Below are 56835 nucleotides of genomic sequence, written 5' to 3' on the forward strand. Positions count from 1 at the left end.
CGATCGCGCCCAACAGGCCTACTACGACCGACACCCCGAACGGTTCCGCCGCCGCCCCTGCACACCACAACCGCCCGCAACCGTCGGAATCAACAACAACCGACTCCAGACAGCTTGACATTGAGCGCGCGAGCGGTTTCGCGACACGATTCTGCGCGCATATGGCAAGTGCGCGCGCGTTTGCCGGATCCGGACCCGTCTGCTGTCGGGCGGTCCCGCGCACCGACGTCCCTATGCCTTGCCCGCCGCGCACCTCTGATCCTCGCAAACGCGCGCGCATTTGCTGAACGCCGCTCAATGTCAAGCTGTCTGGAGTCGGTTGTTGTTGATTCCGACGGTTGCGCGCGTTTGCGAGATCCAGTCCGCGCCCCCGCACCCGTCAGTCGTGAAACTCGGGGCTTGCCACTTCCCCTACTTGCCGTGATCCACTAGGCCGAGGACGCGACCGTTCCGACGCCGAGGGCAACCAGGATTCCAGCGCTGATGCGATCCAGCCAGTCGGCCACCGCTGGTTTGCGCAGCAACGCGACCGCGCGTGAGGCGAGCACGGAGAAGACTCCCATCACCAGTGCGGCGACGACCACCTCGACCAGTCCGAGCGTCATGGCACCGGCGAACGTGACCACGGTGAGGAACTGCGGCACCACCGCGAGGTAGAACAGTCCTACCTTGGGATTGAGCGCGCACGAGAGAACCCCGGCACCGAACGCCGACCACGCGGACGCAGCGACGGGCACCAGAGGCTCCCCGGCCACCTTCTTCTTCCGTCGCGCGCGAATTGCCTTGACGCCCAGATACAGCAGGTACAGCCCGCCGAGAATTTTCACGACGCGATACGCCGTCGCGGACTGCTCGACGATCGCCGCCAGCCCGACGGCCACCAACACGGCCCAGAACAGTCCACCGATCGCGACGCCCATCGCCGCGGCAATGCCTGGCCTGAGGCCGCCGATGCTGTAGCGAAGCACCAGAAACGAATCGGGCCCGGGCAGAATCGCCAGCAGAAAACACACTCCGGCGAAGCTGAGCAACAGGCTGAGGGTCATGGGTACATGAGAACACCCGGGCCGACCCGGAGCCAACTGATTTCAGTGTCCACAATTCGCATCGAGAAACGGGATCCCGCTCGACGAGCCGAATAGTGGACGCTCAGCGCACCAGAGAAACCCGACTACCCGCGTAGGCGAGCTGCCGCAGCGTCGATGCGCTCGTCCGTGGCCGTCAGCGCGATACGCACGTGCAGTCCACCGTCCGGCCCGTAGAACTCCCCCGGCGCGGCGAGGATTCCGCGCTGCGCGAGCCAGTCGACAGTGTCGCGGCACGGTTCGCCCCGCGTGGCCCACAGGTAGAGCCCCGCCTCGGAATGGTCGACGGTGAATCCCGCTGCCTCGACGGCGGACTTCAGAATCGTTCGGCGGGCCCGGTATCGCTCACGCTGAACGCTCTCGTGCTCGTCGTCGGCCAGCGCCGCGGTCATGGCGGCCTGGATCGGCAACGGCACCATCATGCCGGCGTGCTTGCGCACTTCGAGCAACTCGGCGACGAGGGAGGCATCACCGGTGACGAAGCCGGCGCGGTAGCTCGCCAGGTTCGAGGTCTTCGAGAGTGAGTGCACGGCAAGCAGATTGGTGTGATCACCGTCGCACACGCGGGCATCGAGGACGGACACGGCGTCGGCGTCCCAGGTCAGACCCAGGTAACACTCGTCGGACACGACGATCGCGCCGCGTTCGCGGGCCCAGGCGACGACCTTGCGCAGGTGCTCGACTCCGAGCACCTTGCCGGTCGGGTTGGACGGAGAATTGACGAAGATCAGCGACGCCCGCTCGGGCCCGAGCCGATTCAGGCCGTCGGCCCGGATCGTGCGCGATCCAGCGAGCAGCGCCCCCACTTCGTAGGTGGGATATGCCAATTCGGGGATGACGACCAGATCGTCGGCTCCGAGGCCGAGCAGCGTCGGCAACCAGGCGATCATTTCCTTGGTACCGATGGCAGGCAGCACCGCGTCGGGCGTCAGACCGGTGATCGAGTACCGACGTTCGAGCGCAGCCACCGCGGTCTCCCGCAGCGCCACGGTACCGACGGTCGTCGGGTAACCGGGTTCGTTCGCCACAGAATTCAGCGCTGCACGGATCACCTCTGCGACCGGATCCACCGGTGTACCGACCGACAGGTTGACGATGCCGTCCGGGTGCGCCGAGGCCTTGTCTTTCGCGGCGGTCAGCGAGTCCCATGGAAAATCGGGCAGCCCCGCTGCCACCGCTGTACGTACCAAGGGAGTCAGTTCTCGCCCATGGGAGGCAGAGCCTTGATGAACGGCGGGTCGTAATCGGTCTTGCCTAGCTTCGCTGCGCCACCGGGAGATCCCAGGTCGTCGAAGAAATCGACGTTGGCACCGACGTACGCGCTCCACTGCTCGGGTACGTCGTCCTCATAGAAAATGGCCTCGACGGGGCACACGGGCTCGCAGGCTCCGCAGTCGACGCATTCGTCGGGGTGGATGTACAGCATTCGGTTACCCTCGTAGATGCAATCCACCGGGCACTCTTCGATGCACGCTTTGTCCAGTACATCTACGCACGGTTCTGCAATCGAGTAAGTCACTGCTGCTCTCCCCTCCTGTATCGATTTCGGGCGCTCGCGCGCCCTGAGCATCCTAGTATCGCCGTCCGAACCTGGAGCAAACCGACCAGGGTGACCTCACCTGGCTCGGTCGGCTCACTTCCGTAGCTGCTTCGCGGGGGCTCTTTCGCCGACTGCAGAGGCCGTACGGTGGGCGGCGAGCCACTTTCGGCCCTGTTTCGCGGCACGCGAAAGTGCACCGCGCTCGCCGAGATATCCGGCGACACCGCCGACGAGCGGGATGGCACCGAGCACGCGGTAGATGCCGCGGGGGTGCGGACGCTTCTCCAGTTCACCGGCGACGTCGCGCAGCACGTTCGCGATCTGCCACATTCCGCGCAGCAGCGCGAACGGACCCGACTTGGGCGACTCCTCCTTCTCCGGCGGAGCACTGTCGGCCAACGACGTCAGATCGCGCTTGCACAGCACCGACCCGAGCAACGCCACGTGCGTCTCACGATCGGTCACACCCGATTCGCGGGCCACGGCCACGAGCACCATCGCCTGATTGGCGAAACCGAGCAGATCCTGGATCGGCAGACGGTTGACCAAGATGCCGAACACGCCGGGGAACGCCACGGCCACGGTGTTGAGTGCGCCGATGCGATTGACCCACCACTGCGAGCGGGCGTCGCTGTCGAGCTCCTCCCAGCCTGCAGTACCCGGGAAGTCTGTGGTGTCGAAAGCCTTCGCGAGAAAGTCGATGACGTTGTCGAGCGTCGAGTCGTCCGCGGAGGACTGCCGAAACGTTCGTCCCTTGAGCCCGATCGGGTCGCGTGTCGCGAGGATGTCGAGCACGGGATGGATGATGGCGACGGCACTGCTCAGAACCGCGGCGACTCGACGGTCGTCCATGTCAGACAAGCTCCATTTCGAAAAGGGGACCCGAGGGTCAGATCAGGCCGGCAACCGACACGGCCGGGGCCGGGTCGTAGGTGGTGGTGCGCTGACGAACCGGGCGTCCGATGCCGTCGGCGATCTCGTGCAGTTCCGCGACGGTCTTCTCCGAACCGTTCTGCGAACCCGCCATACGCGAGATCGTCTCCTCCATCAGGGTCCCTCCCAGATCGTTCGCGCCTCCGTTCAGCATCGCCTGTGTACCCGTGATTCCCAATTTCACCCATGACGTCTGAATGTTGTCGATTCGGCCGTGCAACATGATGCGAGCCAGGGCGTGCACCGCGCGGTTGTCACGATTGGTCGGTCCCGGTCGCGAGGCCCCGGCCAGATACAACGGCGAGGACTGGTGCACGAACGGCAGCGGCACGAACTCGGTGAACCCACCGGTCTTGTCCTGGATCTTCTTGAGCACGTTCAGGTGACCGACCCAGTGCGACGGATTGTCCACGTGCCCGTACATCATCGTCGAGCTCGAACGCAGTCCCACCTCGTGCGCGGTGGTGATCACTTCGATCCACTCGGCGGCGGGCAGTTTGCCCTTGGTGAGCACCCACCGCACCTCGTCGTCGAGAATCTCCGCGGCGGTACCCGGGATCGAATCCAAGCCGGCCGCGCGCAGCTCGGTGAGCCACTCGCGAATCGACTGACCACCGCGCGAGGCCCCGTTGACGATCTCCATCGGCGAGAACGCGTGCACATGCATCGACGGCACCTTGGCCTTGACCGCCCGCACCAGATCGGCGTACCCCGTCACCGGAAGTTCGGGGTCGATCCCGCCCTGCATGCAGACCTCGGTGGCACCGACGACATGCGCTTCCCACGCCCGATCCGCCACCTCGGTGGTGGACAGGGTGAAGGCATCGGCGTCGCCCTTGCGCTGCGCGAACGCACAGAAGCGGCACCCGGTGTAGCAGATGTTGGTGAAGTTGATGTTCCGGTTCACCACGTAGGTGACGGTGTCTCCGTTGACCTGCCTGCGCAGATCGTCGGCCAGCGCAGCGACAGCGTCCATGCCCGGGCCCTCGGCCGTTGCGAGCGCGAGGTACTGCTCATCGGAGAGCCCGGCCGGGTCCTTCTCCGCTGCCGTCAACGCCGACACCAGGTCCCGGTCCACCCGCTCGAGCCCGGCCAGATCGCGCACCTGCTCACGAATGGAATCCCAGTCGCCGAACGCGTTCGCCAGATCCGAGCGGGTCTCGGTGTTGCGGCCCTGAGTGTCGATCTCGGTGTTCAGATCGACGCGGCCCGAGGACTCCCACTCCTCGTCCGGTTCCTGCCACGGCAGACCCGTCGGGTTCACGTTCTCGCGTGCCATGCCGGTCTCGGGATCGGCCAGCGCCCGCACGTGCGCCGAGATCCGCGGATCGATCCACGGAGCGCCGGCGAGCACGTACTGCGGCTGTGCAGCAACACGTTCCACCAAGCGGTAGCCTGCCTTCTCCGACAGCTCTGCCAGGGTGTCGAGGTTCGGCCACGGCCGCTCGGGATTGACGTGATCGGGAGTCAGCGGCGAGACCCCGCCCCAATCGTCGACGCCTGCGCCGAGCAACGCTGCCGTCTCCTCCGGCTCGACCAGGTTCGGCGGAGCCTGGATGCGCATCGACGGGCCGACCACCATCCGCGTCACTGCGATCGTCGCCAGGAATTCTTCGAGACCTGCATCGGGCACGGACCGCATCGCGGTATCGGACTTGGCCAGGAAGTTCTGCACGATGATTTCCTGCACGTGCCCGAACGACTTGTGCACCTTGCGAATTGCCATGATCGACTCGGCCCGGTCCCGCAGCGTCTCACCGATGCCGACGAGGATGCCGGTCGTGAACGGAATGTTGAGCCGGCCCGCGTCGGTCAACGTGCGCAGCCGAACCTCGGGATCCTTGTCGGGGCTGCCGTAGTGCGCCTGCCCCTTCTCCTCGAACAACCGGCGCGAGGTGGTTTCGAGCATCATCCCCATCGACGGAGCCACCGGCTTGAGTCGCGAGAGTTCCTGCCACGACATCACTCCTGGGTTGAGGTGCGGCAGCAAGCCGGTCTCCTCGAGCACCCTGATCGACATGGCGCGCACGTAGTCGAGAGTGGAGTCGTAGCCGCGGGAGTCGAGCCACGCTTTGGCCTCGGGCCACCGCTCCTCCGGTCGGTCGCCGAGGGTGAACAGCGCTTCCTTGCACCCGAGCGCGGCACCCTTACGGGCGACGTCGACGATCTCGTCGGGATCCATGAACATCCCGTGGCCGGAGGCATTGAGCTTGCCGGGGACGGCGACGAACGTGCAGTAGTGGCACTTGTCGCGGCACAACCGCGTGATGGGTACGAAGACCTTTCGCGAATACGAGACCGTCTCGGGACGACCGGCCGACTCCAGCCCGGCATCACGAACCCGAGCAGCCGACGCCATCAAGTCCACCAGATCGTCCCCACGCGCATGCAGCAACACCGTGGCCTCGTCGACGTTGAGAGACACCCCGTCGCGGGCACGACGCAGAACGCGACGCATGGCAGAGGCGGCTGGAGCGGAGTCAGGCTGCAAAGTCACCAGTCGATCATGCGCCTTCCTGGTACGCACGTGCCACCCGCGGGTCGGACTGCCGCCCTCGTGCGCGGGTGAGGGCTAGGTTTGTACCCGTGACAACGATGACCGATCCACAGTGGCAACCGTCTCCGCGTGCGCGTCTGCTCTGGGCTCTCAGTGCCGGTCTGCTGTGGGTACCGGTCTTCGTCGCCCAGGTCGTCTGGGCTGTCGTCGACTCGACGTGGACCACCTGGCCGCATGTCGCCGTCCTCGTCGCATCCATCGTGCTGGCCGTCCTGAACATCGCGGTCGTGCCGCAGTGGCGGTACCGCGTGCATCGCTGGGAGATCAGCGACACCGCGGTCTACACCCGAACCGGCTGGCTCAGCCAGGAGCGACGCATCGCACCGATCTCGCGGGTGCAGACCGTCGACACCGAGCGCGGACCGCTCGACCGCATGCTGGGGTTGGCGACGGTCACCGTGACGACGGCGTCGTCCGCGGGTGCGGTGAAGATCACGGCGCTCGACCAGGATGTCGCCGACAAGACGGTCGCGCGACTCACCGACATCGCCGGCCGCACCGTGGGAGACGCCACGTGACCGACCAGGAGCACCTCCTCGCCGTCGAGGAGGAGCAGCCTTGGCTGCGGTTGGACAAGCGAATGTTGTTGGTGCATCCGGTGAACGAGGGCATCAAGATTCTGCCGGTGCTGCTGATCTCGTTCTTCGTCGGTAGTCAGAGCGGGAACCACTTCTGGAGTCTGGGCCTTCTCGTGGTCGTCGTGGTGTTCGCGATTCTGCGGTGGTTCACCACCAGCTACCGAATCGGTCCGGTACACGTGCAACTGCGCACCGGGGTGCTGCAGAAGAAGGTGCTCTCGATTCCGCGCAACAGAATTCGGTCGGTCGACGTCGAAGCGAACGTTCTGCACCGCGTACTCGGCCTGTCCATCCTGCGCATCGGCACCGGCCAACAGGCAGGCAAGGGTGAGGCCTTCGAGCTCAACGCCCTCGATACCGCACTGGTGCCCGCACTGCGCGGAGATCTGCTGCAGCGAGTCTCGGGGCAGATCCCGGCGACCGACGGAACACCCAGCACACCAGCGGATTCCGGGGCGGAGATTGCGCACTGGCAGTTCTCATGGGTGCGGTTCGCGCCGTTCTCCATCACCGGTATCGTCACCATCGCCGCAGCCGTCGGCGTACTTTTCCAGTACGGGCTCGGGCAGACACTGGCCGAATCGTCGGTGGTCTCCACCGGCATCGACTCAGCCGAGCGATTGGGAATCGCGGTGTTCGTCGTCGTGGTGCTGATGGCACTGCTCGTCGTGTCGAGCATCTTCGCGTGCGTCCGCTATCTGCTGGCCTACGCCAACCTCACGGTGATGGACCAGAAACGCACCATGCATGTCAGCCACGGGTTGTTGCGCACTCGCCAGTCGACACTCGATCGCAAGCGGCTGCGCGGCACCTCTCTGTCCCAACCGTTGCTGCTTCGTGCGGCCGGTGGAGCAAGACTGGACGCCATCATGACCGGCGTCAGCGCCGAGAAGAAAGAATCGTCCCTGCTGCTCCCCCAGGCCCCGCGCGCCGAGGCGCTACGCATGATGACCACCGTGCTCGGCGAGGCCGGTCTGCACGGTAGTGCCGACCAGCCGCTGCTGCAGCACGGACCCGCAGCGCGTCGCCGCCGTTACACCCGGGCAGGGCTGCCACTCCTGGTCATCGCTGCCGGCCTGGGAGTTGCACAGTATTTCGGCGCGCCGATTCCGATCCTCGCGTGGACAGCGATCGCGGTGTTGTTCGTCGCTGCATTCGGCCTGGCTCACGATCGCTACCGAGGCCTGGGCCATGCCGTGCTGCCTGGCTGGCTCATCACCCAGCACGGTTCGCTCGACCGGACTCGCCACAGCCTCGAAGCCGCAGGCATCATCGGTTGGACCGTGCGGCAGACATTCTTCCAGCGCCGCGCCGGGGTGGCAACCATCGTCGCTGCCACTCCCGCAGGCGTCGGACATTACGAGGTGATCGACATCCCCATCGAGAATGCATGGGCGATGATCGACGCCGTCACCCCGGGAGCCGGGGACGTCTGGCTGCAACGAACCTGACATGACGCGACCGCAGAGCATCGAGGAACTCGACCTCGCTGTGTCCGAGTGTCGCGCCTGCCCTCGCCTGGTGCGGTGGCGCGAGCAGGTCGCCGCCGAGAAGCGGGCCGCCTTCGCCGACGAAACATACTGGGGTAAGGCAATTCCGGGATTCGGCCCGGCCGATGCATCGATGTTGATCGTCGGGCTCGCCCCGGCAGCGCACGGTGCCAACCGCACCGGGCGGATGTTCACCGGAGACAGAAGCGGCGACGTGCTGTACCGCGCGATGCATGCCGTCGGGCTGGCCAGCCAACCCACCGCGACGCACATCGGAGACGGGTTGACGCTCAACGGGGTTCGCATCACTGCGCCGGTGCACTGCGCTCCCCCACAGAACAAGCCGACGCCCGCCGAACGCAACACGTGCAGGCCCTGGCTGGACGACGAACTACGGTTGCTGCGTCCGACTCTGCGCTCGGTGCTCGTTCTCGGGGCATTCGGCTGGCAGTCCCTCTTACCGACACTGGCCGCCAACGGGTGGGAAATACCCCGTCCCGCACCGAAATTCGGCCATGGTGTGCGACTCGACCTGGGCTCGATCACCGTGTTCGGGAGCTATCACGTGAGCCAGCGAAACACCTTCACCGGACTGTTGACTCCGACGATGATCGAGGATGTGCTGCGGAATGCGGGTCGGCATGCACGCTTGCTGTGATCGCCTTCATCCGGAACATGAACAGCAGCACACCGGCGGGGCCTGCACCGGCGACGATGAGCAGCATCGTGCGCCAATCGGCGAGGAGAAGAACGTCGTTGCCCGGGCCGCCGAACATGCACAGGACCACCGCGAAAAACCATCCGACAAGGGGTGACGCCACCCAGATCGGCCGTTCCGCTACTTTGCGTGCGGCCAGGACCAACGCGACGTTGGCGATCCCGCCGAGCAGCGCGCTGATGGGAAATTGCACCGACCCGAGGTAGGTCGGAAGGAAGAAGACCGACAGAATTCCGGACAGGAAACCGTCGAACACCAGTACTGCGACGGTCGCCCAGGACACCAGGGCGACAGTATTGGATGCGGCCTTCGAGATCATGCGCCCAATACTGCCTTGACCCTGGTTGTTTCAGTGCACCGGTACTCAGGAAACCGGCGGGTATCCCAGCGAGGTCAGCAGGTTGCTCGCGCCCATGGCGATCTGTCCCAATACGTACTGGTACAGATCTGCCTGCGCGCCGAACTGCGGCTTGAGAGAATCGACGAACGCGACGATGGCGTCCTGCACTACCCAGTTGTACATATGTGTTCCGCCCCTGTTGTGGTGAGATCAGTACCGGTGTGTATTTTCAGTGATGCGGACCACAGCTTAGTACGCCGGCAAACAGATCGTTCTCCCTGCCCGTCTCATCGGGGTCGAGTTCACCGCGGACGAGCACATATTGCTCGTCGAGCAGGATCGGCTGGGCGATGTTGTTGGAGAGCGCGTACTCGCTGCCCGACGGCGCGACGGTCACCTGGGTGGCGTGGGCGCGGAGCGCATCCCTCTTGGCGTCGAGTACACCGCGGATGTCGATGCTGGTGGTGATCGTGCTCTCCGGAACGCTCGGCAGCTCCCCGTCCTCCGGCAGTCGCCATCCCGACGGGAGGCCGTCGATCGCGGCCAGCCCCGAGTGCAGCTGGTCCTGGCCGGTCACGGTCCAGTAGAACTTCGATACCTCCCACGGCGCTCCCGCGTCGGGGTAGGAACCCGTCCCGCAGACCTCGACGGCCTCGGTCACCAGTGAGTGCACCTGCTGGTGATCGGGATGTCCGTATCCCCCTTCGGGGTCGTAGCCGACGACGACCTGCGGCCGCAGCTCACGCATCACCGCCACGAGTGCTCCGAGCGCCTCGTCGCGATCGGCATTGACGAACGCGCGCGGTTTGCGTGCAGCCGTCGTGCCGGCCATCCCCGAATCTCGCCAGCGACCGGCTCCGCCGAGGAACCGGGGTGGATTGCAGCCCAGGGCCGCGAGTGCGCGATGCAGTTCCAGGATTCGGTAGCCACCGAGCTGATCGGCGCGATCGACGACCAGATCGGCCCAGGTCTCGCCGATCACTTCACCCTCCTCGCCCAGCGAACAGGTCAGCACGGTCACATCGGCACCGGCGCGAACATAGTGGGCGATGGTGCCGCCGGTGGTGATGGTCTCGTCGTCCGGATGCGCGTGGACCAGAAGCAACCGCTGCGGCTCCGTCATCGTCTGCTCAGCACTTGTCTGGCCCGTCATCGATCCGTCACTCACTGTCGCTCCGCTGTCTCTCGCTGTCTTCCCGTCCCCGCTCGCCGAGTAGCTGCGCCAGGTGCGGTAGCGAGCTCGCGCGCACGTCGGGTGCGGCGAAATAGGCGGGGTACGGGCTGTTGCCCCGATCGATCCAGGCCGTGGTCATGCCTGCACGGTGTGCGCCGTCGATGTCCCAGGGGTGCACGGCGACGAGCATGGTGTCCTCGGGCTCGGCCCTGCACTGGTCGAGTGCGTACCGGTAGGACTGCGGGTGCGGCTTCCACCGGCCCGCCGCCTCGACCGACAGCAGCGTCTCGAATTCGCCACGCACCCCGGCTCTGTCGAGCAGGGTCTGCGCGACCGACGCCGAGCCGTTGCTCAGCGTCAGCAGTCGGATACCGAGTGCTGCCAGGGCTCTCACACCCTCGACCACGTCGGGATGAACGTCGAGATCGGTGAACCCGGTCATGATGTGCTCGACCGCGCCGTCCGTATCGCGATTCAGCGTGGCCTCGGACAGCAGCGTCCGAAGCGCACCGGCACCGACGGTGGCGAACGGCCGAGCAGCGTCCGCGGCCGCGAGCGCAAAACCGTCGCGCAACACGCTCGCGAACCACGTGGGGAACAGCTGCGGCGACGCTCCCACGTCATCGAATCGGGTCGCCATCGGAGCCATATCGGACAATGTCTCGTTCACATCGAACACGATCACCCGGGGGCACCTCGGGATGGTCACCGGGGCGTCCGCATCCACTGCGCGGCGTCGGCGAAGATTCCGACCTCCACCGGGCCGGTCAGCGAGACGCCGGTGATACCGGGCACGGCCGCGACCACCGACGAGTCCTGCATGATCGGCAGCGTGGACGCCAGAGACCACAGCGCCGGCTCCACGTCGTTGGTGGCTACAGAGGGATCGAGACCGCTCACCAGGGCCCGGTCGATTCTCGGTTGCAGTTCCGGCACGCACAGCCCGGACAGGTTCCGCGGGGCCTCGATAGCGGTGTCGCCACCGTCGGAGCTCTCCTCGACGCAGCCGAAGCGGGACGCGAGGGCCGTCGCGGGGTCCACTCCTGCACTCGTCCATCCGACTATCGCGTCGACGGTTCCCTCGGTCAACGCCGTCGAATACAGCTCGTCGGCGGGCAGCGGCGTGACGGTCGCATCGATCCCCGCGCCGACGAGTTCGTCCGCGGCGGTGCCGGCGACAGCGAGCGCGATGTCGTCGTTCTCGACGGCACCGATGACGAACCGCAGGGCGGTGCTGGTCGCGTCCGCGAGGCGGGTGCTACTCGGCACCGGAGCGCCCGTCGTCGCGGCCGCACCGGTGGGAACCGCGGTCGTGGTCGGTGCGGCGGTGGTCGCGGCACTCGGTGTGGATGTCACCAGCGCATCGGGTGTCGGCACGAACCCGGCCCGTTCCAGCAGATCGAGGGCAGCCGTCGTGCCGATCGGAGCAGGCGCTGTCGCGGAATAGCCAGGGTCGGACGGAGAGGACAGCTGTGCTGCTGCTCGACGATCCGTCGCACCCCCTGCCGCTCCGACGGTGGCCAACAGGTTCGGATCGAGCAGGCCGAATATTCCTTGTCGCACAGCAGGATCGGACATGTTCGGCGCTCGCCCGTTGACAGTCATGGACAGCACGCGCGATTGCCTGATGGTGTCGGTCCGCACCCCGGGAATCGCCGAAAGCTGCGCCCGCAGCGCCGCATCGCCACGGACCTGGGCGATCTGGGCATCACTCGACCGCAGAGAATCGGCCAGCTGTGCCGGGGTGCCTCCCCGACGGATGAGGATCTGATCGGGTGCTGCGGGCTCGTCCCAGAATCGGTCGTTCCGCTCGAGCAGAATTTCGTCACGACCCTTGTCGACGGTCTTGATGTTGAACCTGGAACCGGAGACCGGCACGTTGTCTGTCAGCCCCCCTTGGAAACCGCCGGGCGAGTCCTTGAGCAGGTGCGAGGGGACCAGATCGGAGAACAGTCGCTGCCAGGCCGGATACGGCGAGGACAGCGTCACGTCGACCGTCTTGCCCCCGCCCGAGGACGTGACGTCGCTGATCAGGTCGTATCCCGCGGGGTCGACGACACCGGGCTCGGCGATCATTTGCTGCCACAGGTAGCGGAAGTCCTCGGCGGCGATCGGTGCGCTGTCGGACCACTGGGCCTCGTTGCGCAGTTGGTACCGGATGGTGAACGGCGCTTGCGACGTCACCTCGGCCGAAATCAGCAACGACAGGTCCGGCTCCCAGGTGGTCGCCCCGGTGTCGGAGTTCCGAACCGGGCGGAACGGGCTGGGCAGCACCAGCGAACTGACCGCTGCCGTTGCGGGCGACTGATCTGCCAGCAGATGTGGGTTGAAGCCGATGCCGACGTCGTCGATGGCGACGACGACCGGATCACCGGTCTCGGCCGGAACCATCGTCGTGCTGACCGAGGTCTCGACACTCTCGATCGGGGGCGGCGGATCCGCGGTGCACGCGGTGAGTACCAGAGCCATGGCAGGAACCAGAACCGTCGGTATCAGCACCTTGCGCAACGAGGATCTCCTTCGTGGTCGGCTACCTTGTGCGACAGAAGCGACGCGCCCCACAAGGGTGACACGTCGCTTCTGCTGCACGAAGTGAGTCTTACAGAGCAGCCTTGTCGCGAGTCTTGCTCCGCGAACGCTCACGGGCGCGCTCGTTGGAATCGAGGTGCACCTTGCGGACACGGACGACCTCGGGGGTGACCTCGACGCACTCGTCGCCTGCACAGAACTCCATGGCCATTTCCAGGTCGAGCTTCTTGGGCTTGGCCAGGGTCTCCATGACGTCTGCGGAGGACTGACGCATGTTGGTCAGCTTCTTCTCGCGGGTGACGTTGATGTCGAGGTCTTCCTGACGCGGGTTGATGCCCACGACCATGCCCTCGTAGGTGTCCGCGCCCGGCTCGACGAAGAACGTGCCGCGATCGGCCAGCTGGATCATGGCGAACGGGGTGACGGTGCCGTGGCGGTCCGAGACGAGCGAACCGGTGTGGCGGGCGCGGATCTCACCGGCCCACGGCGCGTACCCGTGGAAGACGGCGTTGGCGATACCGGTGCCACGCGTGTCCGTGAGGAACTCGGTGCGGAAGCCGATCAGGCCGCGCGAGGGAACGATGAATTCCATGCGAACCCAGCCTGCGCCGTGGTTCGTCATCTGCACCATCTTGCCCTTGCGTGCGGCGAGCAGCTGAGTGACGGCACCGAGGTACTCCTCCGGTGTGTCGACCATGAGCTCTTCGAAGGGCTCGTGCAGCTTGCCGTCGACCTGCTGGGTGACCACCTGGGGCTTGCCGACGGTGAGCTCGAAGCCTTCACGACGCATCTGCTCGACGAGGATGGCGAGCGCGAGCTCGCCACGACCCTGGACCTCCCACGCATCGGGGCGACCGATGTCGAGGACCTTGAGGGAGACGTTACCGATGAGCTCCTGGTCCAGCCGGCTCTTGACCATGCGCGAGGTGAGCTTGTGGCCGCTGACGCGTCCGACGAGTGGGCTCGTGTTGGTGCCGATGGTGACCGAGATGGCGGGCTGGTCGACGGTGATGCGCGGCAGAGCGACCGGGTTCTCCAGATCGGCGAGGGTGTCGCCGATCATGATGTCCGGGAAGCCCGCGACGGCGACGATGTCGCCTGCGACACCCTTCTCGCCGGGGACGCGCTCGACGCCGATGGTGTTGAGCAGTTCGGTGATCTTGGCCTTCTGGACGACGGGCTCGCCGTCGACCTCACGCATCCAGCTCACGGTCTGGCCCTTGGAGAGCTGGCCGTTGTGGATACGAACCAGGGCGAGACGGCCGAGGAAGGCCGACGCGTCGAGGTTGGTGACGTGGGCCTGCAGCGGCGCGTCCACGTTTCCCTTGGGCGCGGGGACGTAGTTGAGGAGTACCTCGAACAGCTCGTCGAGATTCTCGGCGTCGGGAGCGTTGCCGTTCTCGGGCTGGACGCGCGACGCCTTGCCCTCGCGGCCGGAGGCGTAGAGAACGGGGAGGTCGAGTGCGAGTTCGGCCGCCTCCGACGCTTCGTCGTCGAGGTCGGACGCGAGGTCGAGGAGCAGATCGTGGCTCTCCGAGACGACCTCTTCGATGCGCGCGTCGGGACGGTCGGTCTTGTTCACGACCAGGATCACCGGCAGCGAGGCGGCGAGCGCCTTGCGCAGCACGAAGCGGGTCTGCGGAAGCGGGCCCTCGGATGCGTCGACGAGCAGCACGACGCCGTCGACCATGGACAGGCCGCGCTCGACCTCGCCGCCGAAGTCGGCGTGGCCGGGGGTGTCGATCACGTTGATGACGGTGATGGTGCCGTCGGCGTTGCGCTTGTGAACGGCCGTGTTCTTGGCCAGGATCGTGATGCCTTTTTCTTTTTCGAGGTCACCCGAGTCCATGACGCGGTCGATCGCTTCGGCACGTTCCTCGAACGCGCCGGACTGCCGAAGCATGGCGTCGACCAGGGTGGTCTTGCCATGGTCGACGTGTGCAACGATGGCTACGTTGCGAAAAGTGGTGGTGCTGTCGATGTTGTCTGCACTGCTTGGGGCGCTCACGCGAAAAATTCTCCTGGAGTCGAATGCGGGCTCTTGTTCGCTAGCGGGCTTATGTCGCTAGAGAAGCGCGCTGCACCGCGAGGTTCTCGCGACTGATCGAGTTTACCCGTAGTCCGACGGTGCCCCGCGCCACCCTCAGGTCTGTGACCTGCGCCACCCATTAGTCTTGGTGCTCATGGGCAAGGTAAAGGCCGCAGATGTCTCGGGGATGAAGCCCAAGAAAAAATGCTGCCGCAAGAAGGTTCGGTGCGTCACATGCCCGGTCGTCATCATGCGAATGAAGAAGCTCGAATCGGCGGGCGCAACCAAGAAAGATCTCAAGAAGGGCCTGAAGACCGCTCGGGCGAAGTGAGCAAGATGTCCAGTAGCTCGGGTAACCACAGTCGGTCGGCATCGACCAGGTCCATCGTCGGCAGCATTGCCGCGTCCACCCAGCGCAGAGCCGAATGTTCCAGCGCCGCAGGGGTTCCCGAGACCAGGGTGGCTCGATAGGCGCGTAGGACGAGTCCCCCGGCCAGGTCGACGTCTCCACTGAGCGCGGCACCGATCGAGCACTCCACCCCCAGTTCTTCACGCAGCTCGCGCGCCAGCGCCGCGTCCTCGGACTCCCCCGGCTCGACCTTGCCGCCGGGCAGTTCCCACAGGCCCGCCAACTCGGGCGGACGAGTTCGTTGCGCGAGCAACAGCGCGCCCTCGTGCGTCAACGCGGCTGCGACAACCACAGCGGTGGGGGTACCGGACATGCCACCATCTTTCTATGACCGAACTGCTGACCGACCGCGACATCGAGGACGCCCGGCTCACGGAGTGGACCGTGGTGGAGAAATCCATCACCCGAACCGTCGAACTGACGTCGTTCCGAGCAGCGATCGAGGTGGTGAACCGCGTGGCCGACGCCGCGGAGGAGGCGGACCATCACCCCGACATCGACATCAGGTGGCGGACGCTGACGTTCACGCTGTCCACGCACTCTGCCGGCGGTCTCACACAGAAGGATGTGGATCTGGCGCGTCGGATCGACCAGCTGACCGCGCACTGATGCGTCCCGCATAGACGACCCAGCCGAGGAACAGAATAGATCCGATCACGTCGACGGCACCGGCCCCGGCCTCGAGGCCGGGACGAGGGATCGTCCAGATCGACTCCTGGAAGAAGCTGAGCAACCACGGCACCCCCACCGTGACTGTCACCAGCCAGTAGCCGGCGACGATTCTGGCTCCGGCGATGTCGCGCAGTGGCCCGTGCACGAGCCAGAGCACCATCGGAATCACCCAGATCCAGTGATGCGACCACGAGATGGGCGACACCAACAAGCCCAGGAGTTGGACGATGACCAGGGTTCCCAGGTAGTCGCGGCGATCGAGTGCTCGCCACGCCAGCACAGCGAGAACCGTGGCGATCACCGCGGCGGCGATCCACAACGGACCCTGGCCGACGTCCTCGCCCACGATCCGGCTCAGCGCTCCGCGCAGAGACTGATTCCAGACCGAGCCGACGGGGCCGATGCGGTCGGCGTCGCCGAGCAGCGTGGTGAAGTAGGTGGAGGCCTGCTGCCCCAGTGCCGCGTAGCTGACCACGACCGTGAGGGCGAACGCCACCGCAGAGAATGCTGCCGCTTTCCATCGCCGCGTCGCCAGGAAGTACAGACCGGTGATGGCGGGAGTCAACTTGATCCCTGCGGCGACACCGACGAGCCCGCCTGCCACCCACCACCGACTGCTGCGTACCGCGAGGATCGCCAGCAGCACCAGAAACACGTTGACCTGGCCGTAGTCCAGCGTCGTCCGCACCGGTTCCGACCACAGCCCGAGTGCGGTCCAGAGCATTGCGATGCGGACCCAGCGCGACTCGGCGGCTCGCTCGTCGCCGAGAATCATCGACAGAACCAGACGCACCACCGCGAACAGTGCGAGCATGGTCGCGGCCTGCCACAGGACGCCGACCACCGTGAACGGCAGGTAGTGCAGCGGGAAGAACACGAGCGCGGCGAACGGCGGGTACGTGAACGGGAGCGGGAAGTCCGGCGTCTGAACCGAATACGTGTAGTCGTACAGATTGCCGCCGAGCAGAGCAGCGGAGCCGTCGACGTAGACGTGCAGGTCCACGAGGTTCATTCCGTTGGGCGTCGCGAAGGCCCAGACGAATCGGCTGATCACCGAGACCGCGAGCAGAACGGGGGCCAGCCGAACGAGTCGGTTCACTGTGCGTGCGGTTCCGTTCGGTATCGATGCCGTGTATCGATCGTCGAGCTTATAGGGCGCCGAACAGCTGCCCTAACCGCGGATGCACGCGAGTAACATTTGCATCACCTTTCACACTGACAACTCCAGTAACAGGTTATCGTGTGCGTCTGCGGAGAATTCGCAGCGTGCGACCAATAGACTGCCCTGGCATCGCTGCGACGGGGAAGGGCTCCATCGACAACGGCTGTACATCGGGGATTGCGCTACATAGAGTGACCCCTCGAGCACCGGCTGTCGCCGAGGGCCCGCGTCATGATCAGAATGGGGAACATCACCGTGCTTCGTACCCGCGGAACGCGTCGCGTAGTTACAGCTTTGGCCGTAGCCGCAGCCGCCGCACTAGTCGTGCCGACCAGCGTATCCGCGCAGCCGTTGGTGCCCATGGCACCGGCAGATCTGCCCGCGGCACCGGCCGATCCCGCCGATCTGATCGCCCAGTTCCTCCCCGCCCCGGGTGAGCCCATGCCCAACCTGGCCGAGGTGGAGGCACTCGCCTCGTTCGCACCCGCCATCCTCGGTGCCGCAGCCGGACCTGCCGATGTCGGAGCCGCTCCGGCCGCCGACCTGTTGGGTCAGGCCCGCGCACTGCTCGAGACAGCGCAGCTACCGGACCAGGTCAAGGCGTTGCTCGAACGAGTCATCACCTTCCTGGACGGCTCCGGCGGCGGCGGCCCGGAACTGCCGACGGACGGTCCCGTCATCGCCCAGTTCCTCTACCCGACACTCGGCGTGGGGTGCATCTCCGACACCGCCGATTCCGTCGGAACCGCACTGGCCGTACCCGGCCCCGCCACCTTGCCGCCTCCCGGACCGGGTGCAGGCCAGGCCGGCTTCGTCTTCACCGCCCTCGGCACCGCGCCGATTGCCCCAGAGCAGGCAGCTCCTCTGACGGTGACCTGGCTCAACATCGACAATCGCCGCTCGGGAACTCAGGATCTGACCGGCGCGGCGATGATCAACACCGACGGCCCGGCAACGCTGTCTGCCATCGCCGACACCGGCCCAGGACGCGTCCTGTCGGTCGTCTCCGGATCGATCACCACACAGTCGAAGGAAGATCCCGCGTCGGCTCCGCGGAGCTGCACCTTCCTGCCCACCATCGGCACGGTCTACGTCCCGTAGCTCGCACGCACAGACCACCGCAGTTCGCCCCCGGCCTCAGCAGAGGCCGGGGGCGAACTGTTTTCTGTGGGCGAATGCAGAATGTAGCCGTCCGCACGGAACGCACCGAACAGCGCACCGCATTCGGTGCGTTCGGAAAGAATTACATCGATGGCATTTCAGAGAATGTCGGCGGCAGATTTCGACCACTGCCCGTAATCGGCTTTCAGAATATTGTTGATGTCGACTTTGACCCCACCCACAAAATCCTTGTCTATTCGAATCTGATGAATATGCGCTGCCGGGTGAACGAAGCCTTTGGGGGTTCCCCAATCGTGCTGCCAATACCACTGACCCAGACCTGCCACCGAAGCCAATTCGATGGTCGGTGAATTGGCATAGATACCGGTTCGCTCGGCTCCGATCACCGACTCCCAGCCCAGGATGTACGGCGCGATCAGAGTCGCGAACTCCACCGCGGTGGGGTTGTCGTCGATCGACACGTAGATCGGGCGGTCCGCAGGACCTCCGGCAGCCGTGTGGAGTTCGAGGCCGCGGGTGGCATGCTTCACGCCCGCCGCGTATCCCCCGCGCCAATCCGATGTGGTCCCTTTGCCGAATTGGTAGTTCGAGACCACCTCCAGCCCGGCAGAGGTGAGCGAGTCGGCCTCGGACTTGCGCATCGGCTTGCCGATCATCCAGTTCGCGTCGGGACGGCGGTCGGAGACGTAGCGGACGGCCCCGAGGTGACCGGCCTCCTTGATCGCCGAGGCCGACGGCACTCCACCCGAGTAGTCGACGAGCGTTCCGAGTCCGGCGTCGGCGTGCGCGGTCGCTGTGCCCACCGCAACCAGGCCGACGGCGGCCGCGGACCCCGCGGCGGCGTACTTGAACAGTTCACGTCGCGACACCTGCACAGAAATCTCCATTGCCGTTCGATCGCCGCGGCGCGCCTACTCGAAAATGTGCACAACCACTGCTAGCTTTCGTCGTTTGTCGTATCCCACCACAAACCCATCGGTACCGCCAGCCTCACTGCTCACACCCGCAACGTCTCCCTCCGGCTTCACACGAGCACCTCGCGCAACCCCGTCACGAACATGAATATGGTGGAGAGACGATGCACGGACGAACGCGCTGAGGAGTGAATGGACATGGGCGTAACGCTTGCCAAAGGTGGAAATGTCTCGCTGACGAAGGAAGCACCGAATCTGACCGCCGTGAGCGTCGGGCTCGGCTGGGATGTTCGCGCCACCACCGGCGGTGACTTCGATCTGGACGCCAGTGCCATCGGCCTCGGCACGACCAAGAAGGCACTGAGCGACAACTATTTCGTCTTCTACAACAACCTGCGATCCCCCGACGGTGCCATCGAGCACACCGGCGACAACCGGACCGGAGAGGGCGAAGGCGACGACGAGAGCATCGACGTCGACCTCGCAGCCCTGACCCCTGAGGTCGACTCCATCGTCTTCCCGGTCTCCATCCACAACGCCGACGCCCTCGGCCAGAACTTCGGTCAGGTCGTCAACGCCTTCATTCGCGTGGTGGACAAGTCGGACGGGCGTGAGCTCGCCCGCTTCGACCTCAGCGAGGACGCATCGACGGAAACCGCCATGGTGTTCGGTGAGCTGTACCGCCGCGGTGCCGAATGGAAATTTCGCGCCATCGGCCAGGGCTACGCATCGGGTCTCGAAGGAATCGTCCGGGACTTCGGTATCGACGTGGGTTGAGCGGCAGACGGACCGTCTCGATTGGACAACGGAATCCGTCCTGGCTTGTGACGTCGAGATGATGTGTGGTGATATCAGCGCAACCGCAACATAAGCCACATCAGTCACAGGAGTCACACATGTCTCGTCGCCTCAGCCGTCTGGCGGGCGCGCTCGCGCTCTCCTGCGCGGCATTGCTCGCAGTTCCCGCCACCGCGGCAGCGGATCCGGCACCGGCCGATCCGCTGGCACAGGCGATCGCCGCCCTGCAGGGACAGGGTGGTGCCTCGCTCGACGCGGCGAACGCCATCGCCGAGTCGCGCACCCCGGTCGCCGAGGATGTGAGCGCCGACCCGTTCGCCGCACTGAACGCAGCCAACAAGGCTTTGACCGACTTCGGCATCACTCCGTTCTTCTACCCGACCGCAGCCATCAACTGCGCTGCCACACCCGGCGCACCGCTGGGAATCGTGCCGGGCGTCGCCGGTGGTGCCGGCGGACCGTGGCCCCAGCTGACCGTGCCACCGATCGCCACTCTGCCCGGCCTGCCGTCGATCGCCGTGCCCGAACTCAACGCGGTGAACAAGGGCGAGACGATGTTCGCGTTCGTTCCGGCCGGCATCGTGAACGACTCGGCCGACAAGTCCGGCATGCAGGTGGCGTGGTTCAACGTCAATACCCTGCAGGGTGGCTTCGCCGACTTCGGTGGGCTGACAACCACTCTCGCCCAGTCCATCCTCGACAACTCCGGCATTCCGGCAGAGTTGAAGGAACTGGCTCGGCCTCTCGTGGTCAACGCACTCGATGCGTTGCCCGCCGCCGGTGCACGCGCAGTGCCCGTCGAGACCGGATCGGGAACCGTCCTCGCGGCGGTGTTCGGCACGGTGAACCACAAGGCGCTCGACGGTACCGACAAGAGTTGCTTCTTCTTCCCCACTGTCGGTCTGATCAACGTCGCCTGACGCTTGCGCTCGACCCCGAAAGGCCCTGCAGCACACTGCTGCAGGGCCTTTCGTTGTTCAGTCGCGGCCGATCCGGCCCAGCCTGCCCAGCACTGCCTGCATCTCGGTGCGTTCCGAGCGTGCCGCCCACGGGCGCTGCCGATTTCTTCCTCGCATCTGCATCACGGCCCCGGTCAGAAGGTCACCGTTGGGGGCGAAGTGCACCCGCACGTTGTCGTTCGGTGAACGCCCCAACGCGAAACCCGGGTAGCCGCTGCAGAATCCGTGCGGAAACAACGGGGCATCGGGATCGTTGTACTTGCCGCCGACGAACACCGGGCCCCCGGTGCGGAAATCACGGCACTGCGCGATGAATCCATGGAAGGCACGACCCTTCTCACGTCCGTAGTAGGCGATACCCACCCTCCCGGACCCCGTGGCGGTGATCGCACCGAAGCGGGCATCACGCACCCCCGGTGCCGATACCACCACCGGCCTCGACCAGCTCACCGCACCGTCGGAAGACCATGCGGCATGCAACAATCCGTCGCGGTCCGGCCACACCGCGTACACGTTTCCGTCGTCGTCGACCGCCATCGACTCCGGTAGCAGATAGCGCGATCCGTGTAGCAGAAAGTGCAGAGCATTGTGATATTTGGCCAGTGCCGAACCCGGCACCATTCGAACGTTCCAGCTCAGGCCCTCGTCGTGACTGACTGCAACGGCGAACCGTCGACCGTAGCGGCCACCGATGTAGACGGTGCCGTCCGGACCGACGACGCCCTTGCCGAACGAGACGTACTCCCGGCTCGGCAGGCCGGGGATGTTCTTCGGGTCGATGTCGAAACCTCCGGCCACCTCCCACTTCACACCGCCGTCGAAGGACCGCCAGATCATCTGACGGGTGACGTTGATCAGTGGCCGGACTCGCATCGAGAACGGCGTCGGCGCGGAGAGATACGTGATCCTCCCCTCGCGTGTAGGACGTGGCCCAGCGAACACTTTGGCGTCCATCCTGGCCTTCGACGCCACTTTCCTCGTGCGCCAGGTTTCGCCGCGATCGTCGGTGACTCCGAGCACGAATCCAGTCCTCAGCGGGTGCGGGGACAGCGCATCGAATCGGCCGGCATGCAGATACAGTCGGTCGTCGACGTCGTCGAAATACATGTAGGGCCGATGTCGGCTGTTCTGCACGCCCTGCGGAACCGATGCGCGCCACGACTTTCCGAAGTCGGACGACCGCAGCACACCGATGCCGTCGACGGTGAAAGCGGGGGCAAGGAACACGGTGTTGTCGGCCGCGACACCGAGCGTGCAGGCCGCGGAGCCGTACTCGGTGTACGAGACGTCGGTGACATAGTCGGCCGACGCGGCCGCGTTGGTCGACGAACGCAGTCCTGCCCGATAGCCCGAGGCGACTCTCGGCGTCACGATACCCACCATGCGGTGTCACGGCGTCGCGAACACAGGGCTGGTCGATGCACTGGCCAAGGCTAGCGCCGATAGTGCCGGTAGACGGCGAGGCCATCGAAGAAGTTCCCGGCCGGTCGTGGTGACAGTTCACAGATCAGTACCGGACAGTCTGTAGTCCACAGGTGCGTGGAGGGAGAATAGGCTTGGCGTGTGCCCCGCATTCGAGCCGACAGCCGTCGCCGCGAATCGACACGACTGCATCCGGCGGATGCACGCGCATACTGGATGGCGTCGAAGATTCCCAGTGACCAATTCCTGCTGTACTGCTTCGATCACGGCTCCGCGGACATCGATACCGAGGTGACGCGACTGCACGAGCGCAGCGGTCGCATCGAGGTATTGCGCACGCGCATCACCGACGCGGCTTTCGGCCTCGAGTATCCCCACTGGACCGAGGCGAGTCCGCCCTCCGATGCGATCTCCGTCCACCGGACAGCCCGCACCTGGCCGGAGTGTCTCGATGCGGTCGCTGCGTCGTTCCGACGGCAGGTCGACCCACGAGATTCCGTGTGGCACCTGCACCTCTATCCGAACATCGTCGACGCTCCCGGCGGCACGGCCCTCGTTGCGGTGCTCCAGCTTTCGCACGCAGCCGCCGACGGAACACTGGCATCGCGGATTGCCCGTGACCTGTTCGGCACGCATTCCATTGCGGCATCACCGGCCCGCACAGAGCCTCCGGTCGTATGCGAGATGGCATCCGCAGCCCGTGCCGCTGCCGCTCTTCCGCTTCGACTGGCACAGATGGTTCGCGGCGGCGTCCGTGCCCGACGCGACGCGCTCGACCTCGAGCAGGGCACCGACTCGGGGGCGATCCCACCGCCCGCGCCCTCCCGCGCCCTGACCGCCCTCGACGTTGCGCCCACCGGCCGGACCTCCGTGCGCACCATCGTGCTCCCGAAGGCCGACGTGCACTGTGGCGGTACCACCGTCACCACCTTCGTGCTGACCGCAATCTCCGTTGCGCTGCAACGCTTTTTCGCGGATTCGGTGGATCTGGCCGCCGAGGTCACCCTTGCCCGGGACGCACGAGCCGACGCTCGCAACAATTTCGGGAACGTCGGCGTCGGTTTGTTCACCTCCGAATCCGACATCCGCAGCCGAAGCATTCTGATCTCGGCGGATCTGGCGGCCCGCAGACACCGCGCGAATCATTCACTGTCGGAGGCTGCCCGCTCGTCACAGGACGACGTCGAAGCACATGTGCCGGCATTTCTGGCCGAGTGGGGCGTCGCGCAGTTCGATCCCACCGCCGTCCCGTCGACGGTCACCGGAAACACCGTCGTGTCCAGCGTCTCGCGTGGTGCCGCAGACCTCGCTCTCGGCGGCGGCTGCGTCCGATTCACCGCGGGCTTTCCCGCCCTGTCACCTGCCATGAGCCTGACCCACGGAGTCCACGGCATCGGCGATACCGTCACGGTCGGCATCACGTCCAACAGCGCAGCCGTGCCGGACCCCGATGGCTACGAGGCGCTCCTGCGGGATTCCCTCGACGAGGTACGCGTCGCACTGGGATGAATCCGGATCGAACTGCCAGACAGTTCTCAGCATTTGTCGGGCGTCGGGCTCAGGTTCCCCCACCAGACTGAGGGCCATGAGCCAGGAGAAGGTGACCGTACTCGCCGTCGGAGGTACCGGGGAATCACATCCGTCCGACCACCGGACGCGGGTGACGGGCCTGCTGTCCTGTGTGGTCGCCGAACTCGACGACCGCTTCGTCGGCCGGTGGGTCGGCTATCCGGCGTCCTACGGACCGGTCGCGCTCGGCGGTCTGTGCTTCCGACACAGCGCAGAACTCGGTGTTCGACGCCTGCGCCGTGCACTGGAAACCACGGCGGGGCCGATTGCGCTGATCGGCTACTCGCAGGGAGCGACGGTGGTGCGCGAAGTCCTCGGCCTCGTCCACGACGGGACGATCGACGGCAGCCGCATCGTTGCCGCAGGTCTGATTTCCGATCCTCAGCAGGCGGTGGGTGCCGTCGACGGATGCACCGGGCGTGGCGTCGCAGGCGCGGGTCCTGCTCTGCCCGAGTCGATTCCGGTCGAGTGGATCGGCCTCGCCTCGGACATGATCTGCAACGCCAGCGACGACAGCCTCGTCCGCGACATCGCCGACCTGACCCGATGGATGTCGTTCCGCACCCCGAAGACGTGGCTACGCGAACTGTGGAACCTCGTGCGCAGCAACAGTTTCCAGAACGCTACCCGAACTCGTCTTCGGCCCTCGCAGTGGACGAAGGATGTTCGACGCCTCCGCACCGCGGCCGGCGAAGTGGCCGGCTACCTGCCGCAGTCGTTGCGCTGGAATCGATTCGAGTGGTCGAATCCCGGCGGTGGCCGCCATATCGCGTACGCGCGGGAGGACTATGCAGGTGGACTGACCGGCTGCCAGGTTCTTGCGCGTTGGCTCGGTGAGCAGCACGAGCGGATCGGCATGTCACTGCCACAGTCGAAAGTTGCCTGAGCCTGTTCTCGAAATCCGGTTTCGATATCAGCTTCGCTTGCACAGGCAGAAGATGTGCCCGGCCGGATCACGGAACACCCAGAACGAGGGCTGCGCGTCGTCGATGAGTTCGGCCCCGGCGTCGACGACGAAATCCCTGGCCTGTTCCATGTCGTCCACCACGAGGTCGAGGTGGATCTTGATGCCCTCGTTCGGCCAGTCGATGGGGGTGAAGTCCGCTGCCTTCTGAAAAGCGAGGCGCAGTTCGCCGGGACCGTGCGCCACCACCCAGTCGCCGTCGTCGCGCACCGGCTCCCATCCGAGGATGGTGCTGTAGAAACGGCCGAGCGCAGCCGGATCCGGGCAGTCGAGCACGGTGTAGTCGACGGTGATCCTCGGTGGCGTCATGGCGGACAGAGTAGCGGGACTCGACCGAGTAGCGTCAACATACATGCCAGTCGGTTTTGTATCAGTGATCGTGCCGTGCTTCGACGGCCTGCCGGACCTCGACGTTCAGCTTGCCGCGCTCGCCGCCCAGAATTACCACGGAGAGTTCGAGGTGATCATCAGCGACAACGGGTCCACCGATGGATTGCGCGAGCATCTCGAGCAGCTGGAGTCTCCGTTGGATCTCCGCTGGATCGACAGCTCCGACGTCAGGGGCACCCCACACGCGCGGAACGCCGGCGTCGAGGCCGCTCATGGAGACTTCCTCGTCTTCACCGACCAGGACGATGCCGTGTATCCGAATACGTCTCACCGCGCTCGCCCGAGCCGCAGAGACGTACGACGCCGTCGGCGGTCCGATCGAAGTGCAGACGCTGAACTCACCGGAGGTGGCGACATGGCGCGTGGTGCCTGCACCGGACGATCGATTCGAGACGACGTATCTGCCGTACGCCCACGGGAACAACTTCGGAATGTGGCGGCACGTCGTCGATCGAGTGGGCACGTTCGACGAGAGCTTCCTCGGTGGCGGTGAGGACGCAGACATCTCATGGCGAATCCAGGAGGCAGGCCTCTCCCTCGGCCACACCCCCGACGCGCTCGTTGCCTACCGCCTGAGGACGACGGTTCGCGCCGCGTTCCATCAGGGCGTCGGCTACGGCCGTTCCGCCTGGGAGGTCACCCACAAGCACGAGCAGAACGGAGCCCGTCAACCCCATCTCCGTGAGATGGCGTTGTTCGCCTACGGGCTGGCGTTGCGCAATCCCTGGCTGCCCAAGCGCCTGTCACCGCTACCGAAGGGAATGTGGGCGATGAGCATGGGAAGTGTGTACGGATCGCTGTCGCCGAGGATGCGGCACGCCCTGACGAACTTCCGGCTCAGCCGCCGAGCGCAGGGGCAATAGTCTCGAACCACGCATCGTGCAGGTGCTGCTCCCAGTGGTTCCACCAGTGCACACCGGTACCGGTGATCTTGACGTTGGGTCGACCGCCTGCCGCCTGCAGCAACGGAACGAATGCACGGCTGCTCATGCCGGCTGCCGTCTCGAGCGGCACCATCTGCGCGAACCTGACGGGGTCGAAGCGGCTGCTCGCCGGGTTGAAGACAGGGTCCGTAGCCGGTGAGCCGCTCCCCGAGGAGACGAAGACTGCCGTGTTGCGCAGTGCGCCCACGTTCAGCGACGGGTCGTTACGGATCCAGTCCGCGGACGGCCAGGTGCCCCACATGTTGCGCGCGTTGCCGCCCATTTCGCCGACGGCCACCGAGATGCCCTGCGCGAACCCGGGGCTGCTCGCCGTCGGGTAGCCGCTGAACGACGCCACCGCCTTGTAGAAATCCGGACGATGCGCGGCCAGGTTGAGCGCGGAGGTTCCGCTCATCGACAGTCCTGCGACGGCATTGTTGACGTTGTCACTGCCGAAACGATCGGCCATGACGGGCGGCAGCTCCTGAGTGAGGAAGGTTTCCCACTTCACCCGTCCGAGCTTGGGGTCGTCGCGCTGCCAGTCGGAGTAGAAGGTTCCGCCGCCGCCGAACGGAATGACCACGTTGACGTGCTTGTCGGCGAAGAAGCGCTCGACATCGGTCTCGATGAGCCAGCCGCTGTTGTCCTCGGGTGCGCGCAGGCCGTCGAGCAGATACAGCGTGGGCGCTGGTCCGCCCCCGGCAGCTGTGAGCACCTTGATCGGGATGTCCTTGTCCATCGACGGCGAGTAGACGTAGACGAGCTCGGAGTCGGCCTTCGCCACACCGGTCCCCATCAGCACCGTTGCCATCGTGGCGACCAACACCGCCACCACAGCGAGCACCAGACTTCGCATCCGAGCATGCAGCATGAACATTGTCCCCTTGTTCGTATCCAGCCGACCGTCTCGGGGAGGGTAACAGCCCGGTCACGGCATCGCCTCTTCTAGCGCAGCGGGCTGTCGACGATCCACCACGCCGCGTAGGGCGGCAACCACACCGAGCCAGCGTCGTCGACCCCCAGATCGTGCTGCGAGAGCACCTCCACCGGGGCCGGGATTCCGAGTTCGATGAGCTGCGCGTGCGGGAACGACCGGTGTTCGGCCGTCACGTTGTAGAGGGCGACCAGGGTGCCGCTGGGATGCCGCCTGCGCACCACGAGCAGACCGTCGTCCGATTCGCTCTGCACGTCCACCGGTGCCTCGGCGTGCAACATCGGCAGACCGGCGCGCACCTTCGCAATGCGCGCGATACCGTCGAACACTCGTTGCGCGTCGCTCCCCTGCTGGAATCGGCCGGCCCGATCGGCGTCGGTCACGCGCGGCCGATGCACCCACCGATTGTCCTCGGCGTGAGCGGGTTCGTCGGCCCAGTTCGGATCCCCAGGGGAGCCGAGCTCGTCGCCGCTCCACACGACCGGAATTCCACCCCAGCCGGCAATGATGGCGTGCGCCAGGAAGATTCGCCCGAATGCGCCGTCGGGATCCAGCCGGGACGGGCCGAGACCGGTCAGCGCGGCCGCTGTTCCGCTGATCCGGCGGTCACCGGTGTCCGGGTTGTACTGGAACACCAGGCCTTCGGCCCAGGAGCCGTCGAATTCCCCGGAGTACCAGTCGGCCAAGAAGTGGCGATGGCCTGCGCCCGAGAGCCCGAGTGACGCTGCGTCCCCGTCGTCGATGGCCCAGCCGATGTCGTCGTGGCAGCGAACATAGGTCACCCACGTGCCACTCGGCGGAGTCGGTGGGAGTGAGGACAGGGCGTGACGCGCCAAAGCGGTACTGCCCGTTGCCAACATCGACCACACCTGCACCATCAGCGAGTTGTGGTACGCGATGTCCGAGACGCGCCCGGTGTGCCGCCCCTGACCCAGGTACGGCAGGAGGTCGCGAGGCCCGACGATCGCCTCGGCCTTGAACAGCGTGGCCGGAGCAGCGAGTCGGGCGGTGGCGCGCAGGGCCTGGGTGATCGCATGCACCTCGGGTTGGTTCTGGCAGTTGGTGCCGAGTCGCTTCCACAGAAACGCGATCGCATCGAGGCGAAGCACTTCAACCCCGAGGTTGGCCAGATGCAGCACGATGCTGGCGAACTCCTGCAGCACAGCAGGATTGGCCCAGTTCAGATCCCACTGCCATTCGTTGAACGTCGTCCACACCCATTCGCCGAGCGTGTCGTCGAAGGTGAAGCTGCCGGGTGCGAAATCGGGAAACACCTCGGGAAGCGTGCGCTCGTACGAGTCCGGTGTGGTGCGATCGGGATAGATCAGAAAGTAGTCTCGATACCTCGGATCACCGGCACGCGCCTTCTCCGCCCATTCGTGTTCGCGAGCAACGTGATTGAGTACCAGATCGACCACAAGACTGATGCCGCGTCCGCGTAGCGTCTGCGCGAGCGCCCGCAAGTCCTCGTTGGTGCCGAGATCCTCGCGCACCGCGCGGTAGTCCATCACCGCGTATCCGCCGTCGTTGTCGCCGGGCCGCGGTTGCAGCAGCGGCATCAAGTGCAGGTAGGTGACGCCGAGCTCGGTCAGATGGTCGAGCCGTTCGCCCACTCCGCGCAACGTCTGTCCGTACCGGTCGACGTAACAGGCGTAGCCGAACATGTCCGGCTGCTGAAACCAATCCGGTTCGAGCGATCGGCGCTGGTCGAGTCGGTGCAGATCCTCGGGGCGGGCGGCATAGGCGTGCGCTGCGATCTCCACCATGGTCGCTGCGACGGCGTCGGGATCGGGGTAGACGGCCGTGACCGCGTCATGCAGATCGTGGAACCACTGCTCGAGTCGCAACTCGAACGTTTCCCGTCGGTGGGCGGGAAGTTCGGCGAGGATGTCGCGGGTGACGTCGGAGACGGCGGGGTGAACCATGGACTCATTCTGGCATCGACCCCGGCGTGCGGACGCGCATACATCCGGTTACCGCGGGGTATCAGAGCGGCATGTCATTGCTGACCCGCACGCTGGACACGATCCTCGACAGAGCAGTCGTTCCCGGATACTCCCGCATCGGTGCGACGGTGCGTCGACGGTTCTGGGCCGCGGATCCGACGCCCTTCCCCTCCCCCATCGACATGGTGGTGACCGGTGCGTCGTCCGGGTTGGGCGCAGCCACGGCGAAGGAACTGGCCAGGTTGGGGGCACGGGTCCACCTGGTCGGTAGGTCGGCCGATCGGCTGGAGTCCGCGGCCGCCGGCATCCGAGCCGAGGTGCCCGACGCCTCCCTCGTGGTACGTGAGTGCGATGTCAGCAATCTCGACTCCGTGGCCGAGTTGATCGCGGCTCTGGCGTCCGAGCTCACGTCGGTGCATGCTCTCGTGCACTGCGCCGGGGTGATGCCGGACGGGAGACAACTGTCTGCACAGGGACACGAATCTGCTTACGCCACCCATGTTCTCGGGCCGGTTGCGTTGACGGTGGGACTGCGAGAGCTGTTCGACGCCGGATCTCGGGTCGTCTTCGTCTCCAGCGGCGGCATGTACCCGGTGCCGCTGCAGTCCGCGGACTTCGAATACGCGGACGGCAAATACTCCGGTATGACGGCATACGCCAGAACCAAACGCATGCAGGTGGTGGTGGCCGAGCAGTTGGCCGAACGCTTTTCGCTCGAAGACGATCCGGTGGTGCACAGCATGCACCCGGGCTGGGCGGCGACGCCCGGGGTCACCGGCTCGATGCCGTTGTTCGGTTCGGTGATGAAGCCGATTCTGCGGACCGCACGCGACGGGGCAGACACCATCGTCTGGCTCGTGGCAGCGGATCAGGCATTGACCAGCACCGGTACGTTCTGGCACGACCGGGCCCCGCGTCCGACTCATTACCCGTCCTGGCGTGGAGATTCACCACGCGTGCGAGATGCCTTGTGGGAAAGCGTGGTCGAGGCAACGGGCATCGAGCTCTGACGGCTTCACGGCTGGACTGCCGACCGCTGTCGCCCACCGAACACGTTCCGAACGAGCATCAGCACGGTCAAGCCGGTGCCCCAGCCCATCATGCACAGAATGACACCCACACCCGATTGACCGGTGACATCGGTGCTTGCTTCGATGCAGAACGCAGTGGCGAACCCTGCCGTCGTGCCCAACGCAGCGACGTGTCCACCGGTCTTCGCCCAGCGCGACATGCGTGCGGCAAGAAGGCACAGCACCACGACCGTCGCACCGCACGCGACGACTTGCCAGGACGGGAATTCGTTCGGTGCCGGCAGACCCGGGCCACGGAACTCGCCCCGGTAGTCCGCAGACCAGCTCAGCCACCCTGCGCACGCGGCGAAACCCGATGCGACAGCGACCGATCCGGTGGCCCACAAGCCGAGCGGGCCGCTCCCCTTGCTCTCTCGACGCTTCGAGAACACCGCCCACAGAACAAGAGCCCAGAACGTCGACGGCACACCGACGAACACGAAGACTATCCACAGGAACTGAGACCACGAAAAGTCGACTGCCATGCCTCGACGCTATCCGACGAGCACCGATTCGCTCGGATCACAGACCCAGCAGATCGGCGGACCGTCGCAGGCGCATCAGCACCTGAAGATCGAGAGCATCGTCCGGGTCGCGCCACTGCGTACCGATCAGCCGGTCGATCGCATCGAGCCGTTGATAGAGCGTGTTGACGTGTACCCCCAGGCTCGACGCGGTGGCCGAATGATGGCGGCCGTGGGCCAGATACGTCGACAACGTCTCCATGAGCGGGACTCCGCGCTTGGTCTGTTCTGCGAGCAGCGGCCCGAGCTTGTCCTCGGTGAGTTCGTCCAAGTGCTCACGGGCCATGTGGCTCAGCAGGATTCGGTAGATGCCAAGGCCACGCGCCGAGGACACGTCCCCATCCCGGCCGAGGGTGGTCAGCACGTCTGCAGTCTGTTGCGCCTCTCGGAACGCCGCCGCCAGAGCGTCGGCACCTCGCGCGGGCTCGGAGATCCCGACGGTGGCACGGGTGGCGATCATGCGGCGGACGGCGGCGGACTCACGAGCAGGAACGACCAGCAATACCCTCGAACCCTGCTCTGCTACAACCGATCCCGGTGGTAGTGCAGCCGCTTCCAGCTCGGACCTCGACGCGTTTCCCTGCGCGACCGCCACACAATACGTCACGTCCGGAGCCAGTCCGGCGCGGTGGAACTGCCTGCGTTCGTCGTCGGGTGACGAGGTCGGATGGAGCAGCAGGTCGAGCAGAAATGCGTCCTGCGCACGGCGTGCGGACTCCGCCGCCGCGCGCTCCTCGGCCAGCGAGAGCGCGATGGCCGGCACAGCCCGATCGAGAAGTAGGTGGGTCTGACTGTCGTCCGGTCCGACGGAGATCAACGCTCCCAGAAAGCGTCCGGCAGCCACTACCCGGCGTGCGGTCATACCGTCGCCCACGGCAGTATCCGCGCCCGCCCTGCAGCGTTCGACCATGGCGTCGACCTCGATAGCTCTGTCCTCCAGCGCAACCGGTACGGACGCGCCATCGGCCACGAAGTACGCCGGGCATTCGGTGGCCGACGCCACCTCCCGCACCAGACTCCGTACGCCGCCGCCCTGGAGCACTACCTGGGTCAACGTACGATCCCACTGCAGGGTCTGTTCCAATTCCGCGGTGCGGAGCGACAATTCGGCGTTGAGCGTTTCGAGCTTGTCGATCGCTCGCACGTTCTCGATGGCGATGGCCGCGTGTGCGGCCAGTGCCGACAGCAGCGCGATCTCACTGTCTGCGAAGTCCCGCTCCTGCCGCTTGCACGCGAACAGTGCGCCGATGACTCGGTCGCCGACCCGGAGTGGCACGCCCAGTAGTCCGCGCATGTTCTCCGACCGCGCAGCACTGTCCGCTCCCGTGATGTGCCGAAATGCAGGTTCGCTCTGATAGTCGGGTGTCCATGACGGCGAGGCTCCGCGCACGATCAGCCCGACGAGCCCCTCGTCCAGCGTGAGCCTGATACCAACGAGCTTCGGCGTCAAAGCACCACTGGTGACCTCGATGACGAACTCGTTCCCGTACACCGAGCCCATGTAGGCCAGATCCACGCCCAGAAGTGTGCGGGCCTGGTCCACGACCTCCTGCAGCAGGATCCGATTGTCGCGCACGGTCGTCAGGCGCACCGCGATGTCGTTGAGCGCCGAGAGTTCGGTACTGCGCTGTTTGCGCTGATCGAGCAGCGCGCGCAGCCTGGAGGCCGCGTACGCCTCGGCACCGGGATGTTCTCGACCGTGGGCTTCCAGTTCGTCGATGGACGCATCGTCCAGAAGTAGTTCCATCCATGACTTCGCGGGCGACATAGAGAAAACCTACATTGGCCGAGACCCAGGTCACAGCTAGAGTCGAAGCATGTCGCTCGTCGAACAGTTGTCGAACTCTCTCCCCGCGGATCGTCTCTTCGTCGATCCCGACGTCATCGCCTCGTACCAGCACGACGAGGCGGAATGGGCCCCGTTTGCGATGCCTGTTGCCGTCGTGCGGCCCCGCACCGCCGAGGAAGTGCAGGCTGTCGTTCGTGCGTGCCTCGCTCACGGCGCGCCCGTTGTCACTCGCGGGGCGGGTACCGGGTTGTCCGGTGGCGCGAATGCCACCGAGGGATGCGTCGTGCTCGCCCTCGACGGTATGGACGCGATCAAGGAGATCGACCTACTCGAGCGCTACGCCGTCGTGGGGCCGGGAGTGGTCAACGATCATCTGCGCGCAGCCGTCGCCGAGCAGGGTCTGTGGTATCCCCCGGATCCGGCCAGCGCGCCATGGTCGACCATCGGCGGCAACGTGGCCACCAATGCGGGCGGGCTGTGCTGCGTGAAATACGGCGTGACCCGCGATTACGTGATGGGCATGCAGGTCGTCACCGGAACCGGCGAGCTGGTGCGGCTCGGGCGCAAGACCGCGAAAGGTGTTGCCGGATACGATCTTGCGGGGCTGATGGTCGGGTCGGAGGGCACGCTCGGCATCATCACCGAAGTGACACTCAAGCTGCGCCCGCTGCAGGATCCGCAACGCACCGTTGCGGGCTATTTCGATTCGATCGTCGACGCCGGACGTGCCGTGGCCGCAGTTGCCGCCGCCGGATTGACGCCCTCCGCGTTGGAGCTGATCGACAAGCAGTGCCTCATCGCCGTCGACGCCTGGAAGAACATGGGCCTGTCGGTCGAGGCCAATGTAGTGCTGCTCGGACGAATCGACGATCCTGGCCTCATCGGAGACCAGGAAGCAGAGAAGATGCTCTCGTGTTTCGACGAGGCCGGGGCGACGTGGTCTGCGGTCTCGACCGATCAGGAGGAGGCCGACGCGCTGTTCGCAGCCCGACGGTTGGCGTATCCGGCGATGGAGCGGCTGGGTCCGGTGTTGACCGAGGACGTGTGCGTACCGAAGAAGCATGTGCCCGAGATGCTGTCGCGTATCGAGCAGATCGGCCTTCGTTACGAGACGACGATCGCCAACATCGCCCACGCCGGTGACGGAAACCTGCACCCGCTGCTCATCACGCCACACGACGACCTTCCGGCTCGCGAGCGTGCCCAGGCCGCCTTCGCCGAGATCATCGACGCTGCTTTGGAACTCGGCGGCACGGTGACCGGTGAGCACGGAGTGGGGCTGCTCAAGATGGACGGTCTGGTGCAAGAACTCGATCCGGTGGTGTTGGACATGCACCGCGCGGTGAAGAGAGCCCTGGATCCACACGGAATCCTGAACCCGGGCAAGGTGTTCGCGTCCTGATGTTGTTCAGGTCCTACGGTTGCGTCGATAGATTGCCGTTGTGCAGCACCGTCACCAGCAGACTCGGTGGGCCGTTCACCAGAAGAAGTACGGCAACCATGAGACCGATCGCCAACCACGGCTCGCTCAGCCAGAAATAGTTGCCGAGCTGGAACGCACCGTAGATACTCAGCAACCATCCGGCAGTCTGGGCACCGCGGACACGTCGGGCGGGTCTGACCGGATACGGGCCGTTCACGGCTGGCAACCTACGGCCGTAGTTCTCACGAGCGGCGAGTCGAGCTGCCACGACGTGAAGCAGAACAGCGAACGTGATGGCACACAACGCAAGCACCATGTATCCGTCACCCCTGTCGTCCGGTTCCTGTCAGCGCAGTCTCGCAGGCCGAGCAGTGATACGCCAGGGACGAGGGCCTAGTTCGGTCGGACCACACGGTTAGGCTGCGGGCATGGTGCGAACGGTGTGGTGGGCGTTGGCCGTTACCGCGGTGGCCTTCACTGCGTGGAACGCGGCGTCGTTGACCATGTTCGACGTATCGATGGCGTGCTCCAAGATCGGCGAGAGCAGTTCCTATCAGTGCAGCGACCGTGCCGTCGATGTGCTGGGGGTATGGCCCCTGATTGGCGTAGGGCTGTTCCTCGCCACGCCACCTGCAATGGCAGCGATAGCACTGCACAAGCGGTTCTCCTGGATCGCCGTCGCCGCCCTCGTTGTTCTGTTCATGGCCGGGATCGCGTTCGTGACCCACGACTCCTACTCGAGCTTGCTCGTCTTTGCTCTTCCTATGGCGATCATCGGATCGATAGCCGCCGCGTTCCATCGAACTGCCTCAGATGCACGCCGGAAGCAGCTACCGGCGCTGTGAGTCCAGTAGCGGCTGTTCGCAGCGTGCGGGACTCATCGACAAGCCCCGTTCGCAGTCGGTTATCCGGTACATCGGCCAATTCGACACCGAGACACCCAGTGCTACGGCAATGGCGGCGAGCACGACCCATCCGGTCCGAACAACTGGCATCTCGTGATTGTTTCGTTGCCTACGGAGACTCGACTGCAGCGACAACGAACTCTCCTCAGCGGCATCGCCGACGCTCGTCTCACCGGTTCCGTCGGCCCTTGGCCTCGGTTGCCGTCACACTGAGCGCGTGAAGATCACCGACGCTCAGCGGCGACACCGGCTCGTCGCGCAGCACTTCGCCCGCGCCTCGACCACCGAAGCGGTGGTGTCGTCACTGCTCGCATTGCATGCCACCGACCCGGCGACGGTGTACCTCTCGGTGTTGGCACGTGCTCGATCGCTGGGACTGTCCGATGTTCGTGATGCGATGTACGAACGCCGAAGCCTGGTCCGCCTGATGGCGATGCGGCGCACGATGTTCGTCGTCGCACACGGCGACGTCCCGATGATTCATGCCGCCGCAAGTCTCGGGGTTGCGCGCACCATGCGGGCACGCTTGGTCAAACAAGTCTCGACGCTGCCCACCGAGCCGGTGATCGACAACGTCGAATCCTGGCTTGCCGCAACAGAGAAACAGACCGAGGCGGCGCTACGCGCGATGGGAACTGCGACCGGAGCGGAGCTGTCCGCTGCCGTTCCCGGACTGAAGACGGCGTATCTGCCGACCACCGACAAGGTGTACGACGTCAAGCGATACGTCACTTCCGAGGTATTGGTGATGATGGCCGCCGAGGGCAGATTGGTGCGCGTCGAACCTCGCGGCGCATGGACTTCTCGACGCCATGCGTGGGCACCGATCGACCACTGGTGGCCGGACGGGATTGCCCTCCTGGACGAGACCGAGGCCAGGGCGGACCTGGCTCGACGCTGGCTGGAGGTGTTCGGACCAGCAACCCTGGACGACCTGCAGTGGTGGACGGGTTGGAACAAGACACAGACTCGTGGCGCGGTCTCGGGCCTCGACACCGTGACCGTCGAACTCACCGAAGGCGACGGAATCATGTTGCCCGGCACAACCTTCGACAAGCCCGCCGGCACCAGTGTCATGCTGCTGCCGGCACTGGATCCCACGCCGATGGGCTTAAAACACCGAACCTGGTATCTCGGTGACCACAAGGCCCCACTGTTCGACACCTTCGGCAACATCGGCCCGAGCATCTGGTCCGACGGTCGCATCGTCGGCGGTTGGGCTGTCACCGGCTCCGGAGAGGTGTCCACCGAATTGCTCGAAGACGTCGGCTCGACGGTGTCGAAAGCCGTTGCAGCGGAGGCCGAACGGTTCACCACCCTGCTCGACGGTACCGCGGTGGTCCCGTCGTTCCCGACGCCGTTGGAGAAGAAGTTGAGAAACTGATCATTCACGAACCAGGTGATGCTGAGGCTCGACAAGGCCTGAGCCCAAAGGTCAGGTAAAGTCACAAACTATGCCGAACGGTCTTGTTTCCGTCATCATTGCCGTACACAATGGAGTGCCCCATCTGGACTGGCAGCTCCAGGCTCTCGCCGCCCAGGACTACAAAGGCGAGTTCGAGGTGATCGTGAGCGACAACGGCTCCAGCGACGGCACTCGTGGATACCTCGAAGCCTTGACTCCTTCCTTCCCCTTCCGCTGGGTCGACTCATCTGGCATCCGGGGTGCGGCTCATGCACGAAACGTCGGCATCGACGCCGCTCGCGGCGATCTCTTGGCAGTCCTCGATCACGACGACGTTGCCGATCCCCATTGGTTGAGCGCGATTACTCATGCGGCCGAGAAGTTCGATGCAGTAGGCGGGTCGATCGAATTGACCACGCTGAATTCGACCGAGGTGGCGACGTGGCGTCGGATGCCGCCTCCAGAGAAGCGCTTCGAGACCTTCTACCTTCCCTACGCACAGGGGAACAACTTTGCCCTATGGCGCACGGTGGTGAACAAGATCGGATATTACGACGAGGAGTTGATCGGCGGGGGCGAGGACGTGGACTACTCCTGGCGGATACAGGAGGCCGGTCTGACGTTGGGACACGTGCCTGATGCAGTTGTGGCGTATCGGCTACGTCCCACGATGCACGCCTCATTCCGGCAAGGAATAAATTACGGCAGAACGTCTTGCCAAGTCGTTCGTAAGCACGAACACATGGGTTGCCCAAACCCATCTTGTTTGACGCAGATTCCGGCAATACTGGCCACGATCTTCTTCCTCGCGATCCTTCGAAATCCCTGGCTACCGAATCTGCTCAGCCCACAACCCCGTGGATTGTGGGCTCATAACATCGGCCTGCAGTGGGGCGCCCTATCGACACGCGTTCGATTCTTGCTGCAACCGAAGGACGCCGTTGGCTCCGAATACAGCACTTCGAGGCAAATCCGTCTTTCTCCGACTCGGAACAGGTCGTCATGACACAGCACGCCCTCAACTCGATCCGCGACGACACACGTGCAGTTCTTCACAACCATATCCACACCGGCGATCGCATCGCGTTATTGGATTTCCCAATCCATGAAAATGCTGGCGACTCTCTCATATATGCAGGTGAGCGGCGCTATTTCGGTGATCTGCAGGTGCGAGTCGATTACTTGTCGGATATCTTTGCGCACAGCGACAAGATGCTCCGCAAAAGAATCGGCGACCGAACGATTTTCCTGCACGGAGGGGGAAATTTCGGCGATCGCTGGCCCCTCCATCAAGAATTCCGTGAACGTATAGTCTCGCGGTTCACAGCCAATCGGATAGTCGCTCTACCTCAGGGAATCGACTACGCACGGTCGGACGCACTGAAGGCCACCGCCGAGGTCTACGGACAACACCCTGATCTGACGTTGCTGCTACGTGAACGTCGTTCGTACGAAATCGCCCTCTCTGCATTCCCCGAGAATCGAATCGAATACTGCCCAGACCTCGCCTTCGGAGCATCTATCGCGCGCAGTCCTTCTGGCTCGAAAGTTGACGTGGTGAAACTTTTCAGAGAGGACTCCGAACGACTGGACCACGGGTCGGTCCACCTCGAGCACTCGTCGGCGAAATTCGACTGGGGCCAGCAGAGAATGGTTTCGGTTCGCTCCCATGCGATTACCTTGCCCACCAGGATTGTGTCCAACTTTCCGAAGTCCACGAAAATCCTCTACCCTGCCCTCGTCCAGTCCTACGGCCGACTGATCAGACTCAATCTTTCAGTTGCACAACGCATTCTCAACTTCGGATCGGTAGTGCTGACCGACCGCCTTCATGCTGCTGTTCTGGCAGCGATGATGGGAAAGCAGGTAGTTGCGATGGACAACGCCAACCAAAAAGTCTCCGGAATTTATGACGCATGTCTGCACCGGTTCGATAACGTACGCTTCGCGTCGAATGTCGATGAGGCCGCTCAACTGGTTTCGGACGCGGTGGCTCGCGCCGAGTCGATGCGATAGCGCTGCTGTGATGGAACAGTCACAACCTGCACACATCGCCTCATCCCGCCACCGTGAGGTCGGTATTCAGAGACGGTAGCGTCCCTCGGCCCAGGCACGGGCTGCCGGCGGGGTCACCTCGTCGACAGGTTCACCGTCGCGGAAGTACTGCGTGTGCAGAATTCGACCTGCGTCGACGGCTTCCCGCCAGGCCTGAGTCGGGCCTTCGCCGAACCAGAGCCACGGCGTGATGTCGTCCATGATGACTACCGTGTCTGCGGTAGCGAACGCACGCAGATCGTCGAGGTCTGCGCGGGCACCCTCCACCGAATGGTCACCGTCGACGAAGATGACGTCGAATCGCACGTCCGGGTGTTCCTTCGCATAGGCCGCGATGGTGGTGTGCGAGTCACCCTGAATCAGGGTGTGGCGGCCCGGAAAGTGTTCGTCGATATGGGCTTTCGCAGCGGCACTGTATTCATACGCGGCCAAGTCGAAGGACACGACAGTCACGTCGGGAGACGCTTCCAGGAACGCCCAACTCGAGAAGCCGGCATTGAACCCGACCTCGCAGATCAGCTCGGTACTCGGCCGGGCCGCAAGCGAGGACAGATACGTCTGCTCCGCCTCATCGGCTCCACGCTCGAAAGGTTCTCCAGCAGTGGCCGTCCGATGCACCAATGCTTCGAGTTCCTGCAGACCCATCTACGTTCTCCTATCGTCTGATCGGAGCGTAGCCGAGATCGCATCCGGGCACTGACGACCACGCTCACAGGTGAAGCTACCGATAGACGTCCCGACGGTGAGCAATTGCGATCACTCGCACCACAACTCGGTCTTCGTAGATTTGGTACACGACGCGAAACTCACCGCGGCGGGCCGAGAACTTACCTCCCAGTCGATCTCTCAGTGGCTTGCCTACTTGATACGGATTCCCCGCCAGCGGGCCACGAATGAACTCCCAGCAGGCGACGGCGACAGCGTCGGGCAACCGTTCGTTCAGCGCCTTCCGAGCGGAGCCCGTCAGTTCGATCGTATAGCTCACTCGGGGAGCCGACCACGCTCACGCATCTCGGCAGTGACGTCGTCGAGGGAGTAGACCTCGCCTCGATCCTCCGCCGCCTCGGCGGCCCTGATTTCTGCCATCAACGACTGATCACCGAGGATTTCGAGCGTCTCCATGATCGAGTCGTAGTCGTCCGCGCTGAGCAGGACCACCGCACGACGCCCCTGCCGGGTGACCTCGATGCGCTGATGAGTACGGACGGCTTCATCCACGAGTCTCGACAGGTTCGCCCGAACTTCGGCAAGCGGCAGGGTCGTCATGTACAGAATTCTAGCGCGAATGGCCATGCACGCCGCGGTCCTGCTGGAGCTTCCGTCCTGGCGGTGGTTTCTCCGAGCCTCGTTGTCCCGCCGGGACCTACGGTCGACCGAACGCGCTTCAGTCGATTACCGAACGGACAATCTCGGCGATACGCTGCGCAGTCGCCTCGTCCACGGTCTCGAAAAACCATGCCGCCGGCATCAACTCCCCGTCAACGCCACCGGCAGCGCGGAAGGCCGCCTTCTCGGTGATGGCCAGATTCAATCGATCGTCGTTGCGCAGCGTCACAAGCGCGGGCGTGCTTGCCGACGTCGCGTAGGCGGGCATTCCGTACCAGATCCTCGGCTTCAACATGGGGGCCGCGGACACGATTATCTCGTGCACCTGCTGCATGACCGAACGCCGCGGTTCATCCATCTTCGAGATCTTCTCGATCACCTGAGTCAGGTTCTTTTCGTCCTTCGACGACATGTCATGTCCTTTCGTCAACCGATGTCGGCCATCGGCGGAATGAAGATGGCGCATTTCTGCGCCGCACCCCATCCAGACATGTCCTGAACTGGTCAGGCCTCTCCTCGATGATTCACGTGGTTGCCACGTGGAAGCGCAGTCGGTGGCGCTTACCACCGCGGTAAGAATATCCGACACTCGGTCGTACTGCGCCTCGGATTCTGCACATTCGTCGATCAGACGTCACGGCTCGAGCCCCGCGGCCAGCGTCGGCCAGCTCTTCGCAAGCTGGTCTGCCCAGTACGGCCACGAGTGCGTACCCGGGCTGCCCAGATCGAACGTGGCCGGGATGTTCAGCTCGACGAGCCTGTCGCGCAACAGGCGTGTGCAGAAGTCGGTACCTACTTCGATCGCCCCGCCGATCACCAGCGTGTCGAGGTCTTCGAGCGTCTCGTAACGCTCGTGCGGGCCGGGGAGGCCGCTGGCAGAAAAGAGGTAGATGGACATTCCGCGCAGCGCTTCCGCGTTCACCAGCAGGTCGTGGGCGGCCCAACCCGCGTTGAGGGGCCCACCGAGCATATTGTTCGCGTTGCCGCCGTACCCGGCGACGATGCTTCGCATGACGGTTTGCCCGACTATGCCCTCGGACAGAAAGCACCCGCTGTACGCCGCGACGGCCGAGTACTTGTCCGGATTCCGGGCGGCCAACATCATCGCCGACTGAGCGCCCATCGACAGGCCCGCCACACCGTCACTGCCGTTGCCCTCGAACTCCGCGTCGATCAACGGCGGAAGCTCCTGCGTCAGGAAGGTTTCGAAGCGGTAGCGGCCGAGGCGGGGGTCGTCGTTCTCCCAGTCGGCATAGAAGCTGGCCGGCCCGGCAAGCGGGAGAACCACGTTGACGTTCTTGTCACGGAAGAACTCCGCCGCTTTGCCCTTGCGAAGCCAGATGCTGCTCGACGGTTCGTTCTCCCCGGATCCGCTGAGCATGTACAGCGTCGGGCGCGGGCCTTTACGTTCCGCGGGGGTGAGAACCTGCACCTCGATGGTCCGATCCATGCTCGGCGAGTACACCGACAGCCACGTCAGCGTCGGGCCGGTATCGATTCGGTTCTCGATCCGCGCCGGCTGGCTCGATTCAGGATTCTCGGTGTCGATGTCTTGAGCAGCGGCGGGCACGCCCGCTACGACGGTGAGCAGAACTGCGATCATCACCAGAACCGGCCGCACGCCGAACATAGAACCCCCACTGCCCGCGGCGCTCTGCGACCGCTGTTGTCGAGGCAGTCTCGCACGGAGGAAGGACAAGAAGCGGACAAATCGTCGGCATTTTGTGAAAAATCCGGGATTCAGACTGTTTTGTGCTGCACCGATTTGAATGGTTCAGTTCTCAACGAGGCTACGAGGTGCCACCACGTGACATGCCCGGGTGACCTACTGATGTCGCGCGTCAACTAGACGTTGAAGCGGAACTCCACCACATCGCCGTCGGACATGATGTAGTCCTTGCCCTCGATGCGCACCTTGCCGGCGGCCTTGGCCGAGGCCATGGAACCCGCGGCGATGAGGTCTTCGTAGGAGACGATTTCGGCCTTGATGAAGCCGCGCTCGAAGTCGGTGTGAATGACGCCCGCAGCCTGGGGTGCAGTGTCACCTCGATGAATCGTCCACGCACGGGCCTCTTTCGGGCCTGCGGTGAGGTAGGTCTGCAAGCCCAGAGTGTGGAAGCCTGCGCGAGCCAACGCGTCGAGACCGGGCTCGGTCTGTCCGACGGATTCGAGCAGTTCCGCTGCCGATTCCTTGTCGAGTTCGAGCAACTCGGATTCGATCTTCGCGTCGAGGAACACCGCATCGGCGGGAGCTACGAGGCGAGCCAGTTCGCCGATCTTCGCGTCGTCGGTCAGCACCGACTCGTCTGCGTTGAAGACGTACAGGAACGGCTTGGTGGTGAGCAGCTGGAATTCACCGAGCAGCTCGAAGTCCAGCTTCGCCTTCGCCGAGAACAACGTCTTGCCGTCGTTCAGCACAGCCTGTGCTGCCAGCGCCGCGTCGAGCGCGGGCTTGCGATCCTTCTTGATCCGCACCTCTTTCTCGAGGCGCGGGATGGCCTTCTCGAGAGTCTGCAGATCGGCGATCGCGAGTTCGGTTTCGATGACCTCGATATCGGCGGTCGGGTCGACGCGACCGTCGACGTGCACCACGTCGTCGTCGGCGAAGACACGAACGACCTGGCAGATGGCGTCGGCCTCACGGATGTTGGCGAGGAACTTGTTGCCCAGGCCTGCGCCCTCGGACGCACCCTTGACGATGCCGGCGATATCGACGAACGACACCAGCGCAGGCACGAGCTTCTCCGAACCGAACACCTCGGCCAGCTTCTCGAGCCGGGGATCCGGCAGCGCAACCACACCCACGTTGGGCTCGATGGTGGCGAACGGATAGTTCGCGGCCAGCACATCGTTGTTGGTCAGTGCATTGAAGAGGGTGGACTTGCCGACGTTGGGCAGTCCGACGATTCCGAGGGTGAGGCTCACGGTCTATGGAGTCTACTTTGACGACACCACCAGCTCGGACAGTGCCCGGCCGGCGTCTGTGCCGTGCGCCGCTGGAGCCGGCTGATCCGACCGAGTTCACCGGTCAAGAGGTGATCGCCGAACTCGGGTCCCAGCTCGCCAGGATCGGCAGGACTTTCGCCGTACTCGACCCTTCCTCGACCGTGTAGACGATCAGACTTTGATCCGGCTCGCTCGGCGACGTCAGAAATTCGATCCCGAATTGCAGAGTGCCTGCCGCGGGGTGCTGAATGATCTTGGTTGCACCCGCAAAGTCGGCGACCTCGTGATCGCTCCACCATTGCTCGAAACAAGACTCGGACGAACGTAATTCGTCGATCAACGTGATCAAGGTCGGGTCTCCCGGTCGACGAGCGAGATCGCGACGCAGCGCCGCGACCGAGGCCGCCGCGAACTGCGACCAATTGACGATTCGCTCGCGGGCGATGGGATTGCGAAACAGATAGTGGAACAGCGAGTGGCCAGCAGACGGTTGCAGGCTCAGTACGGATCGCACCAGCGAGTTGCTGGCCAGCACTACCCCGCTGCGCCCGAGCAGGATCACCGGCACATGGTCGAGCGCCTTCATGACTTGGAGCAGCCCTGGATTCGGGAGCTGCGCAACATGCTCGGTGGGCACAGCCGGGGACGCGAGATCGAGTAGATGTGCACACTCGACCTCATCGAGCTTCAACGCACCGGCGATCGCCAGCAGCACCTCGTTCGACACGTTGGCCTGCCGACCCTGTTCGAGTTTGCTGTAGTAGTCCGGACTCACTCCGGCCAGCGATGCCAGCTCTTCTCGCCGAAGCCCGGGCACCCGTCGAGCACCGGGATACGTACGAAGCCCGGCCTCGATCGGGGTCAGGCGGTCGCGCCGATCACGCAGAAATGCGCTGAGAGCCGACCTGTCTTTGTTCACGAATTCCACAGTAGCCACGGGGGCGATTGCCAACCTGGTCATGACAGACCTAGGCAGAACGACGCCTGGTTCGCTGCCTCGACCGACCGTAGACATGGCGTCATGACTTCTTTTACTTCTTCGCAGCTGCTCGGACGCACCGCCGTTGTCACCGGATCGACCAGTGGGATCGGTGCTGCCATCGCGCTCACCCTCGCCGCCGAGGGGGCATCGGTCGTCGTCAGCGGCCGCGACGCCGAGCGCGGCAAGGCCCTGGCTCTCCGCATTTCCGAGACAGGCGGCACTGCGACCTTCGTCGACGTCGATCTCTCGGGCAGCTATCAGGAGCTCCGCGAGTTCGCCGCCCGCAGCACCGGCGCTCTCGGCGGCCGCGTCGACATTCTTGTCAACAACGCCGGCATCTATCCGGCCACCGCCACCGCGGACCTGCCCGATGATCAGCTCGACGCGATGCTTGCCGTCAACGTCCGAGCTCCACACGTGCTCGTCGGCGCGCTCGCTCCCGCCATGGCCGAGCGCGGTAGCGGAGTCATCGTGAACATCGGATCGTGGATGGCCACGATGGGCAGCCCCTTCGCAGCGATGTACTCCGCCACCAAAGCCGCCGACGAACAGCTCACCCGCAGTTGGGCCGCCGAGTTCGGCCCGCGCGGCGTGCGGGTGAACTCCCTCGCGCCCGGGGCCACCCTGACCCCGGGCAACGAGGATGCGCGTCGTGTACTCGACGCCATGACGGCCGGCACACCGGCAGGCGCAGTGCTCTCTCCGCAGGACATCGCCCACGGCGTTCTGTTCCTGGTCTCGGACAACGCCGCGATGGTCCACGGAACGACGCTCTACGTCGACGGCGGCATCTCTGTCACCCGCGGGTGAGCAGTGATCCGTCACATGGTCGAGACGACCAAGCCGATGAACGCGAGGTAGAGAACGATGAAGGCACCGAAGATGATCAGCGACAGCTTCCCGAAGAACCCGGCACGATTCGACGAATGCTGCGCTCCCTGAACATCTCCCATCATCCACAGCGGGTGCACCTTCAGTGCGTGATTGAACGCCGGAATGGCCAGCGGCCAGAAGAAGATGATGGCCACGACGGCCCACCCGGCATTCGACGACGGCAGGGTGGGCGTCCGCGCAGGCGGAAACGGTTGTACAGCTGAAAACGGTTGCTCGTACGGACCTGACATGAGAAGTTCCCCCGATTGTTCGATGACGGACAACCAGTAGGACGCCGCACCGTCGCGTCCGGTTCCATCGGTCGCTACGTCAGTCGTTCTCCGCCGGGGGTGGTGGCGAAGATGTGGGCATGTGCCTCGTCGATACGAACGTGGACGACCTGCCCCTTCTCTGGAGGGTTGCGCCAATCGACGCGGGCGACCAGATGCTGAACCTGACCGTTGATGGTGGTGTTGCCGAACACGAATGCCTCGGATCCGAGTTCCTCGACCACGTCGATGGTCAGTTCCAGACCGCCCGAATCCGCGATCTGGACGTGCTCGGGTCGAATTCCGAACACCACTTCACGCCCTCTCGCGGCCGTGAGCACGTCGCGAGAAACGGGAACCAGTTGCTCGCCGATCTGCACGCCGCCGTCGGCGATGGGCACAGTGAACAGATTCATCGACGGTGAGCCCATGAACCCGGCAACGAACACGTTCACGGGGCTTCGGTAGAGCTCGCGAGGAGACGCGCACTGCTGCAGAACACCGGATTTCAGCACCGCCACCCGGTCGCCCATCGTCATGGCCTCGACCTGATCGTGGGTGACGTAGACGGTGGTGGTTCCGAGCCGGCGTTGCAGCTGAGCGATCTGGGTGCGGGTCTGCACTCGCAGTTTCGCGTCGAGGTTCGACAACGGCTCGTCCATGAGGAACACCTGTGGCTGACGAACGATGGCTCGCCCCATGGCAACTCGCTGGCGCTGCCCACCGGAGAGCGCCTTGGGTTTGCGGTCGAGGTAGTCACCGAGGTCGAGCATGTCGGCGGCCTCCCCGACGCGTGTGCGGATCTCGGCCTTGTCGGTGCCGGCGAGTTTGAGTGCGAAGCCCATGTTCTCGGCGACGCTCATGTGCGGGTACAGCGCGTAGTTCTGAAAGACCATCGCGATGTCGCGATCCTTGGGCTCGGAGTGCGTGACGTCGGTGCCGCCGATCATGATGCGGCCGCCGTCGACCTCCTCGAGACCGGCGAGCATGCGCAGCGAGGTGGACTTACCGCAGCCGGACGGGCCGACGAGAACGAGGAACTCGCCGTCCTCGATCTGCAGGTCGAGCGCGTCGACTGCCGGCGTACTGGATCCGGGGAAAAGCCTGGTTGCGCGGTCGTACGAGATTGTTGCCATGAGATTGAAATCCCTCCACCGGCAGGAACGTGCCGGACGATCCGAGTGGGCTGAACAAGGGTGAGCGCGGGGTCTCTCCTAGTGGTCTCGGGTGGCCTGCGCCGGCGGCCGCGTTCGGTTGGGCACCGGTCCGGTGCTGGCTCGAACGGTCAAGGTGATCGGTGCGGTGACGGCGCGGGGTGCGCCCTCGCCTGCGACGGGGTTCAACACGTCGAGAATGAGGCGAGCGGCGATTTCGCCTTGCTCGCGTACGGATTGGCGGACGGTGGTCAGGTCTGTCAGCGCGGCGACGGGATGATCGTCGATCCCGACGATCGAAATATCCTCCGGGAACCGCATACCGCGTCGACGCAGAGTTCGCATGACCCCGAGTGCGAGTTCGTCGCTGTGTGCAAAGACTGCGGTCGGCGGATCGCCCTGGGCAGCGTCGAAGATATCGTCCATTGCAGCCGCGGCGTTGAGTCCGCCCCAGTCCACATCCCGGATGAGCGAATTGTCCACGGCGACACCGGCGGCGGCCAACGCGTCGACGTAGCCCTCCGAGCGCCCCGATCGCATCGGCCACCCCGGCTGGTCCGGATCGTGTGCGGCGATCATCGCGATTCGTCGGTGGCCGAGCTCGACGAGGTGGTCGACGGCCGTTCGACCGGCCTGATAGTCGTCGATGCAGACGTACGGATACGCGGCACTCTGCCCACCTGCCGCGACGATCCCGACGCCCATCAGCTCGAGCCTCTCCTGCTCGACGCGATCGACCGGAAAGGCAACCACCACAACGGCATCGACTTTTCGACGCGCGGGCAACCTACTGAAGAAGTCCTGGCGATCCTCGGGTCCCCCGACCTGATAGAGCAGCAGGTCGACGTTGGCCGCGGCGAGCACCGTCTCGATTCCATTGACCATCTCACCGAAGAACCAGCGTTCGACGTGCGGAACGACCAACGCCACTCGCTGCGTTCGGCTCCCACTCGCCAGGCGTACCGCGTCCGGCGACACCACGTAGTCGAGGCGTCGGGCGGTAGCAAGAACTTTGTCTCTCGTCGCCGCCGATACGCCGTAGGAATTGTTCAGGGCGCGTGAGGCGGTGGTGAGGGAAACGCCGGCTTCACGAGCGATATCGCTCAAGCTCAGGGATCCACGTTGGTCGGTCACGAGGCGAGCGTAACCCCAACCACTTGATTTCGGAAGCGCTTCCGACATATGCTCCGGAAGCGCTTCCGAACTGTGATGCGCATCTCACTGCGGAGGTACGATGAATTCACATCACACAGCTGGATCGAGGTGGATGCGACGCCTCGCGGTCGCCGCCTGCGCCGCACTTCTCCCCACCGCGGCGGCCTGCGCACCGCCCGGCAGTGGTAACACCACCAGCTCTCCCGCGGCTCCCGTCGAGGTCAGTACCGATCTCGGCACCGAGCCGATCGAGCTGACCCTCTACGACGGTGCCGGCCTGAAGGCGATCGACGAAGCCCTGATCGCAGCGTTCACCGAACTCCACCCGAACGTGACCATCACCGCCCGCTACGACCCGGACGACGTTCAGGCAGTCAACGCACCCCGCGTGATCAGCTCCGCGGATCCGCCCGACATCGCGCGGATCATCGCACTGCCGGCTGCGGTGAACAACAACCAGCTGACCGTGCTCGACCCGTGGGCCGAGGCCTACGGATGGAACGATCTGCCCGCGGGCCAACTGGCCATGTATCGCGTCGACGAGAACGGCGTCCGAGGCAGCGGGCAGCAGTACACGATGGCCAGCGGATTCACCGTCACCGGTCTGTACTACAACAAGGCACTCGCCCGAGAGATCGGTATGACCGAACCACCATCCACTCTCGCGGAATTCGAGACTGCGCTCGTATCCGCGAAAGCCGCAGGAATCCTCCCCATCATGGCCGGCAACAAGAACGCTCAGGTCACCTTCGCCGTCCAGATGATGCTCAACACCTACCTGGGGCGAGATGCCATGAACGACTGGGTCTTCAACACTCCGGGTGCAACCCTGGACACTCCGACCGCAGTGGACGCAGCATCGGTGGTCGCCGAGTGGGCGCAGCAGGGCTACTACCCCGAGGACACCAACGGTACCGACGCCACCACTGCCGCGGGCAGATTCGCCGAGGGCGAGGGACTCTTCTACGCGTCGGGAAACTGGGACTCCTCGACGCTGCAGACCAAGTTGGGCGACAACGTCGGCTTCATGCTGCCACCCACACGAGACGGAAGCGTGCTGGCGATGTCGGATCCGGTCTCGAATTTCGCGATCCCATCCGGTTCCGACAACAAGAACGCCGCCGCTGCGTTTCTCGACTTCCTTCGCTCGGACGCCGGTCGGCAGGTTGCCGTCGATGCCGGGTTCGCACCGTCCGGCACCGGCGACATACCCGCCACCGAGCCCGGATCCGTGGGCGCGGACGTCCAGGACGCCTTCGGGCGACTCGTCGACGGCAACGGCCAGGTTCAGTTCGTGCAGAACGCCACCAACGGCATGACCGGAACATGGCTGCCGCAAGTCCAGATGCTCGTCGCGGACAGGACCACGCCCGCCGAGATGATGAGCGCCATCCAATCCGCCTACGAGCAGGACCTTCTGAAATGACCGCCACCACGCACCGAACCCAGTCCCCCACGGCCGCAACGACGCCGAGACACCCAGCCGGGCGAGTGGAACGAATCACCCGCGCACGACGCGCCCTCACCGGCTGGCTGTTCGTCCTCCCCGCAGCGTTGGTCTACGGCGTGTTCGTTCTACGGCCCCTGTTGACGACCATCTGGTATTCCTTCTACAACTGGGACGGCATCTCGGTCGGCAGCTGGGTGGGGCTCGACAATTACGGCCGCGTGCTCACCGACCCGCAGCTGCTGTCGTCGATCGGACACGCGTTCTTCCTCATCCTGTTCTTCACCGTCTTCCCGGTCATCGGCGGCCTTCTCGTCGCTGCTCTGTTGCAGGAGATCCGCATACGTGGCCTCGGAACTGCTGCCCGTACGTTGCTGTTCCTGCCGCAGATCATTCCCGGCGCAGCAGCCGCAGTGGCCTGGGTGTGGATGTTCTCCAGCAACGGAACCGTCAACCAGGCGCTCTCGGCGATCGGCCTGGAGAGCATCACTCGGTCGTGGCTCGGCGACTTCGACTGGGCACTGCCCGCCGTCGGAATCATCGGCACCTGGCTCGGATTGGGCTTCTGCACCATCCTGCTGATCTCCGGCATCGGAAAGATCGACACTTCGATCTACGAGGCCGCCCGCATCGACGGTGCCGGCTTCTTCCACACCTTTCGCTACGTCACCGTCCCGGCACTGCGAGCAGAAATCGGTGTGTGCGTCACCGTCACCGTCATCGCCGCCCTCGCCAGCTTCGACATAGTGTTCATGTCCACCCAGGGCGGTCCTGGATACTCCACCACCGTCCCCGGCGTGCAGATCTACCAACTCGGATTCACCGAATCCCGGGTCGGGCTCGCCAGCGCACTCGCCGTCGTCCTCACCGCGTTGATCCTGGTGGTCATCGTGCCCCTCCAGCGCATCTTCAGGGAGAAGTGACCATGAAAACCTCCGTACGTCAACGGGTTCCAGGCCTGGTACTGCTGATCGGCACGATGATCTTCTCGATCCTGCCGCTGCTGAGCATGCTTTCGGCCGCGCTGCAACCGCAGGGCACCGTCCCGCTAGGCCTGTCCTGGCCGTCGGACCCCCAGTGGCACAACTTCGTCGACGCGTGGCGGGTCGCCGAGGTGACACCGCTGTTGATCTCGAGCATCATCCTGGTCGCGGGAGTGGTACCGGTCGCGGCCCTGTTCGCCGCGATGGCCGGCTACGGACTCGGTCAGCTGAAAGTCCCCGGCGGTACAGCGGTGTTCCTGCTTCTCCTCCTGGGCCTGACGCTCCCGAGGGAAGCGACGATCGTTCCGCTCTACTACCAGCTGCGCGAGATGAACTTGCTCAACACCAGATTGGGGCTGATCCTCGTACTCATCGGAACGTTCATGCCCTTCGCCGTCTTCTGGATGCGCGCGCACTTCCTGTCGATGCCCAAGGAACTCACCGAAGCAGCATCACTCGACGGCGCAGGTGCATGGAAAGCGTTCCGATACATACAGATTCCCCTGGCAGTACCGGCCCTGGCGTCGATGTGCCTGCTGCTGTTCCTGTGGACGTGGAACACGTTTCTCCAGGCCATCGTCTTGATCGACGACCCGGCCAAACGAACGATGGCGGGGGCGCTGCAGAACTTCGTGGGTCAGTACTCCACCGATGTGGTTCTGCTCAACGCCGGCTCGTTGCTCATCATGGCTCCCACCATCGTGGTGTTCCTCATCTTCCAACGCCACTTCGTGAAAGCGATGATCTCCGGTGCCGTCAAGGGCTGACCTCACGACCATCGAAAGCTGCACTCCCAGAAAGAATATGATGACCGACATCCAGAATTCAGTTCAGCCCGTCTCGACGAGCGACATCGATGCCGACTGGTGGCGTCAGGCAGCGGTCTACCAGATCTACCCGCGCAGCTTCGCCGATTCCAACGGCGACGGGATCGGCGATCTCCGCGGCATCACGAACAAGGTTGCGTACCTGAGCGATCTCGGGATCGACGCGGTGTGGCTGAGTCCCTTCTATCCGTCGGCGCTGGCCGACGGGGGATACGACGTAGACGACTATCGCAACGTCGATCCCACCATCGGCACGCTCGACGAGTTCGACGAGCTGGTCGCGGGTCTACACGACGCTGGAATCAGGATCATCGTCGATATCGTCCCCAACCACACCTCGAATCGGCACGCCTGGTTCGAGGAGGCACTCGCATCACCGCGTGATTCGAAGGCCCGTGCACGCTACATCTTTCACGACGGTCGCGGCGAGAACGGTGAACTCCCGCCCACCGACTGGACGTCGATGTTCGGCGGCAGCGCCTGGGAGCGCATCATCGAGCCGGACGGAACGCCCGGCCAGTGGTACCTGCACCTGTTCGCCCCGGAGCAGCCGGACCTGAACTGGGACAACCCCGAAGTCAACGAGGACTTCCTGACGACCCTGCGATTCTGGTCCGACCGAGGTGTCGACGGCTTTCGCGTCGATGTGGCGCACGCCCTCAAGAAAGACATGACTGCGGCTGTGCACGGCAACTGGACCACCGATCCCGACGAGGTCTTCACCCGCAGCGACCATCCCCTGTGGGACCGCGACGACGTCCATTCCGTCTATGCCGCATGGCGAACGGTGTTCGACGAGTACACCCCTCCTCGGATGGCAGTCGCGGAGGTGTGGGTACCACCCCATCGAGTGACCAGGTACGCGTCGCCGACGGGGCTCGGGCAGGCGTTCAATTTCGATCTCCTCAAGGCGGATTTCGACGCCGACCAGTTCCGCCGGATCATCGAGACGAACCTGGAGTACGCAGCGCAGTCCGGTGCGTCGTCGACCTGGGTTTTCTCCAACCACGATGTGGTCCGCCACGCCACAAGATACGGCCTGCCCAAGGGCACGGGTGGCAAGGACCAGCACGGAAACAACAAGGGCACCGACGGTATCGATTGGCTGTTCGGTGGCGGCGATCCGGCCGAGGTCGACGCAGAACGTGGCCTCCGCCGCGCGAAGGCCGCGACCCTGCTGATGCTCGCCCTTCCCGGCTCGGCATACCTGTATCAGGGAGAAGAGCTCGGTCTACCCGAAGTCGGCCAGATTCCCGACGCCGATCGTCGGGATCCGATCTTCTTCCGCAACGGTAGCGAGGTCGGCCGCGACGGTTGCCGAGTTCCGTTGCCGTGGCAGTCCGACGGTCCGTCCTTCGGATTCGGTTCCGGCGATGCGCACCTGCCGCAACCCGAATGGTTCGCCGAGTATGCCGCGAATGCACAGATGTCCGAATCGGATTCGACTCTCGGCTTGTACCGCGCCGCTCTCGCGTTGCGCCGCCGTCTGCAGGGCGCGGAAACGCTCGAGTGGATCGAGACCCAGGACGATGCCCTGCACTTCGTTCGACCCGGTGGCTGGCACATCGTGACCAACTTCGGCACCTCGCCGGTAGAGCTTCCCGGTGGGGACGTCCTCGTCTCGACCGTTCCACTCGAGGACGGCAGGCTCCCCGCCGAGGCGACAGCGTGGGTCGCGGGCCCGCACCTGACGCTCGTGCGGTAGCTCAGACCAGTTCGGCCGTGGCTGCCGCGAGAGTGACGATGGCATCCCAATCTTGTTCTGCGACAGCCGCGGCCGGAGTGAGCCACGATCCCCCGACACATTCGACGTTGGGAAGCGCCAGATAGCTCGATGCATTGGCGGTGGAGATTCCACCCGTCGGGCAGAAGCGTGCGGCCGGGATGGGCGAGTGGATCGATTTCAGGAAATTCGCGCCACCCGACGCCTCGGCCGGGAAGAACTTGAGCTCGGTGTAGCCGGCTTCGAGGAGAGTGAGCACCTCGGACACCGTTGCGGCACCGGGCAGATGTGGTAGTCCGGTGTCGCGCATGGCCTTCGTCAGGGAAGGCGTGCAACCGGGCGAGACCAGGAACTGAGCACCCGCGTCGGCGGCCTGCTTTGCCTGGCCGGGAGTGATGATCGTGCCTGCGCCGACGAGGATCTCGGGGACCTCCGCCGCGATGCGCTCGATGGCGTCGAGTGCCACCGGAGTGCGCAAGGTCAGCTCGATCACGGGCACTCCGCCCTGCACCAGGGCACGGGCGATCGGAACGGCGTACTCGAGATCGTCGATGACGACGACGGGAATCACGGGTACGCGGTCGAGCAGGGATACAGTCACGTTCTTACCTTCTTCTGGAGTTACAGGGCTCAACGCATCACGAACATCGCGCCCTCGTCGGCCGGGCCGACGAGCGCACGCATACCGGAGAACAGGTCACGGCCGGTGCTGGACCACTCGTCGGCGTCCAACACGCGACCGGTGACCGGTCGAGCCTCGAACTCGTCGAGCGGAACGTCGATCGACAATGTGCCGTCGAGGGAGTCGAGAGTGATCATGTCACCGTCGAGAATTTTCGCGATCGGTCCCCCACTCGCGGCCTCGGGCGTGAGATGAATTGCTGCAGCGACTTTTCCGGAGGCACCGGACATCCGGCCGTCCGTGATCAGCGCGACGGACCGCCCCTTGTCCTGCAGGATTCCGAGTGCCGGGGTGAGCTTGTGCAACTCGGGCATGCCGTTGGCCTGCGGGCCCTGATAACGCAGCACAGCAACGAAGTCGCCGTCGAGAAGCCCTGCGTCGAATGCCTCGAGGAAGTCCGCTTGGTCGTCGAACACTCGCGCCGGTCCGGTGACCACCCGATGTTCGGGAGCCAAGGCAGAAGTCTTGATGACACATTTTCCGATCGGTCCGGTCAGCATCTTCAGTCCGCCGTCGGCACTGAACGGCTCGTTCGCACCACGTAACACGGTGTCGTCGTGGCTCATTCGAGTGCCGTCCTGCCACATCACCCCGTCGCCGTCGAGCTTCGGCTCCTGCGTGTAGCGGCGCAGACCCTGCCCGGCAACGGTTTTCACATCGTCGTGCATCAGCCCGGCGTCGAGCAGAGATCCGATGACGAACCCGAGTCCGCCGGCGGCGTGGAAATGGTTGACGTCGGCTTTGCCGTTGGGGTAGATCCTGGCCATCAGCGGAACCACGGCCGACAGATCGGAGAGGTCCTGCCACGTCAGCGTGATACCCGCAGCCTTTGCGATGGCGACGAGGTGCATCGTGTGATTGGTCGAACCACCGGTGGCCAGCAACGCGACGCAGCCGTTCACGATCGACTTGACGTCGACGACCTCCCCCACCGGGGTGTAGTTGTCGCCCAACGACGTCAGACCGGTGACGACATGGGCGGCTTCGCGGGTCAATGCGTCGCGCATCGCGGTTCCGGGGTTGACGAACGACGAGCCGGGCAGATGCAGACCCATGACCTCCATGAGCAGCTGGTTGGAGTTGGCCGTTCCGAAGAACGTGCACGTGCCACTGCCGTGATACGACGCGGCCTCGGCGTCCAGCAGTGCCTCTCGACCCACCTTGCCCTCGGCGTAGAGCTGGCGGGCTTTCGCCTTCTCGCCGTTGGGAAGTCCGGACGTCATCGGACCCGCGGGCACGAACACAGCGGGCAGATGACCGAAACTCAGTGCACCGATGAGCATTCCGGGGACGATCTTGTCGCACACGCCGAGCATGAGGGTGGCGTCGAACATGTCGTGGGACAGCGCAATTGCCGTGGACATCGCGATGATGTCCCGACTGAACAGAGACAGTTGCATGCCGTCGCGGCCCTGGGTGATGCCGTCGCACATGGCGGGGACGCCCCCGGCGAACTGCGCGATGCCGCCGGCGTCGATGACGGATTTCTTGAGCACAGCGGGGTAGGTCTCGAACGGCTTGTGCGCAGAGAGCATGTCGTTGTAGGCGGAGACGATCGCGATGTTGGGCTTGACCATGCCGCGGAGCGCCTTCTTGTCGGCCGTTCCTGAGGCTGCGAAGCCGTGGGCGATGTTGGCGCAGGCGAGTCGGCCACGGGCCGGGCCGCGGTCTCCGGCTGCCGCGATGCGAGCGAGGTATTTGGTGCGATCGGACTGGCTGCGGTCTGCGATGCGGTCGGTTACCTGACGCAGAACCGGGTGAAGTGTGTCCATGAGTATCTCCGATGTTCGGTCTCTCACGACTGAGCCTAAAGCCAGTTAAGTACATCGGCAACCCAACTTATGTTTTTCAAAGTTCTAAGTAGCAATTCTTAGGGTGTTGCCGTAAAAGTTGCCAGTTGGTTGAATGGCGTATATGTCGATGCCGCGCCTGAGCGCTCCACCTGCGACTGCAGGTGAGATCTTTGCTCTGGTTCGCGACGGCGAAGCCGATACCCGCGCGGAGTTGGGCCGGATCACCGGACTCTCCAGGTCGGCAGTCGCCTCCCGCGTCGCCGCACTCACCGGCCTCGGCTTGATCATCGAAACCGAGGACACCCACTCGACGGGAGGGCGTCCCCCGGCGCGACTGTCCTTCGACGTCGACGCGGGAGTCGTACTCGCCGCCGCGATCGGCCGCAGTCGCTCGCAATTGGGCGTGTTCACTCTCGGCGGGGAGTTTCTCGCGAGCGATACCGTCGAACAGGAGATCGGCATCGGCCCGGACGAGCTGATGCCGCAGATCACCAAGCGTTTGCAGGCATTGCTCGACGAGTCGCACCGAACCGAACATCGAATCCTCGGCGTCGGCCTGTCCATCCCCGGCACCGCCGACACCGCACGGGGGTGCAGCCTGGACTCGCCGATCATGCACGGCTGGGACGGTGTGCCGCTGGCCCCGTTCTTCGCCGACACCACGTCGGCTCCGGTGTTTCTCGACAACGACGCCAACGCGATGGTGCTCGCCGAACGCCGGGACAACCGAGATCGCTTCCAGAACGCCCTCTTGGTCAAGGCCTCGACGGGTCTCGGTGCCGGGATCGTGGCGGGCGGCGCGCTACAACGTGGATCACTGGGCGCGGCAGGCGAATTCGGCCACACGAAGACCGCAGCCGCCGCCGGGGTCGCGTGCCGGTGCGGCGACAGCGGCTGCCTCGAAGCCATCGCAGGCGGCTGGGCGCTGGTGCGCGCACTCAACGAGCAGGGCCGAGAAGTGGGCCACATCCGAGGCGTCGTCGACCTCGCGGTGAGCGGCGACCCCGAAGCACGCAGACTCATCCGTGACAGCGGACGCCACATCGGCGAAACCCTCGCCGGGGCCGTGAACCTGCTCAACCCCGAGGTGCTCATCATCGGCGGCGACATGGCCAACGCCTACGACATCTTCGTCGCAGGACTGCGCGAGACCGTCTACGGAAACGCCACCGCCCTGGCCACCAAGGCCCTCACCATCCAGTCGACCACCCACGGCGACCTCTCCGGAGTCATCGGCAGTGCAGCACTGGTATTGGACCAGGTACTCAGCGCCCGGGCCGTCGACGACGCCCTCGGCAGCTAGCAGCAGGCGGTCTCACGGCCCGATTGCCGCTCGTCGCACTCCAGCGACCGCCGGGCGCACCACGAAGCCTCGATTCGAGGACGTGCACCTGCGCCACACATAGGGTGATCGCAGTCACACCTGCGATCCTGGAGACCCCACACATGTCACTGAAAGCGCCCGACGATCCCCACGTCGAACTGCTGAAGACAGACCCCGACCTACCACCGGTCGGAGTCGTCGAATCACATCCGATGACCACGGCAAAGCGTCTGATGCTCGTCGCCATCGGCCTCCTCGGCGGTGTTGCGTGGACGATCATCGCGATAGTGCGGGGGGAGAACCCCAACGCCGTCTGGTTCGTCATCGCCGCGGTGTGCACGTACATCTTCGCTTTTCGCTTCTACGCCAGGCTGATCGAACGCAAGATCGTCTTCCCACGCGACGACCGCGCCACTCCTGCCGAGATACTGGAAAACGGCAAGGACTACATGCCGACGGATCGTCGGGTGCTGTTCGGCCACCACTTCGCCGCGATCGCCGGAGCGGGCCCGCTCGTCGGACCCGTCCTCGCCGCCCAGATGGGCTACCTCCCGGGCACCATGTGGATCATCATCGGCGTCGTGTTCGCCGGTGCGGTGCAGGACTTCCTGGTGCTGTGGATCTCCACTCGCCGCCACGGCCGCAGCCTCGGTCAGATGGCCCGCGACGAACTCGGAGTCGTCGGCGGCACCGCCGCCCTGATCGCCGTGTTCACCATCATGATCATCCTGATCGCCGTGCTCGCACTGGTCGTCGTCAACGCCCTCGCCGAAAGTCCCTGGGGCGTCTTCTCCATCGCACTCACCATCCCGATCGCGCTGTTCATGGGCGTCTACCTGCGCTTCCTGCGACCGGGTGCCGTCACCGAGGTCTCGCTCATCGGCGTCGTCCTGCTGTTGTTCGCGATCATCGCCGGCGGCTGGGTGTCCGAAACCGATTGGGGCAACAACTGGTTCACGCTGTCGAAGGTGACCGTCGCCTGGCTGCTCATCGGCTACGGTCTGCTCGCCTGCATCCTGCCGG

At 64.7% G+C, this 56835-nt stretch carries 57 protein-coding genes and 1 pseudogene (1 of these 58 only partly in view); 25 read left to right on the top strand and 33 right to left on the bottom strand.

Annotated elements, in window-relative coordinates:
• Nucleotides 1-428 precede the first annotated feature (428 nt).
• The 5 genes from MTX35_RS16000 to MTX35_RS16020 form a co-directional block, all read right to left on the bottom strand.
• Entirely contained in the window at nt 429-1046 is a 618-nt protein-coding gene (locus MTX35_RS16000) for a LysE family translocator (RefSeq protein ID WP_243595940.1), read from the bottom strand.
• 125 nt (nt 1047-1171) lie between these two features.
• Nucleotides 1172-2260 (bottom strand): succinyldiaminopimelate transaminase, encoded by a 1089-nt coding sequence (gene dapC / locus MTX35_RS16005; RefSeq protein WP_243595941.1) that lies wholly within the window; start codon nt 2258-2260, stop codon nt 1172-1174.
• A gap of 20 nt (nt 2261-2280) precedes the next feature.
• On the bottom strand, nt 2281-2604 hold the full coding sequence (gene fdxA / locus MTX35_RS16010; protein ID WP_008714223.1) for a ferredoxin: 324 nt from the start codon (nt 2602-2604) through the stop codon (nt 2281-2283).
• Between the two features lie 114 nt (nt 2605-2718).
• On the bottom strand, nt 2719-3477 hold the full coding sequence (locus MTX35_RS16015) for a hypothetical protein (protein WP_243595942.1): 759 nt from the start codon (nt 3475-3477) through the stop codon (nt 2719-2721).
• A 37-nt stretch (nt 3478-3514) separates the two neighbouring features.
• Nucleotides 3515-6055, bottom strand: coding sequence for a bifunctional FO biosynthesis protein CofGH (locus MTX35_RS16020; protein ID WP_308198137.1), 2541 nt, complete (start codon nt 6053-6055; stop codon nt 3515-3517).
• 98 nt (nt 6056-6153) lie between these two features.
• Between MTX35_RS16020 and MTX35_RS16025 the strand changes: the two genes are divergently transcribed.
• From MTX35_RS16025 to MTX35_RS16035, 3 genes are all read left to right on the top strand, one after another.
• Nucleotides 6154-6633 (top strand): PH domain-containing protein, encoded by a 480-nt coding sequence (locus MTX35_RS16025; RefSeq protein ID WP_243596074.1) that lies wholly within the window; start codon nt 6154-6156, stop codon nt 6631-6633.
• A 62-nt stretch (nt 6634-6695) separates the two neighbouring features.
• The gene (locus MTX35_RS16030; protein WP_243596075.1) at nt 6696-8144 is read left to right on the top strand and encodes a PH domain-containing protein; all 1449 of its coding nucleotides are present in this window, start codon (nt 6696-6698) and stop codon (nt 8142-8144) included.
• A gap of 1 nt (nt 8145) precedes the next feature.
• Nucleotides 8146-8841: a uracil-DNA glycosylase gene (locus tag MTX35_RS16035; RefSeq protein WP_243595943.1), complete on the top strand. Its 696-nt coding sequence runs from the start codon at nt 8146-8148 to the stop codon at nt 8839-8841.
• On the opposite strand, the gene MTX35_RS16040 is transcribed toward MTX35_RS16035, so the two are convergent.
• The 6 genes from MTX35_RS16040 to typA form a co-directional block, all read right to left on the bottom strand.
• Complete coding sequence (locus tag MTX35_RS16040) at nt 8768-9220, bottom strand: hypothetical protein (protein ID WP_243595944.1); 453 nt, start codon at nt 9218-9220, stop codon at nt 8768-8770. The genes MTX35_RS16035 and MTX35_RS16040 overlap by 74 nt on opposite strands.
• 45 nt (nt 9221-9265) lie before the next feature.
• Nucleotides 9266-9424 (bottom strand): hypothetical protein, encoded by a 159-nt coding sequence (locus MTX35_RS16045; RefSeq protein WP_008714214.1) that lies wholly within the window; start codon nt 9422-9424, stop codon nt 9266-9268.
• 46 nt (nt 9425-9470) lie between these two features.
• Nucleotides 9471-10394 carry an N-acetyl-1-D-myo-inositol-2-amino-2-deoxy-alpha-D-glucopyranoside deacetylase gene (gene mshB / locus MTX35_RS16050; RefSeq protein WP_374230315.1) on the bottom strand — a complete coding sequence of 308 codons (924 nt, stop codon included), beginning with the start codon at nt 10392-10394 and terminating at the stop codon, nt 9471-9473.
• Nucleotides 10395-10401: 7 nt separating this feature from the next.
• Nucleotides 10402-11100 carry a haloacid dehalogenase type II gene (locus MTX35_RS16055; RefSeq protein ID WP_243595945.1) on the bottom strand — a complete coding sequence of 233 codons (699 nt, stop codon included), beginning with the start codon at nt 11098-11100 and terminating at the stop codon, nt 10402-10404.
• A gap of 20 nt (nt 11101-11120) precedes the next feature.
• The gene (locus MTX35_RS16060; protein ID WP_243596077.1) at nt 11121-12884 is read right to left on the bottom strand and encodes an ABC transporter family substrate-binding protein; all 1764 of its coding nucleotides are present in this window, start codon (nt 12882-12884) and stop codon (nt 11121-11123) included.
• Between the two features lie 130 nt (nt 12885-13014).
• Complete coding sequence (gene typA, locus MTX35_RS16065) at nt 13015-14952, bottom strand: translational GTPase TypA (RefSeq protein ID WP_243595946.1); 1938 nt, start codon at nt 14950-14952, stop codon at nt 13015-13017.
• Between the two features lie 175 nt (nt 14953-15127).
• Between typA and MTX35_RS16070 the strand changes: the two genes are divergently transcribed.
• A complete protein-coding gene (locus tag MTX35_RS16070; RefSeq protein ID WP_243595947.1) occupies nt 15128-15304 on the top strand; it encodes a hypothetical protein in 177 nt (58 codons plus the stop codon).
• Here the strand turns inward: MTX35_RS16070 and MTX35_RS16075 are convergent.
• Nucleotides 15270-15695 carry a (deoxy)nucleoside triphosphate pyrophosphohydrolase gene (locus tag MTX35_RS16075; RefSeq protein WP_243595948.1) on the bottom strand — a complete coding sequence of 142 codons (426 nt, stop codon included), beginning with the start codon at nt 15693-15695 and terminating at the stop codon, nt 15270-15272. The genes MTX35_RS16070 and MTX35_RS16075 overlap by 35 nt on opposite strands.
• A 14-nt stretch (nt 15696-15709) precedes the next feature.
• Here MTX35_RS16075 and MTX35_RS16080 point away from each other — a divergent pair, with 14 nt between their 5' ends.
• The gene (locus MTX35_RS16080; protein ID WP_243595949.1) at nt 15710-15991 is read left to right on the top strand and encodes a 4a-hydroxytetrahydrobiopterin dehydratase; all 282 of its coding nucleotides are present in this window, start codon (nt 15710-15712) and stop codon (nt 15989-15991) included.
• Here the strand turns inward: MTX35_RS16080 and MTX35_RS16085 are convergent.
• Complete coding sequence (locus MTX35_RS16085; protein ID WP_243595950.1) at nt 15936-17153, bottom strand: mannosyltransferase; 1218 nt, start codon at nt 17151-17153, stop codon at nt 15936-15938. The genes MTX35_RS16080 and MTX35_RS16085 overlap by 56 nt on opposite strands.
• 303 nt (nt 17154-17456) lie before the next feature.
• Between MTX35_RS16085 and MTX35_RS16090 the strand changes: the two genes are divergently transcribed.
• Nucleotides 17457-18317 (top strand): hypothetical protein, encoded by an 861-nt coding sequence (locus MTX35_RS16090; RefSeq protein ID WP_243596078.1) that lies wholly within the window; start codon nt 17457-17459, stop codon nt 18315-18317.
• A 158-nt stretch (nt 18318-18475) separates the two neighbouring features.
• Here MTX35_RS16090 and MTX35_RS16095 read toward each other — a convergent pair whose 3' ends face one another.
• The gene (locus MTX35_RS16095) at nt 18476-19225 is read right to left on the bottom strand and encodes a DUF1906 domain-containing protein (protein ID WP_243595951.1); all 750 of its coding nucleotides are present in this window, start codon (nt 19223-19225) and stop codon (nt 18476-18478) included.
• 225 nt (nt 19226-19450) lie between these two features.
• Here MTX35_RS16095 and MTX35_RS16100 point away from each other — a divergent pair, with 225 nt between their 5' ends.
• A complete protein-coding gene (locus MTX35_RS16100) occupies nt 19451-20029 on the top strand; it encodes a TerD family protein (RefSeq protein ID WP_243595952.1) in 579 nt (192 codons plus the stop codon).
• Nucleotides 20030-20148: 119 nt separating this feature from the next.
• Nucleotides 20149-20970 carry a hypothetical protein gene (locus tag MTX35_RS16105; protein WP_243595953.1) on the top strand — a complete coding sequence of 274 codons (822 nt, stop codon included), beginning with the start codon at nt 20149-20151 and terminating at the stop codon, nt 20968-20970.
• Nucleotides 20971-21027: 57 nt separating this feature from the next.
• Here MTX35_RS16105 and MTX35_RS16110 read toward each other — a convergent pair whose 3' ends face one another.
• A complete protein-coding gene (locus tag MTX35_RS16110; RefSeq protein WP_243595954.1) occupies nt 21028-22380 on the bottom strand; it encodes a sialidase family protein in 1353 nt (450 codons plus the stop codon).
• Nucleotides 22381-22572: 192 nt separating this feature from the next.
• On the opposite strand from MTX35_RS16110, the gene MTX35_RS16115 reads away from it, so the two are divergent.
• Together MTX35_RS16115 and MTX35_RS16120 are read left to right on the top strand one after the other, a co-directional pair.
• Entirely contained in the window at nt 22573-23940 is a 1368-nt protein-coding gene (locus MTX35_RS16115; protein WP_243595955.1) for a WS/DGAT domain-containing protein, read from the top strand.
• A gap of 76 nt (nt 23941-24016) precedes the next feature.
• The gene (locus MTX35_RS16120) at nt 24017-24886 is read left to right on the top strand and encodes a PE-PPE domain-containing protein (RefSeq protein ID WP_243595956.1); all 870 of its coding nucleotides are present in this window, start codon (nt 24017-24019) and stop codon (nt 24884-24886) included.
• 27 nt (nt 24887-24913) lie between these two features.
• On the opposite strand, the gene MTX35_RS16125 is transcribed toward MTX35_RS16120, so the two are convergent.
• Nucleotides 24914-25273: a VOC family protein gene (locus MTX35_RS16125; RefSeq protein ID WP_243595957.1), complete on the bottom strand. Its 360-nt coding sequence runs from the start codon at nt 25271-25273 to the stop codon at nt 24914-24916.
• Nucleotides 25274-25316: 43 nt separating this feature from the next.
• Here MTX35_RS16125 and MTX35_RS16130 point away from each other — a divergent pair.
• Both MTX35_RS16130 and MTX35_RS16135 read left to right on the top strand, forming a co-directional pair.
• A pseudogene (locus tag MTX35_RS16130) lies at nt 25317-25559 on the top strand (glycosyltransferase family 2 protein); the annotation flags it as partial.
• A gap of 7 nt (nt 25560-25566) precedes the next feature.
• Entirely contained in the window at nt 25567-26217 is a 651-nt protein-coding gene (locus MTX35_RS16135; RefSeq protein ID WP_243596084.1) for a glycosyltransferase family 2 protein, read from the top strand.
• Here the strand turns inward: MTX35_RS16135 and MTX35_RS16140 are convergent.
• Nucleotides 26192-27148, bottom strand: coding sequence for an alpha/beta hydrolase family protein (locus MTX35_RS16140; protein WP_243595958.1), 957 nt, complete (start codon nt 27146-27148; stop codon nt 26192-26194). The genes MTX35_RS16135 and MTX35_RS16140 overlap by 26 nt on opposite strands.
• 74 nt (nt 27149-27222) lie before the next feature.
• Nucleotides 27223-29136, bottom strand: coding sequence for an alpha-amylase family protein (locus MTX35_RS16145; RefSeq protein ID WP_243595959.1), 1914 nt, complete (start codon nt 29134-29136; stop codon nt 27223-27225).
• 71 nt (nt 29137-29207) lie between these two features.
• Between MTX35_RS16145 and MTX35_RS16150 the strand changes: the two genes are divergently transcribed.
• Nucleotides 29208-30167 (top strand): SDR family NAD(P)-dependent oxidoreductase, encoded by a 960-nt coding sequence (locus MTX35_RS16150; protein WP_243595960.1) that lies wholly within the window; start codon nt 29208-29210, stop codon nt 30165-30167.
• Nucleotides 30168-30172: 5 nt separating this feature from the next.
• Here MTX35_RS16150 and MTX35_RS16155 read toward each other — a convergent pair whose 3' ends face one another.
• Together MTX35_RS16155 and MTX35_RS16160 are read right to left on the bottom strand one after the other, a co-directional pair.
• On the bottom strand, nt 30173-30712 hold the full coding sequence (locus MTX35_RS16155) for a hypothetical protein (protein WP_243595961.1): 540 nt from the start codon (nt 30710-30712) through the stop codon (nt 30173-30175).
• A gap of 37 nt (nt 30713-30749) precedes the next feature.
• A complete protein-coding gene (locus tag MTX35_RS16160; protein WP_374230316.1) occupies nt 30750-32498 on the bottom strand; it encodes a helix-turn-helix domain-containing protein in 1749 nt (582 codons plus the stop codon).
• A 70-nt stretch (nt 32499-32568) separates the two neighbouring features.
• Between MTX35_RS16160 and MTX35_RS16165 the strand changes: the two genes are divergently transcribed.
• On the top strand, nt 32569-33942 hold the full coding sequence (locus MTX35_RS16165; protein WP_243595963.1) for an FAD-binding oxidoreductase: 1374 nt from the start codon (nt 32569-32571) through the stop codon (nt 33940-33942).
• A gap of 13 nt (nt 33943-33955) precedes the next feature.
• On the opposite strand, the gene MTX35_RS16170 is transcribed toward MTX35_RS16165, so the two are convergent.
• Nucleotides 33956-34279: a hypothetical protein gene (locus MTX35_RS16170; RefSeq protein WP_243595964.1), complete on the bottom strand. Its 324-nt coding sequence runs from the start codon at nt 34277-34279 to the stop codon at nt 33956-33958.
• Between the two features lie 112 nt (nt 34280-34391).
• On the opposite strand from MTX35_RS16170, the gene MTX35_RS16175 reads away from it, so the two are divergent.
• The 4 genes from MTX35_RS16175 (at nt 34392) to MTX35_RS16190 (ending at nt 38289) form a co-directional block, all read left to right on the top strand.
• Nucleotides 34392-34808, top strand: a complete 417-nt coding sequence (locus MTX35_RS16175; protein ID WP_243595965.1) for an ABC transporter permease — start codon at nt 34392-34394, stop codon at nt 34806-34808.
• 277 nt (nt 34809-35085) lie between these two features.
• On the top strand, nt 35086-36252 hold the full coding sequence (locus MTX35_RS16180) for a winged helix DNA-binding domain-containing protein (protein ID WP_243595966.1): 1167 nt from the start codon (nt 35086-35088) through the stop codon (nt 36250-36252).
• Between the two features lie 70 nt (nt 36253-36322).
• The gene (locus MTX35_RS16185; RefSeq protein ID WP_243595967.1) at nt 36323-37279 is read left to right on the top strand and encodes a glycosyltransferase family 2 protein; all 957 of its coding nucleotides are present in this window, start codon (nt 36323-36325) and stop codon (nt 37277-37279) included.
• A complete protein-coding gene (locus MTX35_RS16190) occupies nt 37276-38289 on the top strand; it encodes a polysaccharide pyruvyl transferase family protein (RefSeq protein ID WP_243595968.1) in 1014 nt (337 codons plus the stop codon). The genes MTX35_RS16185 and MTX35_RS16190 overlap by 4 nt, the downstream gene beginning before the upstream one ends.
• Before the next feature lie 66 nt (nt 38290-38355).
• Here MTX35_RS16190 and MTX35_RS16195 read toward each other — a convergent pair whose 3' ends face one another.
• From MTX35_RS16195 to MTX35_RS16225, 7 genes are all read right to left on the bottom strand, one after another.
• Complete coding sequence (locus MTX35_RS16195) at nt 38356-38973, bottom strand: class I SAM-dependent methyltransferase (RefSeq protein WP_243595969.1); 618 nt, start codon at nt 38971-38973, stop codon at nt 38356-38358.
• A 76-nt stretch (nt 38974-39049) separates the two neighbouring features.
• Nucleotides 39050-39313 carry a type II toxin-antitoxin system RelE/ParE family toxin gene (locus MTX35_RS16200; RefSeq protein ID WP_243595970.1) on the bottom strand — a complete coding sequence of 88 codons (264 nt, stop codon included), beginning with the start codon at nt 39311-39313 and terminating at the stop codon, nt 39050-39052.
• The gene (locus MTX35_RS16205) at nt 39310-39594 is read right to left on the bottom strand and encodes a type II toxin-antitoxin system Phd/YefM family antitoxin (protein ID WP_243595971.1); all 285 of its coding nucleotides are present in this window, start codon (nt 39592-39594) and stop codon (nt 39310-39312) included. The genes MTX35_RS16200 and MTX35_RS16205 overlap by 4 nt, the downstream gene beginning before the upstream one ends.
• Before the next feature lie 118 nt (nt 39595-39712).
• Nucleotides 39713-40033: a DUF1801 domain-containing protein gene (locus MTX35_RS16210; RefSeq protein ID WP_243595972.1), complete on the bottom strand. Its 321-nt coding sequence runs from the start codon at nt 40031-40033 to the stop codon at nt 39713-39715.
• Nucleotides 40034-40288: 255 nt separating this feature from the next.
• On the bottom strand, nt 40289-41284 hold the full coding sequence (locus MTX35_RS16215) for an alpha/beta hydrolase family protein (protein ID WP_243595973.1): 996 nt from the start codon (nt 41282-41284) through the stop codon (nt 40289-40291).
• A 215-nt stretch (nt 41285-41499) separates the two neighbouring features.
• Nucleotides 41500-42579 carry a redox-regulated ATPase YchF gene (gene ychF, locus MTX35_RS16220; RefSeq protein WP_057475323.1) on the bottom strand — a complete coding sequence of 360 codons (1080 nt, stop codon included), beginning with the start codon at nt 42577-42579 and terminating at the stop codon, nt 41500-41502.
• Nucleotides 42580-42682: 103 nt separating this feature from the next.
• Nucleotides 42683-43519: a helix-turn-helix transcriptional regulator gene (locus MTX35_RS16225; protein WP_243595974.1), complete on the bottom strand. Its 837-nt coding sequence runs from the start codon at nt 43517-43519 to the stop codon at nt 42683-42685.
• A 102-nt stretch (nt 43520-43621) separates the two neighbouring features.
• Between MTX35_RS16225 and MTX35_RS16230 the strand changes: the two genes are divergently transcribed.
• Entirely contained in the window at nt 43622-44392 is a 771-nt protein-coding gene (locus MTX35_RS16230) for an SDR family NAD(P)-dependent oxidoreductase (protein ID WP_243595975.1), read from the top strand.
• Between the two features lie 11 nt (nt 44393-44403).
• Here MTX35_RS16230 and MTX35_RS16235 read toward each other — a convergent pair whose 3' ends face one another.
• The 3 genes from MTX35_RS16235 to MTX35_RS16245 form a co-directional block, all read right to left on the bottom strand.
• A complete protein-coding gene (locus MTX35_RS16235; protein ID WP_243595976.1) occupies nt 44404-44706 on the bottom strand; it encodes a CD225/dispanin family protein in 303 nt (100 codons plus the stop codon).
• 74 nt (nt 44707-44780) lie between these two features.
• Nucleotides 44781-45860 (bottom strand): ABC transporter ATP-binding protein, encoded by a 1080-nt coding sequence (locus MTX35_RS16240; protein WP_243595977.1) that lies wholly within the window; start codon nt 45858-45860, stop codon nt 44781-44783.
• 78 nt (nt 45861-45938) lie between these two features.
• Nucleotides 45939-47012: a LacI family DNA-binding transcriptional regulator gene (locus tag MTX35_RS16245; protein WP_243595978.1), complete on the bottom strand. Its 1074-nt coding sequence runs from the start codon at nt 47010-47012 to the stop codon at nt 45939-45941.
• A gap of 100 nt (nt 47013-47112) precedes the next feature.
• Here MTX35_RS16245 and MTX35_RS16250 point away from each other — a divergent pair, with 100 nt between their 5' ends.
• From MTX35_RS16250 to MTX35_RS16265, 4 genes are read left to right on the top strand one after another with little or no spacing between them, the layout of a single operon-like run.
• Nucleotides 47113-48459: an ABC transporter substrate-binding protein gene (locus tag MTX35_RS16250; RefSeq protein WP_243595979.1), complete on the top strand. Its 1347-nt coding sequence runs from the start codon at nt 47113-47115 to the stop codon at nt 48457-48459.
• The gene (locus MTX35_RS16255; protein ID WP_243595980.1) at nt 48456-49403 is read left to right on the top strand and encodes a carbohydrate ABC transporter permease; all 948 of its coding nucleotides are present in this window, start codon (nt 48456-48458) and stop codon (nt 49401-49403) included. The genes MTX35_RS16250 and MTX35_RS16255 overlap by 4 nt, the downstream gene beginning before the upstream one ends.
• A gap of 2 nt (nt 49404-49405) precedes the next feature.
• Nucleotides 49406-50230, top strand: coding sequence for a carbohydrate ABC transporter permease (locus MTX35_RS16260; protein ID WP_243595981.1), 825 nt, complete (start codon nt 49406-49408; stop codon nt 50228-50230).
• A 40-nt stretch (nt 50231-50270) separates the two neighbouring features.
• The gene (locus MTX35_RS16265; RefSeq protein WP_374230311.1) at nt 50271-51995 is read left to right on the top strand and encodes a glycoside hydrolase family 13 protein; all 1725 of its coding nucleotides are present in this window, start codon (nt 50271-50273) and stop codon (nt 51993-51995) included.
• Nucleotide 51996: 1 nt separating this feature from the next.
• Here MTX35_RS16265 and eda read toward each other — a convergent pair whose 3' ends face one another.
• Both eda and edd read right to left on the bottom strand, forming a co-directional pair.
• Nucleotides 51997-52614, bottom strand: a complete 618-nt coding sequence (eda, locus tag MTX35_RS16270) for a bifunctional 4-hydroxy-2-oxoglutarate aldolase/2-dehydro-3-deoxy-phosphogluconate aldolase (protein ID WP_243595983.1) — start codon at nt 52612-52614, stop codon at nt 51997-51999.
• Between the two features lie 29 nt (nt 52615-52643).
• The gene (edd, locus tag MTX35_RS16275) at nt 52644-54467 is read right to left on the bottom strand and encodes a phosphogluconate dehydratase (RefSeq protein WP_243595984.1); all 1824 of its coding nucleotides are present in this window, start codon (nt 54465-54467) and stop codon (nt 52644-52646) included.
• A gap of 142 nt (nt 54468-54609) precedes the next feature.
• On the opposite strand from edd, the gene MTX35_RS16280 reads away from it, so the two are divergent.
• The gene (locus tag MTX35_RS16280) at nt 54610-55791 is read left to right on the top strand and encodes an ROK family transcriptional regulator (RefSeq protein WP_243595985.1); all 1182 of its coding nucleotides are present in this window, start codon (nt 54610-54612) and stop codon (nt 55789-55791) included.
• A 143-nt stretch (nt 55792-55934) separates the two neighbouring features.
• Nucleotides 55935-56835: the 5' portion of a carbon starvation CstA family protein gene (locus MTX35_RS16285; protein ID WP_243595986.1), read on the top strand. The gene runs 1373 nt beyond the window's last position; only the first 901 of its 2274 coding nucleotides appear in the window; the start codon lies at nt 55935-55937; its stop codon lies beyond the right edge, outside the window.

Origin of the sequence: Rhodococcus sp. ARC_M12 (assembly GCF_022810385.1) — a bacterium.
Classification (GTDB): domain Bacteria; phylum Actinomycetota; class Actinomycetes; order Mycobacteriales; family Mycobacteriaceae; genus Rhodococcoides; species Rhodococcoides navarretei.

Excerpts from the sequence above, each read along its gene's own strand:
- MTX35_RS16000 (WP_243595940.1), bottom strand. The coding sequence starts at position 1,046 with ATGACCCTCAGCCTGTTGCTCAGCTTCGCCGGAGTGTGTTTTCTGCTG.
- MTX35_RS16015 (WP_243595942.1), bottom strand. The coding sequence starts at position 3,477 with ATGGACGACCGTCGAGTCGCCGCGGTTCTGAGCAGTGCCGTCGCCATC.
- MTX35_RS16025 (WP_243596074.1), top strand. The coding sequence starts at position 6,154 with ATGACCGATCCACAGTGGCAACCGTCTCCGCGTGCGCGTCTGCTCTGG.
- MTX35_RS16030 (WP_243596075.1), top strand. The coding sequence starts at position 6,696 with ATGTTGTTGGTGCATCCGGTGAACGAGGGCATCAAGATTCTGCCGGTG.
- MTX35_RS16035 (WP_243595943.1), top strand. The coding sequence starts at position 8,146 with ATGACGCGACCGCAGAGCATCGAGGAACTCGACCTCGCTGTGTCCGAG.
- MTX35_RS16040 (WP_243595944.1), bottom strand. The coding sequence starts at position 9,220 with ATGATCTCGAAGGCCGCATCCAATACTGTCGCCCTGGTGTCCTGGGCG.
- MTX35_RS16045 (WP_008714214.1), bottom strand. The coding sequence starts at position 9,424 with ATGTACAACTGGGTAGTGCAGGACGCCATCGTCGCGTTCGTCGATTCT.
- mshB (WP_374230315.1), bottom strand. The coding sequence starts at position 10,394 with ATGACGGGCCAGACAAGTGCTGAGCAGACGATGACGGAGCCGCAGCGG.
- MTX35_RS16060 (WP_243596077.1), bottom strand. The coding sequence starts at position 12,884 with ATGGCTCTGGTACTCACCGCGTGCACCGCGGATCCGCCGCCCCCGATC.
- MTX35_RS16070 (WP_243595947.1), top strand. The coding sequence starts at position 15,128 with ATGGGCAAGGTAAAGGCCGCAGATGTCTCGGGGATGAAGCCCAAGAAA.
- MTX35_RS16075 (WP_243595948.1), bottom strand. The coding sequence starts at position 15,695 with ATGTCCGGTACCCCCACCGCTGTGGTTGTCGCAGCCGCGTTGACGCAC.
- MTX35_RS16080 (WP_243595949.1), top strand. The coding sequence starts at position 15,710 with ATGACCGAACTGCTGACCGACCGCGACATCGAGGACGCCCGGCTCACG.
- MTX35_RS16090 (WP_243596078.1), top strand. The coding sequence starts at position 17,457 with ATGGGGAACATCACCGTGCTTCGTACCCGCGGAACGCGTCGCGTAGTT.
- MTX35_RS16095 (WP_243595951.1), bottom strand. The coding sequence starts at position 19,225 with ATGGAGATTTCTGTGCAGGTGTCGCGACGTGAACTGTTCAAGTACGCC.
- MTX35_RS16100 (WP_243595952.1), top strand. The coding sequence starts at position 19,451 with ATGGGCGTAACGCTTGCCAAAGGTGGAAATGTCTCGCTGACGAAGGAA.
- MTX35_RS16105 (WP_243595953.1), top strand. The coding sequence starts at position 20,149 with ATGTCTCGTCGCCTCAGCCGTCTGGCGGGCGCGCTCGCGCTCTCCTGC.
- MTX35_RS16120 (WP_243595956.1), top strand. The coding sequence starts at position 24,017 with ATGAGCCAGGAGAAGGTGACCGTACTCGCCGTCGGAGGTACCGGGGAA.
- MTX35_RS16125 (WP_243595957.1), bottom strand. The coding sequence starts at position 25,273 with ATGACGCCACCGAGGATCACCGTCGACTACACCGTGCTCGACTGCCCG.
- MTX35_RS16135 (WP_243596084.1), top strand. The coding sequence starts at position 25,567 with ATGGAGACTTCCTCGTCTTCACCGACCAGGACGATGCCGTGTATCCGA.
- MTX35_RS16140 (WP_243595958.1), bottom strand. The coding sequence starts at position 27,148 with ATGCTGCATGCTCGGATGCGAAGTCTGGTGCTCGCTGTGGTGGCGGTG.
- MTX35_RS16145 (WP_243595959.1), bottom strand. The coding sequence starts at position 29,136 with ATGGTTCACCCCGCCGTCTCCGACGTCACCCGCGACATCCTCGCCGAA.
- MTX35_RS16150 (WP_243595960.1), top strand. The coding sequence starts at position 29,208 with ATGTCATTGCTGACCCGCACGCTGGACACGATCCTCGACAGAGCAGTC.
- MTX35_RS16155 (WP_243595961.1), bottom strand. The coding sequence starts at position 30,712 with ATGGCAGTCGACTTTTCGTGGTCTCAGTTCCTGTGGATAGTCTTCGTG.
- MTX35_RS16160 (WP_374230316.1), bottom strand. The coding sequence starts at position 32,498 with ATGGAACTACTTCTGGACGATGCGTCCATCGACGAACTGGAAGCCCAC.
- MTX35_RS16165 (WP_243595963.1), top strand. The coding sequence starts at position 32,569 with ATGTCGCTCGTCGAACAGTTGTCGAACTCTCTCCCCGCGGATCGTCTC.
- MTX35_RS16170 (WP_243595964.1), bottom strand. The coding sequence starts at position 34,279 with ATGGTGCTTGCGTTGTGTGCCATCACGTTCGCTGTTCTGCTTCACGTC.
- MTX35_RS16175 (WP_243595965.1), top strand. The coding sequence starts at position 34,392 with ATGGTGCGAACGGTGTGGTGGGCGTTGGCCGTTACCGCGGTGGCCTTC.
- MTX35_RS16185 (WP_243595967.1), top strand. The coding sequence starts at position 36,323 with ATGCCGAACGGTCTTGTTTCCGTCATCATTGCCGTACACAATGGAGTG.
- MTX35_RS16190 (WP_243595968.1), top strand. The coding sequence starts at position 37,276 with ATGACACAGCACGCCCTCAACTCGATCCGCGACGACACACGTGCAGTT.
- MTX35_RS16195 (WP_243595969.1), bottom strand. The coding sequence starts at position 38,973 with ATGGGTCTGCAGGAACTCGAAGCATTGGTGCATCGGACGGCCACTGCT.
- MTX35_RS16205 (WP_243595971.1), bottom strand. The coding sequence starts at position 39,594 with ATGACGACCCTGCCGCTTGCCGAAGTTCGGGCGAACCTGTCGAGACTC.
- MTX35_RS16215 (WP_243595973.1), bottom strand. The coding sequence starts at position 41,284 with ATGTTCGGCGTGCGGCCGGTTCTGGTGATGATCGCAGTTCTGCTCACC.
- MTX35_RS16230 (WP_243595975.1), top strand. The coding sequence starts at position 43,622 with ATGACTTCTTTTACTTCTTCGCAGCTGCTCGGACGCACCGCCGTTGTC.
- MTX35_RS16235 (WP_243595976.1), bottom strand. The coding sequence starts at position 44,706 with ATGTCAGGTCCGTACGAGCAACCGTTTTCAGCTGTACAACCGTTTCCG.
- MTX35_RS16240 (WP_243595977.1), bottom strand. The coding sequence starts at position 45,860 with ATGGCAACAATCTCGTACGACCGCGCAACCAGGCTTTTCCCCGGATCC.
- MTX35_RS16250 (WP_243595979.1), top strand. The coding sequence starts at position 47,113 with ATGAATTCACATCACACAGCTGGATCGAGGTGGATGCGACGCCTCGCG.
- MTX35_RS16255 (WP_243595980.1), top strand. The coding sequence starts at position 48,456 with ATGACCGCCACCACGCACCGAACCCAGTCCCCCACGGCCGCAACGACG.
- MTX35_RS16260 (WP_243595981.1), top strand. The coding sequence starts at position 49,406 with ATGAAAACCTCCGTACGTCAACGGGTTCCAGGCCTGGTACTGCTGATC.
- MTX35_RS16265 (WP_374230311.1), top strand. The coding sequence starts at position 50,271 with ATGACCGACATCCAGAATTCAGTTCAGCCCGTCTCGACGAGCGACATC.
- edd (WP_243595984.1), bottom strand. The coding sequence starts at position 54,467 with ATGGACACACTTCACCCGGTTCTGCGTCAGGTAACCGACCGCATCGCA.
- MTX35_RS16280 (WP_243595985.1), top strand. The coding sequence starts at position 54,610 with ATGTCGATGCCGCGCCTGAGCGCTCCACCTGCGACTGCAGGTGAGATC.